Here is a 57,671-nt window from a genome sequence, read left to right on the forward strand (position 1 = left end):
GGCGCGGGAGCGTCAGCGCGACGAGCGCTGGGAGTCACTCACGGAAGGGACGCTCTCGGAGGACGAGCGGCGGGAATTGGAGCGGCTTGCCGCGGAGGACCCCTCCGCCACGGAGGCCTACGAGGCCTTCCGTCCGCTGGATGCGGCCGCGCGGGAGCACATCGCCGCGCGCCTGGCGCGGGAGCTCGCGGAGGAGCCCGCCCGGGAAGCATTGCCTCCTGCCCCGGAAGCGCCGCCTTCCGTCCGGCAAGCACCTCCCACCCGCATCACCCCACCCGCCCGCGGGCACCGCTGGCGGAGGCTCGCGCCGGCGCTGGGGGCCGTGGCCGCCGCCGCCGCAATCCTCCTGCTCGTCCTCCCCAGGGAGGCGCCACCGCTGCCGGGCTACACCCTGTCCGTCTCCAGCGAGCAGGCGGTGCGCGCGGGGGCGCCGGAGTCGGAGGTGCCACGCCTGGGTCCCGGCTCGCGGCTCGACGTACTCGTGCGCCCGGAGCAGGCGGTGGACGGGCCCGTGGAGGTGCGCGCCTTCCTCCTGCGGCCGGGCGAGGCGCGGGCCTGGAATCCGCCCCTGGAGCGCTCCGCGGAGGGCGCGGTGCGCATCCAGGGTCCGGTGGAAGCGCTGCTCTCCCTCCCGCCGGGCGAGTGGACTCTGGCCATCGCCGTGGGGCGCCCCGGGACGCTCCCGGAAGCACCGGGCGAGGTGCTCGCCCGGGTCGAGGAGGGCCGCGCACCGGAGGCGGGCACCTGGAGGCTGCTCACCCGGAAGTTCCTGCTCGTGGACCGCCCGTGAGCCGTGCCGCGCTGCTGCTGGCCCTGGCGCTCGTGCTCACCAGCGGGGCCTGCCAGTGCCAGCGCCAGGCGCCCGCCGCGACTCCCCCACCCTCGCCGTCCCTGCGCGTCGGGTTCGCCGGCTGCGCCGCCGTCCTGGGGGGACCGGTGTGTGAGCTCCCCGAGGACCGCCGCCTGCGGCTCTGGGTGGAGCTTCCCGCGCGGGTGGCGCTGACTGTCTCGGCGGGTGGGGCCCGGCTTCCCGTGGAGGAGCAGGAGTCAGCGGGCGGGCGCGCCTGCACCCTCGTGGTGCCAGCCGGAGCCACGGAGGTGGTGCTGGAGGTGGCGCTGCCCGGCGGCCCGGCGGTGTGGCGACTGCCGGTGCGGGAGACGGAGCCGGTGCCCCTGCTCCAACGCGCGACGGCGCTGCGCTCGGAAGGGAAGCCCGAAGAGGCGGCGCGCCTGCTGCGCGAGGAGGCCCCGGCGCTCCCGGACGTCGCTCGCGCGCGGGCGAAGAGCCTCCTGGCTCGCGTCGAGCTGTCACTGGGCCATTCCGACGAAGCGGTCGCGCTGCTGAGAGAGACGCTGACGCTCCACCGTCGCGCGCAGCGCCGCTCGGACGAGGTCAGCGACGCGATGGTCCTCACGTATACGCTCATCCACCACGGGCGCCGCTTCACCGAGGCGCGCGAGGTGCTCGGAGCGCTGGGCCCCCTGGAGGAAAGCCATCCCGAGGGGAGCGCCCACTTCGCCTACCACGAGGGGCTGCTGGCCCTCGAGTCGGGAGACCCCGGCACCGCGCTCCGGCACTTCACCGAGGCGGCGCTGCTCGCGGAGCGGCTGGGCATCGGGCGCCTGCAGCGGGCGGTGCGACAGGTGCTGGCGACGACGCTCCAGTCCCTGGGCCGCGACGCCGAGTCCCTCGCGCTGCTGGAAGTGCTGCGTGCGGAGACAGGGACCTCCGACTGTGAGAGGGCGGATCTGCTCACCAACATCGGCTGGGGGCTGCTGCTCGCACGGGAGGCCGGTGGCCCGCCCCGGGGTGAGCCGGTGCCCCCGCTGGAGGAGGCGCTCGCGCTCTACCGCGGGGTGTGTGCCAGTCCCGATGACGAGGCCAATGTCCTGGTGAACCTGGCGCTGGCGGAGCTGCATGCGGGGCGCGCCGGGGCCGCGGCGGCCCGGCTGCGGGAGGCCCGCCGCGCACGCCCCGAGCCGGGAGCACGCCTCGCCCTGTGGTGGATGGACCTCGAGGGGCGCATCCTCCTGGAGGCGGGGCACGCGCGCCAGGCGCGGCACCTCTTCGCGCGACTGGCCGAGCTGGCCGAGGCGTCGGCCTCACCCGAGGCCCGCTGGCGCGCGGCGTTCGGCCGGGCCCGGGCAGCGGAGCAGCTCGGCGACGTGCGTGCGGCGCTCGCGACGTATGCCCAGGCCGAGGACCTGCTGGACGGCGAGGCCCTGCGGGTGCCGCTCATGGAGGGCCGGCACGTCTTCCTGCGTGAGCGCGAGCGCGGCAGCCGCGCGTACGTGGCGCTCGCGGTGAAGGCGGGACAGACGGCGGAGGCCCTGGAGGTGGCCCGGCGCGCGCGGGCACGGGTGCTCGAGGCCGTGCGGCTGTCGGACCGGGTGACGCACCTGCCGGCGACAGAGCGCGCCCGATGGGACAGTGCCCTCTCGGCCTACCGCCAGGAGCGCGAAGCGCTGGATGAAGAGGCCGCGCGGGACTGGCGGCTGGCCGCGGCCCGGCTCGCGGAGGTGCGCCAGGCCCGACGGCTGCGCGAGGAGCGGCTGCGGGCACTCCTGGAGGAGGCGTTCTCCCTCCTGGCGCCGGCCTCCGCGGGGAGCCCCTCACGGGGCATGCGCGCCCGCCCCGGCCCCGGTGAGCTCTGGCTCGTCTACTACCCGGCACCGCGAGGCTGGGTCGGCTTCGCGGCCGATGACCGCCACGTGACGGCCCGCTTCCTCGAGCCCCTCGCTCCCGGCGCTCCACCCGCGACGCTCGCCGCCACCCTGCTGGAGCCCTTTCACGAGGCGCTTGCCGCGGCCCGGCGCGTCACCCTGGTTCCCTACGGCGTGCTTCGCGCCGTGGACTTCCATGCCCTGCCCTTCGAGGGGGATGCCCTGGTCGCGGGGCGTCCGGTGGCCTATGCGCTGGACCTGGCGAGCCCGAAGCCGGCGCAGGACGAGGCCGCAGCCCCGGAGCGCACCGCGCTCATCGTCGCGGACCCCGAGGGCAACCTCCCCCAGGCGCGGGAGGAGGCGCGGCGCGTCCACGAGGCGCTGCGCGAGGACTGGCGGGTCCAGGTGCTGTCGGGCCCCGCCGCGACGGGCTCCGGGGTTCGCGCCGCACTCGAGGACGCGGAGCTCTTCCACTACGCGGGGCATGGGCGCTTCGCGGGGCTCGGCGGGTGGGAGAGCACGCTGCCCCTCCACGAGGGGCGGCTGATGGTGGGGGACGTGCTGGCCCTGCGCCGCGTACCCGCCTGGGTGGTGCTCTCTGGCTGTGAGACGGTTCGCGCGGCCCAGGACTCCCCGGTGGAAGGCCTGGGGCTGGCGCAGGCCTTCCTCGCCGCTGGCGCTCGGGGGGCCGTGGCCGCATGGCGCGAGGTGGACGACACGCACGCCATGGAGCTGATGCGGGCGCTCTACCGCCATGGCGGCCCCCGCACCTCCACCGAGCTGTCGGAAGCGCTCCGCCTCGCCCAACTCGAGCTTCGCGCCAGCCGGCCGGAGGCGGACTGGGCCGCTTTCCGCGCACTCGTTCCATAGACACACCCCACCGGGAGACACCCACATGAAGCCCGTCCGCTTTCTGGTTGCCAGCATCCTGGCCTGCGGAGTCATGGCCTGTACGCCCTCGGGAGCAGGTCTCGAAGAAGGAGGGAGCCCGGCCCTGGCGCAGCGGGAGCTCGGTCTGGATGCCGGCGCGCCGCCCTGCCCCGTGAATGGGGGAACCTGCGTCCCCGTGTCGCCTCCCATCACCGAAGAGGCAGCCTGCCCGAGCAACCGATGGATTGCCGTCCTGGCCGAGGGCATCGACAGCTGTCCGCAGGGCGCTTCCGGCCAGGAAGGCCAGTGGGTCGGGGCACGGCTGTTCGAGGCCTCGCGGGGCACATGGTCCCTGCCCCCCGGGCTCGCGCCCTTCTGTTCGTACGACTGGGTGACGCAGGGGGGAGGCCTCCCCTCACAGCAGGCGGTGGCGCAGCTGAAGTCGGGCCTGGGCGCGCGGGCCGTCCGGCTCGACCGCGACTGTCAGGTGGTGGCCCCCCTGGGCTCGAGCGCCACCGCCAACGCCGCCTGGAAGGCGCTGCACACGGACTTCCATGCGCAGACGGGACAGGTCGCGGTCCTCCCCCCGGGCGGGGCGCTTCCGCCCGCGGAGGTGCGCGTCGCGATGGTGGACTCCGCGCCTCACGGCTACAGCGACGGCGAGGCGGTGGAGGACCGGCTCGGTCATGGTCATGCGATGGGCCGCGTGGTGCGTGAGCTGGGCTGTCCGGACGGAAGCCCGGTCTGCATTGCCCAGGTGGCCAACCACCTGGCGCTCCCCCAGGTGACGCCGAACGTGAGGGACCTGGCGCATGGGGGCTACTTCGGGGAGCAGACGCAGCTGGCGCGGTCCATCCACGCCGCGGTGACGGAGTGGCGCGGCCACAACGCGGGGCAGGTCCCCCCGGGGGAGACGGCGACGCCCCAGCCGCGCCTGGTCGTCAACCTCAGCCTCGCGTGGGACGGGCGCTACGGCGGAGCATACAGCGGCAACCTGGTGGAGCAGCTGCCGGCGGCGGTGCGCGCGGTCCATGCCGCCATCACCCATGCCGTCTGCCGCGGGGCCCTGGTCATCGCCGCGGCGGGGAATGACCCTGGCGGACCGGACGCCGTCCAAGGCGCCATGTTCCCCGCGTACTGGGAACAGAAGCCGGCACCCGCGCTCGCGCAGTGCGAGCTCCTCGAGGACCCGGGCTACTCGGGGGCGGGAGCGTACCCTCCCCTTCCGCCCGCCGGAGCGACTGTCTATCGGCCCCTGGTCTACGCGGTGGGCGGAGTGCGGGGGGACGACGCGCCGCTGGCGAGCACCCGCCCCGGGGGGCGTCCTCGACTGGCGGCACCCGGCGCGCACGCGCTGGCGACCGACGTCGACGCGTCCGGCAAGCTCGTGCCCACGGACATCCTCACGGGAACGTCCGTGTCCACGGCGGTGGTGTCCGGACTCGTCGCCACCGTCTGGGGCTACCGGCCCGAGCTGTCCGGGCCCGAGCTGATGGAAGGGGTCCGTCAGGCCTCGGTCGACCTGGGCACTCCCGCGGACTTCTGCCTGGGCGGGGCCCCCTGCCCCTGGGCCGCCACGGACGCGCGCCGCCGCATCCGCCGCGTCTCACTCTGCCAGGCACTGGCGAACGCCTGTGCGGGAGGGCTGGGGCGCTGTCCGCCTTCCTCGAAGCTCCCCGCGTGCACCTCGCGTCCGGCATATGGCTCGCCGCTGCCGTCGCTGAACACGGCCGCCTGGAGCTCCATCGAGTCGAAGCTCACCCGCACCATCGACGGCTCGACGCTGAACGTCGCGCTGCCGCCGCTGCCCGTGTGCCGTCAGAGCGCGCTGCGCTCCAGCCGCTGGAGCTACGAGGAGACAGTCTGTCCATTCCGCCAGTACTACGGCATCCCGCTCCGGCCCTGGACGAACCCGCAGCCGAGCAAGAATCCCTGCACCTGCTGCCTGATGGAGATAGACCCCGAGGAGTCCTTCGCCCCCACCGCGACGCTCTACATCAGCATCGACAGCGAGTATTCGCCACGCAGCCTGGATTCGCCCACCCTGCTGGTGAACGGCAGGTATGAGGTGGACCTCTCCGGCCTGCTGGAGCTCGAGGGGGAGACCCAACTCACCGCGGGTGACGAGGTCAAGGTGTTCGGCATTCCCATCGACCCGGCCTGGCTACCCATCGAAAGCGCGGTGCTCACACTGCGCGGCGAGGAACTGGGCGTCTCGTACTCCACGTCCAGCGAGTTGCTCCTGCAATAGCGCGGAGGGCGTGGTGGAGAACGCCCCCCGCGAGCGTGTTGCTACTCGAAGAGGGAGATCTGCCCCAGCGAGCGCAGCTCTCCCGTCGTATCCTTCGGGGTTGCCCGCACACGGACCTGCGACACCGGTGTCGTGCCCGTGAGGTCCACTTCCATGAAGGGCTGCACGCCGGCGCCGGCGAGCAGGTTGGCCAGGGACATCCACTGGGTGCCGTCGGCGCTCCCCTCCAGCACCAGCTCATTCATGGTGCCCGACACCCCGAAGTTGCGCAGCACGGCCTTGCGCGGCACCACGGACCGCGAGAGCTGCACGGCGACCTCCCGGACTCCCGTCTGGAAGAGCACGAGCCCGCCCAGGTCGCCGTTGGTGATGCGGCAGGGCGTCTCGGCGTTCAGGTAGGTGCACGCCGCGCCGCGGCTTGCCGGGACGAGGGCGCGGCGAGGCAGGGCCACATCATCGCTGGAGTAGGTGACGCCGACCGTCACGTCCCCCACCTTCACCTTGCGCTCGACGTTGACGGAGGCCTTGAGCCCCTCCGCGTCCTCGAGGACGTAGTCGCTCAGGCGGACCGGCGAGGAGGCCTTGAGCACCTGCCAGGCCTCCCTGACGCTCGACGGGCGGATGAACAGCACGTGCTCATCGTTCCCGGCACCGTGGGTGGCGGACAGGGGCCGGAAGCCCACGCTCACCCCCTGCGCCTCCGCGGTGGCCGTCGGCGTGCCGCTCCACTCCTGGAAGGCGGGCAGCGCCACCTCCGACTCCTGGATGAGGAAGTAGGCCGAGACGCTCCTTCCCTGGGACTGCGCGGGCGAGCGGGCGACGAAGCAGCGCGCGATGCTCCCGTTGCGGGTGTCCGCCCCCAGCAGGTCGAGCTCGAAGGTGCCATCGGCTCGGGTCTTCACCGACCTCCAGCTCGACGAGAAGGCCGCGAACGCGCACGAGGAGTTCTCGCTGCGGTAGAGCTTCAGCAGCGCGTCCGGGAGCGGCGCGCCAGCCTCGTCAACGAGTCGCCCACTCAGGACGATGTCCTGTTCCTCCTCCACCTTGCTCTGGGTACAGCCGCCCAGCATCGCCAGCCCACCCAGTGTCAACGTGCGCATCCATCGCATGGGAACCTCCTCCATCAGTGAGCCTCGCTGCCAGTGCAAGACTGGTGCAGAGCCCCGCTCCCTCTGAGGACGCGAGCCCGGGCCCGTCCGTTCGTGACAGGGTCGTCATGGCGCGTCCCCTACGCGGGTGCCACCGCCACTTCGCAGCCCCTCGAGCGTAGGAGAAGGTGGGGCCGCACCGTGGACGACCTGGCCGAGCAGGACGGTCTCCTCTTCGCGTCCTGGCAGCTGCACTTCGCGCCGTGTCTCGGACCGGAGCTCACCCTCGCCTCGACGACAGGCGGCGAATACAGACTCTCGTCCGACGCAGCGCTCGACTTCCCGGCCCGTAACGACGAGGCCCGACAGACCGCAGGCTCCGAACCCCCTCTTGTCCTGCGCTCCGGCGCCCACATGATTGTTGTGGGTATTGCCCAGACAACCGAAACAGCCCGGCCCGAGCGCCAGGGTGGGCCCAAGAGTCGAGCGAGCAGGTGGTCAAACACGCATTCGAGCGACCGCTCGAAGCGCAAGCGTCGGAGGCAGGCGAGGACGTAGCGATGCCAGCACAGACTCCGGCGATAGAGCGGCTGCGACTCATCTTGCTCGGAGATGTCATGCTGGGCCGCCTGGTGAACCAGGTACTCGAGAAAGTGCCACCGGAGTACCCGTGGGGCGATGTCCTGCCCGTGCTGTTGTCGGCCGACGCGCTCATCCTCAACCTCGAATGCGTCATCTCGGATCTGGGTGAACCGTGGCCGGAGAAGGTCTTCGTCTTCCGCTCGGACCCGAAGAACGTGGCCGTGCTCGAGCAGGCGCGGGTGACCGTGGCCTCGCTGGCCAACAACCATGCAATGGACATGGGGCGCGAGGCATTGCTGGAGTGTCTCGCTGCGCTCGAGGCCCACGGAATCCGGGCCGCGGGGGCGGGCCCGTCCCTCGAGGCGGCGCGGAGACCGGCCTTGTTCTCTTTGGGCCCGCTGACCGCCGCCATGGTGGCGTTCACCGACAATGAGCCTGGCTGGGAGGCGAAGGGGGCAACCCCCGGGACGTTCTACGCGCCGGTGGACCCGACTGACGGTCGGTTTCGGGTCCTGCTCGACATCATCCGCGAGGCTTCGCGGCGCGCCGACCTGACCATCGTCTCGGCACACTGGGGCCCGAACTGGGGCGAAGCGCCGCCCCGCGCGCATGTCGAAGCCGCGCACCTCCTCGTCGATGCGGGTGCCGACGTCGTGTTCGGCCACAGCGCGCACATCTTCCGAGGGGTGGGCCTCTACAGAGGCGGGCCCATCCTCTACAGCTGCGGGGACTTCGTGGACGACTACGCGGTCGACGAGGTCGAGCGGAACGACGAGTCCTTCGTGTTCGCGCTGGACTTCGAGGGCAAGCAGCTCCGCCGGCTCCTGCTCATCCCAACGGTCATCCGCAACTTCCAGGCCCAGCTCGCGCGCGGTCGTGAACAGCGAGACATCCTCAGAAAGATGCTCGAGCGCTCAGCCGCCCTGGGCACCCTGCTGCATGAGACCCGCGAGGGGCTCGAGCTCGCGCCGGTTCGCGAGGAGCGAGCGCCCGAACCATGAGGTCGGCGATGCACCCTGGGCGTTCCATCGCGCTCGCCCCCGTGGGAGAGGTGGATTCGAGGGTCATCGACCAGGTCCCCTGAAGCCCGGGCGCACTTGCGCACGGACAGGAGCCCATGCCCGAGCGCGTCCCACTCACCAGGCGAGGCACTCGCCGCGGAAGTCGAGGAAGCTGCCGCTCTCCTGCAGCGTGAGCCGGTCGAGCACCGCGAGCAGTCCCGCGGCCGACTCGGACACCTGCAAGGGCGCGCTCGCACCGCCCATGTCCGTCTGCACCCATCCGGGGCTGAGGGCCACCGCGATGAGCCCCTCGCCGCGCAGGTCCTGCGCGAGCGAGCGCGTGGCCATGTTCAGCGCCGCCTTGGACATGCGGTAGCCGTAGCCCCCGCCCGAGGCGTTGTCGGCGATGGAGCCGAGCCCCGAGCTGAGGCTCGCGATCTTCGCGCCCCGCGCCTCGCGCAGCCGCGGCAGCAGCGCGCGGGTGACCCGCAGCGCGCCGAGCGCGTTCACCTGCAGCATCTCCAGCGCGTCCTCGAGCGAGAGGTCCTCGAGGTCGTCGCGCCGGGTGCGCACGCCCGCGTTGTTGATGAGCAGGTCCACGGGACGGGTGATGCCGGCCGCGAAGGCGCGCGCCCTCTCCTCGCTCGCCACGTCCAGCGCGTGCACCTGCAGCCGGCCGTCGGAGGAAGCGGCGAGGGCGCAGAGCTCTTTGGACTGCGCCGGGTCGCGGGCGCCTGCGTCGATGGAATCCCCGCGCGCGAGGAACTGCCGGGTGAGCTCGAGGCCGATGCCGCGGTTGGCGCCTGTGATGACGAGGTGCATGGGAGCGGCACCATGCCGAAGCGAACTGAACATTGCCAGGGCGTGGGCGAGATCGGGTGGGAAGGACTCTACATCCCGCTTGGGGCTTCCATTTCCGGCTGGAGCGTCACCTCCTGCGGGGCCATGCGGAGCTCGGGGAGTCTCACGGTGAAGGTGGTGCCCTTATCGACCTCGCTCTGCACCTCGATGTGCCCTCCCTGCTGCTCCACCAGGTTGCGGCAGATGTAGAGCCCGAGCCCCAGTCCTCCAAAGCGCGTCGCCGCGGCGGTGCGGGCGCGGAAGAAACGCTCGAAGAGTTGGGGAAGTTGCTCGGCGGGAATGCCCACCCCCTCGTCCGAGATGGACACGCGAGCTTCGCCATGGCTGCACGTGAGCTTCACCCTCACCGCCCCGCCCTCGGGACTGTATTTGACGGCGTTGTCCAGGAGGTTGTTGAAGACCTGTGTCAGCCGAGCCACGTCTCCCTTCACGTGCACCTCATCCTGCGGAAGCTCCAGGGTGAAGTGGTGACGAGGAGAGAGGGAGCGGAAGTCCCTCATGGCTTCGGCAAGGAGCGAACCCAGGGAGACGGGGGCCTGCTGGAGCGCCAGGTTGTCGCGCTGGATTCGGGCAACATCCAACAGGTCGTCCACCAGGCCGGCGAGGTTGGCGACCTGGCGCCGGGCGCGCAGAAGATACTCCTTCGACACCTCCTGGTCCGATTGGAACCTCCGCTCCAACGCCTCCAAGGTCAGGGAGAGAGACGTCAGAGGCGTCTTCAGCTCGTGGGAAGCCACCGTGAGGAATTCTTCCCGGAGCCGTAGGGCATCCGCTGCCTGGTGGTAGAGCCTGTCCAGCTCCACCATCTGTTCGTCGCGGGTCCTGGCACTCGCGTTGAGCTGGTCCACCATGGAGTTGATGCCCTCGGCAAGGTGGCCGAGCGTGTCGGGCTGTTGCACCGGGATGTACCCCACATCCTGGGTGGTCGAGCGCTCGACAATCCCGTCCACGGCTTTCCGGATGGCGCTGATCTGTCCGGACACGGCCTTGGTGACGAGGAACGCGCTCACGGGGGCCCATACCAGAGCGGTGAAGGCGAAGAGGAACATCGTGCCGGGCGTTGGCGAGGGAGCGAGGAACGCACAGGTCATCCAGCTCGTCGGCGCCAGCGCGAGGCAGCAGGTGAAGACCATCAGCCTCTTCCGGAATGAGACGAGGTGAGGCAGGGTGAGCAGGTTGCGCTGACGGGCGCTGAGGGAGAGCTCCCGGGTGATGGGCGCGAGTTGCCAGATGAGGAGCGGCGTCGCCACGGCGATCTTGGCCGAAACCGTCGCCAGGACCATGAGTCCGGTGAGCAGCAGCTCGCTGTCCCCCAGCGTCACCCGCTCTGGCAGAAGCAGCGCCAGCCCGACTGGCAGGCTCGACAGCAGGACGGCCCAGGTGCCCGCCCACGCCACGGTGAACCATCTGGGGGTGCGGTAGGCGCGGGTCAGGGCCTGGAGGACGACCGGGTCCGTCTCCTCGCGAGTCCCCCGAGCACTCCACCAGCGATCCAGCGGCTGCAGCATCCATCGGAGCAGCAAGGCCAGAACGAGTTCCTTGCCAAGGAAGACCCCCAGGGCGACCACCACGAAGGCTTCAGAGGCTTGCCAGGCCGAGAGGGGGAGGAGCTTGGAGTAGCAGACAGGGCACAGGATGTCGAAAGGGACTCCAACGACAAGGCAGGCAATGAACGTGCGTGTCCAAAGCTTCTGCATCCGAGCCATGAAACAAGACTGAGGCTGGAAGTGAGCCTCGGGGAGGGAGGCCTGCCCCGCGTTCCAGAGCAGGAACCCCTGCCAGCCCGGATGCTCCGGAATGGCGCGCACGCACCATCCGGTGGCGATCCACAATGGTGCACCGCTCGACATCGGGCGGAACGTCCCCAGTAATTCCAGCCACTTGGACTTGGCACTCCACGTGCTCATGCCTCCCCGTGTCAGGGCGTCCGAGGAGGATGTCCCCCACTTAAGGAGGTTCATCATGGAAGTCCGATTCTACGGGGTTCGGGGGAGCATCGCGGTGTCGGGCTCGCGCATCGGCGGCAACACGGCGTGCGTGGAGGTGACGAGCCAGGGCCACCGGCTGATCCTGGACGCGGGCACGGGCATCCGGGCGCTGGGCGAAATCATGATGCGTGAGGGCGCCCCCCAGAAGGCCACCATGTTCTTCTCGCACCTGCACTGGGACCACGTGCAGGGCTTCCCCTTCTTCACGCCGGCGTACCTGCCCACATCTGAGTTCGTGATGTACGGCCCCGGCGCCAACGGCGCGCAGGCGCTGCTGTCGGAGCTGGCCGCGCAGATGCAGCCGCCGCACTTCCCGGTGCCGCTGTCCACGATGCGCTCGCACATGGACTTCCGCTCCGCGCTGCACGCGCAGCCCATTGAAGTCGGCCCGTTCAAGGTGACGCCCATCGACGTGCCGCACCCGCAGGGCTGCCTCTCGTACCGGGTGGAGGCGGACGGCCACTCGTTCATCTACGCCACGGACGTGGAGGTGCGGATGCAGGACCTGTCGCCCGAAGTCGCCCGCCTCTTCGAGGGCACGGACGTGCTGTGCCTGGACGCCCAGTACACGCCCGACGAGTACGAGGGCCGCAAGGGCATGTCCAAGAAGGGCTGGGGCCACTCGACGATGATGGACGCGGCGGGCGTGGCGAAGCTCGTCAATGCGCGCCGGCTGTGCCTGTTCCACCACGACCCGGCGCACGCGGACGACGTGCTGGAGGACATGGCCGAACAGGCCCGCTCGGTGTTCCCAGTCGTGGAGCCGGCGCGTGAGGGCCAGCGGCTCGTCCTCGGCCACGCTGCCTGAGAGGAGGCGGCCCGATGCCCTCCGGATGCTATGGTGAGGCCGCGGCCTTCGTCCTTCCGCCGCTGCCCCCCATGCCCCACCCGCCCGCGGACGTCACCCAGGTCCTCCTCCCCTTCGGGGGTCTCGTCGGGAGGGAGGTGGACCTCGACGCGTTCCTCCAGACGCTGATGGACCGCATCGCCTCCACGATGCAGGCGGACCGGGGCACGCTGTGGCTGTTGGACCCGGCGCGCCGCGAGCTGTTCAGCCGCGCGGCGCACCTGCCGGAGGTGTCGCAGATTCGCGTGAAGCTGGGCCAGGGCGTCGCCGGCACCGTGGCGGAAGTCGGCCAGGCCATCAACGTCCCGGACCCGCGCGGTGAGCGCCGCTTCTTCGCGGACATCGACCGGATGACGGGCTACCGCACCACCAGCCTGCTGGCGGTGCCCCTGCTCGACGCGGACAGTGCCGTCTACGGCGTGCTCCAGGTGCTGAACCGCCGGGGCGGCGACACCTTCACCGCGGACGACACGGAGCGGCTCACCGCGATTGCCTCGCAGGTGAGCACCGCGCTGCAGAGCACCAGCCTCTACCAGGAGCTGCAGCGCGCCAAGGACCAGCCCCAGGCCCCCGTCGGCTACTTCTTCAACCGCATCATCGGCGAGTCCCCGCAGCTGCAGACCATCTACCGCCTGGTGCGCAAGGCCGCGCCCACGGATGCGACGGTGCTGCTGCGCGGAGAGAGCGGCAGCGGCAAGGAGCTCTTCGCCCGCGCCGTGCACGTCAACGGGCCGCGGAGGGATCAGCCCTTCATCAAGGTGGACTGCGCCGCGCTGCCGGCGACGCTGATTGAAAACGAGCTGTTCGGCCACGAGCGAGGCGCCTTCACCGGCGCCGACCACCGCGTGCCCGGCAAGTTCGAGGCGGCCAACGGCGGCACGGTGTTCATCGACGAGATTGGCGAGCTGCCGCTGCCCGTGCAGGGCAAGCTCCTGCGCGTGCTGCAGGACCGCGAGTTCGAGCGCGTGGGCGGCACCCAGGCGGTGAAGGTGGACGTGCGCATCGTCGCCGCCACGCACAGGGACCTGGCGCGCATGGTGGCCGAGGGCCGCTTCCGCGAGGACCTCTACTACCGCATCAAGGTGGTGGAGGTGGTGCTCCCGCCCCTGCGCGAGCGCGGCGCGGAGGACATCGAGCGGCTCGCGCGCCACTTCGTCGCCGCCGTGGCGAAGCGCCACCGGCTGCAGGCTCCGCGGCTCAGCGCCGCCGCGCTGGAGCGCCTCAAGCGCTACCGCTGGCCCGGCAACGTGCGCGAGCTGGAGAACTGCATCGAGAGCGCGGTGGTGCTGTGCGAAGGGGAAATCCTCGAGGAACACCTGCCGCTGCCCAACCTGGACCGCGCACCGTCCGCGCCCTCCCCCGTCTCCACCGACAGCCGGGCCCCGAGCGAGAGTGCGCCCGCCAGCAGCGGTGAAGCGGGGCTCCTGCCGCTGGCGGAGGTGGAGCGGCGCCACATCCTGCGCGTGCTGGACACGGTGAAGGGCAACCGCACCGCGGCGGCGAAGGTGCTGGAGATTGGCCGCAACACGCTGGCGCGGAAGCTCAAGGAGTACGGCCTGGGCGACGAGGCCTGACGCAGCGCGCGCGGGTGTGGGGACACCTGTCCTCCGGGGCAGGGCATCCGGTGACTGCCGGGCGTTTCAGCTGGGTGGCTTGTTCCGCGAGCGCGGTCGTCGTACGACCAGAGGGCTCCGAACTCCATGGCCGAAGGCCATACCCCAGGGGGACTCGAATGAAGGTGGTCAACAAGCTGCTGGCGAAGCTCCCGGACGAGATTGCCCGGCAGGTTCCCGACGTGAAGCTCCTGGACCAGGACATCAAGGTGTCCCTCGCCCAGGGCACCTTCACGCAGGAGAACCTCCTCCCGCCCAAGCTGAACCTCACCGACTTCACCCTGTCGTTCGAGGCTGGCGGCGAGGCGTCCATCCGCAACTTCAACTCGCCCGGCGACGTGGATGAGAACCGCGTGGTGGGCGAGTCCTCCGAGGAGGAGCCGGCCCCCGGCGCGCCCCGGCCGCAGCTGCTGCTCGGCGGAGACATGGGGTGGATGCGCTACCAGGTCACCGCCCGCGTGAAGTCCGCGGCGGGCGTGAATCTGTCCTTCCTGTCGTCCGGCGCGCAGGGAGAGCTGTCCGTCACGCTCAGCGACTACCGCGCCCACCCGCTCGCGCAGAACATGCGCGAGGCGGCGAAGCTGGACCTGGCCGAGCTGCGCCTGATGCAGGCCACGGACATCGCGAAGCTCAGCACCGGGGACGCGCTGTCGTGGCAGGCCCGCGGCAACCTCCAGGCGCGCCTGGAGCTGAACTGGGCGGACCTCTTCACCGCCAACCTGAGCCGCCTGGCCTTCGTGCGCGGCAGCGAGTTGCTGGCGCTGAAGACGGACATGAAGGCGGGCGTGTCCGCGAAGGTCGGGCTCACGGACGACTACCAGCTCACCTTCTCGCGGCCGCGCGCCGGGCGCATCCAGATTGCCGTGCGCAAGGCGAAGTCGCACGAGGCGACGCTCGGCGCGGGGCTCGGCGTCACCGTGGAGTTCGTCGACCCGGGCGCGGTGAAGACGCAACTGGGCCGGGTGCTCGATGCGCTCCTCGGTCCGGCGCTGCGGGAGCTGTCCGGCAAGCTGGGGACGCCCACGGAGGCCACCGCGCTGCAGGTGATGGACGCGCTGGTGGACAAGGCGAGCAAGCTGAAGCTGGACGACGTGCAGAAGAAGGTGCTGCGCCTGGCGCTGGAGCGCATTGGCCTGGACCCGAACCTGGCGGACCTGGCCAACGTCAAGGTGGCGTGGGACGACTTCAAGAAGAAGGTGGAGGTCAAGCTGGACGAGGTGGCGAAGACGCAGATTGCCGCCGGCTTCCAGTACGAATACCTGCGCCTGTCCGAGGCCTCCACGCTGCTGGAGGTGGTGGTGGATGACGCCACGGCGATGCGCTTCCACGGCTCGCTCATCAAGGGCAACCTGGTGGACCTGCTGAAGTGGATGAAGGAGCTGCCGGAGAACCAGAAGTCCTTCGAGCTGCGCAACTACCTGCACACGACGTCGCTCACGCGGCAGCAGGCGTATGGCTTCTCGCTGGGGCTCGGCGCGTTCGAGGTGCTCAAGGCGGGCGGCTCTCGGAAGGAGAGCTGGGTGACGCAGGAGAACGGCCAGGGCGCGCGGCGGCAGGCGTTCCTCGGACGGCGTGGGTACGAAGACAAGCTGCTCGGCAACCGCGGGCAGTGGGTGGTGGATTTGAAGGCGGACATGGAGCAGTTCTCCCCTGCTCCGGTGGCCTCGGACTTCCGCTACGGCCTGCACCTGATGCTGTGGGGCCGGCAGAAGAAGATGAGCCGGAAGGAGCTCCAGGCGGCGGTGGATGACGCCGTGGTGTGGGGCGTGCTGGACGCGGCGGACGCGGCCGCCGTCATGGGCACGCTCCAGGGCGACACGGGCAAGGAGCCCATCGAGACGCGGCTCGAGCTGAAGATGGCGGACGACACGTTCCGGGCGCTGGTGCCTCAGGTGCAGGCGTTCGACGTGGCGCTGTTCTCACGGGCGCTGGCCCGGGCCATGCCGTGGAGCGAGCAGACGCCGCGCGCCTCGGCGGAGTTCCGGCGCTCGGTGTACGCGCCCATCTGGGAGGCGTACCTGCGCGAGGTGCAGGAGAAGGGCAGCATGATGACGGGCGACCTGGCGCCCTCGCGCGCGGCGCAGATCGCCGAGGCCTTCCTGAAGCGAGACCCGATTGGGAAGGACCTGCTGCTCATCGAGAGCACGTGGCGACCGGACGGCGGCAACTTCACCTTCGCCGAGGTGACGGACCGCAACCGGGGCACGCTGGCCAAGTGCCAGGCCTTCGTGGCCGGCATGGTGCGCCTGAACCGGGCCATCAACGAGCGCAAGGCCCCGGATGAAGTGCGCACCGTGTTCGGCGAGATGGAGGGCATGTGGAACACGGGCTTCCACATGCGTGCCGCGGGCTCACTGCTGTCGGAGTTGGCGAAGTCCACGCCGCTGGGACTGGCCAGCGTGGAGCGGACCTTCACGGTGACGATGGCGGACCGTGGGGAGCAGCTGGTGTTCTCCACGGCGAAGGGGACCGGAAACAGCGCCTGAGCCGCGGGAAGTCGGCATCCGGGTCCCTTCCCTCCAGCCGCGTGACAAGAGACCCACGCGGGGGCTGGAGCAGAGCGCAAACGCATCTGCTCCGCCCTGGCCCATGTCGTGCTTGTGGTCCGGCCCACAATGCCCGGACCGCATGACACCTTCGTTCGCCACACGTTCGACCATCCTGAGAACGCCGCTGCGGAGTTGCGCGCCGTGCTGCCCGAGCACGTCGTCTCACAAGTGGACTGGCCGTCTCTGCGCGTGGAGTCCAGCAGCGTCGTGGACTCGGACCTCCGGGAGACCGAGAGCGACCTGCTCTTCTCCGCGCGCCTTCGCGGCGGCCACCCGCTGCTGCTGTACGTCCTGCTGGAGCACCAGTCCTCGGTGGACCGGTGGATGGCGCTGCGGATGCTGCGCTATGTGGTGCGCCTGCTGGAACGCTGGCGCCAGCATCACCTCGACAGCACCACGCTGCCGCTCATCATCCCGCTCGTCATGTACCACGGGCCCAACGGAGCCTGGACGGCGCCGCGCCGGGTGGAGGACTTGTTCGAGTTTCCTGGGGCGGCGCACGAACAATGGCGGGCACTGGTGCCGCGCTTCGAATACCTGCTCGATGACCTGACGGCCAGGCGTGAGGAGGCGCTGAAGGCACGTCCGGGACCGCCCATGGCGCGGCTGGCGTGGCTGGTGCTGCGCTACGGGCGCAGCGAGGAACTCGCGCGAAGATTGCCAGAGTGGGTGGCGCTCTTTGCGCAAGTGCAGGCAGGTCCCGAAGGCGACAGTCACCTGGCGGTGTTCATTCAGTACCTGCTGCTGACGGGAGATCAGGCGGTGCATGCAGCGGCCGGGCAGGTGTTAAACTGGGTGGTGGGTAGGCAGCGCACGGAGGAGTTGATGCGGAGCTACGGCGAGGAGCTCATGGAAAAGGGACGCCAGGAGGGCCTGGCGCAGGGAGTGACCCGAGGGCGTGCCGAGTACATCCTGCGGATCCTCACTGCTCGGGGCGTGCACCTGGACAAGCAGGCCCGGCAGCGCATCCTCACCTGCACCGACGTCGCCACGCTGGACCGCTGGTTCGACAAGTCTCTGAACGCCACCACGCTCGCCGACGTGCTCGACGAGATGGCGCAGTAGCTCTCGCGCGCTCACATCGTCCGCGACAGCACGAACGCGGCGGCCATGGACAGTGCTCCTGCCGCCGCGAAGTGCGTCCAGGCACGGCGCGCGAGCATTCCTCCCGTGACGGGCGCCTCGGGACCGAGCACCAACAGCGCCGGCCCTCCGTCGCGTCCGCAGACCACGTAGGAGCCTTCCTCCGAGCCGCGTCGCAGCTCGCCCACCACGAGGCACATCTCGCCGGCCGCGCCCACGCGCTCCCAGGAGAGAGCCTCCGGCTCCGTGGCCGTGACCTGGCCCCCGGGCACATCCTCGTACCAGGACGCGGGCACGGTGCCCGGCACTGCCTGGCAGCGGCGCACCTCCACCGGGGCCATCAGCGTGGACGGCGAGAAGCGCACCGACGCCCTCACCCGCTCGCCTCGCAGCACCAGCACCGGCGCATAGGCGCGCTCTCGTGACAGCAGCGGGCCCTTGCGCCCGTCCTCCGCCACCTCGCGCACCTCCGCCTCGTAGAAGGCACAGGGCACACCACCCGGTGACGTCAGCGCATCGGCGGCGTCCAGGCTTCCACGGTACACACCCCACCCCGGCGCGCTTCCGGCTCGCAGTGAAGCGATGGCCTCATCCAGCGACTTCGGCACCGAGGCCCGCAGCAACTCCGCCCGCAAGCGCGCCCGCGAGCCCCGCACCGCCAGCCCCGCGGCCACGACGAGCAGCGCCGAGCCCGCGGCCTTCGTCGCGATCTCGAAGGACAGCACCTGCACGGTTCCACCATGGAACCGCGACGCGACGCAGAAGGCACCCACCACCAGCAGGCCGAACCAGACGAGCGGCAGGCGCCACGGCCTCGCCGCCGCGTCCTTGCGTCCGAAAGCGAACGCCGCCACCACCAGCGCCGTCAGGCACGTCGCGTACAGCGGTGCCAGCAGGATGCGCCACAGGTCCATCCCGTTCCCCGCCAGGCCAGGCGCGGCCTCCCCATGGCAGGCCACGACCGGGACAAGGTGCGGACGCCCGCCCTCGCATGCAAGGTCGCTTCCGAGGGCGCACGGGTGTCCACCCGCCGACATGACATGCCCGTGGGGCGCGGGCACCGACGCCTGCTCGACTCCGCCCCCGACGTCCGACCGCTGGTGCCCGGACGCGCGTCGGCACTACATGAACCCCGAGTCGTCGAACGCAGCCCGCGCGAGCCCCGCTGTCCTCCCCGACATGACGGCGTCCTGGCGCGCCCTTCCCTGGCGTCGGACGCTTCACCCACCACCAGCGCGGCGCTGCACGCGGAGGGGGAGTCCCCATGCATGGAAGGCGTTGCTGGATGTGGATGGTCGTCATCCTCGGGCTCGCGTCGCCTGCGGCGGCCCAGGAACTGGATGCCCCGCGCGCGGAAGGACCGAGAGGGTTGCAGCTCGCGCTGAGCGTCGGCGCCGGAGGGGGCGTGGGCTACGTCTACAAGAATGACGTGTCCTCGACGACCGGGGAGCCGGAGGACCTGAAGATCACCGACGCCTCCAGCATCACGCTCCCCGTCCTCCTCGAGGTCGGCTACCGCGCGAGCCCGCATTGCTACCTCGGCCTCTGGGGCTCGTACGAGAAGGTGTTCCCGAAGGAGAACGAGCGCTCCTGCCCCGACGGCTTCGACTGCAACTTCCGGCAATGGCGCTTCGGCCCCGAGGTCCGCTACCACTTCTCGCCCGGGGCCGGCTTCGACCCGTGGGTGGGGCTCGGCGTAGGCCTGGAGATCGCCGTCAGTGAAGGGGAGGGAGAGAGGGACGTCCCGGTACCCGGCGTGGGACCCGTGCCGGCCCGCATTGAGAAGTCCGTCACAGACCGGGGGCCCACCTTCGCCCGGTTGGCGCTGGGTGGAGACGTACGACTCGGCCGTTCCCTGTTCCTGGGCCCCATCGTCACCGCGTCCATCGGCAGCTACACGGTGCACACCGGTGAGCGAACCGTCACCCTGCCCGGCCTGCCCCCCCAGACGACGGCGCTGACGCCCGTGGACGACGGCTTCCATGCGCTGTTCACCATCGCCCTGCGCGTTGCCTGGCTCCCGCTCTGATGGCCTGTCCGCGAGGCGTGGAAACCGACACCTGCCCGCTGGCACAGAGGATGTCCACCCGCCGACATGACATGCCCGCGGGGCGCGGGCACCGCCGCCTGCTCGACTCCGCCCCCGACGTCCGGCCGCTGGTGCCCGGACGCGCGCCGGCACTACATGAACCCCGAGTCGTCCTACGCAGCCCGCGCGAGCCCTGCTGTCCTCCCCGACATGACGGCGTCCTGGCGCGCCCTTCCCTGGCGCCGAACGCTTCACCCACCACCAGCGCGGCGCTGCTCACGAAGGGGAGTCCCATGCCTGGAAGGCGTTGCTGGAGTTGGATGGTCGTCGTCACCCTCGGGCTCGCGTCGCAAGCGGCGGCACAGGAACCGGGCGCCCCTCGCGAGGAAGGACCGACAGGATTGCAGGTCGCGCTGAGCGTCGGCGCCGGGGCGGGCGTGGGCTACGTCTACAAGAATGGCGTGTCCCCGACGACCGGTGAGCCACAGGACCTGAAGGTCACCGACGCGTCCAGCATCACGCTCCCCGTCCTCCTCGAGGTCGGCTACCGCGCGAGCCCGCACTGGTACCTCGGCCTCTGGGGCTCGTACGAGAAGGTGTTCGAGAAGCACAGCGACCTCTCCTGTCCCGAGGGCTTCGACTGCAACTTCCGACAGTGGCGCTTCGGCCCCGAGGTCCGCTACCACTTCTCGCCCGGGGCCGGCTTCGACCCGTGGGTGGGGCTCGGCGTGGGCCTGGAGGTCGCCGAAAGCACCCTGGAAGGCGAGACGGACGTCCCCGTGCCCGACGTGGGCCCGGTGCCCGCCCGCGTCGAGTTCTCCGTCACCGACCGGGGGCCCACGTACGCCCGGCTGGCCCTCGGCGGTGACGTGAAGCTCACGCGCTCCCTGTCCTTCGGCCCCATCATCACCGCGTCCATCGGCAGCTACACCATACGGACGGGCGATCAGACCGTCACCTTCCCCGGCCTGCCCCCCCAGGAGATCCCGCTCCCCCTGGTGGATGACGGCTTCCATGCGCTGTTCACCGTCGCCCTGCGCGTCGCCTGGCTCCGGCCCTGACCGACGGGCGCGTCACCTTGAAGGCGCAGGCAGGTTGGAGAGCACCGAGCGCGGCAGGCCCCAGGGCTCGTCGCCATGCGTGCCATCGTCCGCGACGAAGACGATGCGACCTCCGCTCTGGATGAAGGCGCGCGGGTTGGAGCCCTCCGGCCCGGGGCGGAGCTCCTGCAGCAACACCGTGCCCTCCTCCGTGCCGTCGCTCCTCCAGAGCTCCACGCCCGTCGTCCCATCATCCGCGCCGAACAGGAGCCGCTCCCCCGTGGCGAACAGCTCCGGGATGAAGGGGAAGCCGCTCGCCGGCCCCGGGTTCATGTCCCGCACCAGCTCCGTGCCCCGCGCGGTCCCGTCGCTCCGCCACAGCTCGGCGCCGTTCTCGCCGTCGTCGGCGGCGAAGAACACCGTGCGGCCGAAGGTGGCGAGGTTGCTCCCGAAGAAGCCATGCCCCGCTCCCGGCAGGATGTCGCGCACGAGTCGCGTGCCACCTGCCGTTCCATCCGTCACCCACAGCTCCCGGCCGTGCGCGTCGTCCTCCGCGGAGAAGAAGACCCGGCTGCCCGCGACGACGAAGCCCGAGGGAGATGAGCCGAAGCTGCCTTCTCGGATGTCCATCAGGAGCTGGGTCCCACTTGTCGTCCCGTCCGTCACCCACAGCTCGGGGCCGTGGGCTCCATCATCCGCCTGGAAGACGATGCGCCCCCGCACGAGGGTGAAGCCGAAGGCAGTCGAGCTCTCCATGCCCGGGTTCACGTCCTTGAGGAGCCGGGTGCCCCGGGGCGTCCCATCCGTCACCCATGGCTCGCCCCCATGGGTGGCGTCGCCCGCGTTGAACCAGGCCCGCCCCCCGATGCGCACGGGCATGAAGGGAGCGCCCGAGCCCGGGGAGCCAGGGTTGATGTCCGCGAGCAGCTCGGTGTCCTCCGCCGTCCCGTCGCTCGTCCACGGCTCAAAGCCATGAACTCCGTCATCCGCGCGGAACAGGAGCCTGCCGCTCCCCAGGTTGAGGAGGAACGACGGGTTGGATTTCGGGGGACCGGGGTTGATGTCCTTGACGAGGTGGGTGCCCTCCGTCGTCCCGTCGCTCGTCCACAGCTCGACGCCAGCGACACCGTCGGTGACGGGAAAGTAGAAGTCGCCGCCCACCACCGCCGAGCTGAATTCGGCGTCCTCGGTGGAGAACCCGCTCTCTGAACCTGGATTGACGTCCTTCAGCAGCTGCGTCCCCGCGGGCGTCCCGTCACTCACCCAGGGCTCGTAGCCGAGCGAGTCGTTGAAGGCCATGAAGAGGAACGTGCCCCCCGTCTCCGCGAAGAGCGTCGGGCCCGAGCCCTCCAGCCCGGGGCGGATGTCCCGCAGCAGGAAGGCCGGCGGCGCATCGGGCCTGGGACAGGTCCTGCTCCCCGCCCCTGCTTCGACGCCAGGTCCGCCCTCCGCCGACGACGCGGCGACGGGAACGAGTGCCACCACGAGCCACAGCGACCAGGGCCATTTCATGTCTTCCCCTCCTCACGCGGCGGGTGCCGCGATGGATGGGGAATCTGGGAGCCCGTTTGTGACAGCCCATCCTCCCCGGGGTGGCCCCGGGGAAGGGACGCAGGACACTGCCCCCTGTCCGGAGGGAGCCCTACTCCGCGCCGCCGGCGCCCTGGGCGACCTTGCGCTTCGGCCGCGACTCCAGCACGCCCTTCACCTTCAAGTCGTCGAACGAGCACTCCAGGTTGCGGCACCCGAGCGCCACCTTGCCCACGCGGTCCTCCAGCCCGGGCAGGAGCTTGCGCGCGAAGCGCTCGTTGTTCAGGAACGCCTCCACCAGGACGCCGCCGTTCTTCATGCGCTGCATCTGCAGGCGGACCAGGTAGGGGCCGTGCGCGGGCAGCGGCATCTCGTCCTCGACGAGGTTGTCCGTGTCCAGCGCGCTGTTGCCCACCACCTCCTGGCCGCCGTCCGTGAAGTAGCGCCACGCCAGCCGCATGCCCGCCCCGGGGATGGCGAAGGCCGACACCTGCAGGTCCTTGATGCGGAACGCCAGCTCGCCGTAGTGCTGCGCTTCCGGCTCCTCGGGGTACTGCTTCCCGAGGGGCTTCACGTTCATCAACACCTCGGCCCGGAAGTCGTTGCTGGAGAAGTAGCGGTGCGCCACGTACGCGCGAGGCACCAGCCGCTGCCCATCCGACTCCTTCCCGCCCTGGATGGCCTGGAGCTGCCCTTCCACCAGCCGCCACTGGCCGCTGTGGACGTTGATCTCCTCTTCACCCTTGTCGAAGCCCACCTCGAAGCGTGACGGCCCGCCGGGCTTCGCCGCGTCCACCATGTTCACCGAGGCGAAGACCTCACCGTAGGTATTCGGAGGCCAGTGCTTCTCACCGGGCGCCACCTGCACGCCGTTGGTGCCGATGACGACCCGGTCGTCCTTGCCGAAGTGCAGGCTCACCGGCCCCAAGAACGAACGCACCGCGAAGCCCAGCAGCGCCAGCCCGCCCACCACCGACAGGCCCGCCCGCACCCGCCTCCAGCCCGACTTCACCCGGCGCGACAGCTGGCTCCGGGTCCGCGCACCCGCCGGAACCACGCGCCCTTCCACCTCGGACACCGGCATCCCCGGCGCGGACGAGTTGGAGGTCATCGCCTCCAGCGCCGCGCACAGCTCGCCCGCCTTCGCGTAGCGAGCCTCCGGGTCCGTCTCCAGCAGCCGCTCCACCACCGCGTCGACGCGCGGGTCCAACCCCGGCACCTTCGCGGAGGGCAGCTTGAAGCGCCCCAACGGCAGCTCGCCGGTGAGCACCTCGTAGAGCATGACGCCGAGGGAGAAGAGGTCCGCGCGCCCGTCCACGTTCTTCGCGTCGCGCCGCTGCTCCGGGGCCATGTAGTTCAGCGTGCCCATGGCCACCGCCGTCGCGGTGAGCTGCAGGCGCGTGTCGGGCCCCTGGATGCCGGCGAGCCCGAAGTCCGCCACCTTCACGTGGCCGCGCCCGTCCAGGAGGATGTTCTCCGGCTTCAGGTCGCGGTGGATGATGCCCTTGTCGTGCGCGCACTCAATCGCGCGCGCCACCGACAGGATGACCTTCAGCGCCCGCTCCGGCGTGACGCCAGTCGCCATCGCCTCGCGCAGCGAGCGGCCCTCCACGTACTCCATGACGAAGAAGTAGTTCTCGCCCGCCACGCCCCGGTCGATGATCTGGATGATGTGCGGGTGGTTGAGGGCGGCCAGCGCCGTGGCCTCCTTCTCGAACCGGGTGACGAACTCCGGGTCCTTCGCCAGCCGCGACGGCAGGAGCTTCACTGCCACCGTACGCCCCAGCGACTGCTGCCGCGCGAGCCACACCTCGCCCATGCCGCCCCGGCCCAGCACCTCCATCAGCTCGAAGCCCGGCAGCTCCACCTTCTTGCCCGTCAGGAACGTGCTCACCTCGTGCACGTTCACGTCCGAGTGCTCGGAGCCAGTCCCCGTCTTCACCGATGAACGCACCACCGTTGCCGCCACCGGCACATCCCCGCCCGCGACGTCGGAGGGCAGCGCCACCCCACTCGCCACGTCCGCGGGCGCGGCCACGCCCGGAAGCGGCAGCGCGCTCGGAGGCAGCGGCGTCTGGCCTGGAGCCTCCGCCCTCGCGACTCCGGACTCCGGCACGTCCGAGGCAGGCGTCTCCTGCCGCGAGACCTCCATCGAGGCCGGCGCGGCGTCACCCGAGGCAGGCGTCACCTGCCGCGATGCCACCACCGAGGCCGACGCGGCGATACCCGACGCGGGCGTCAGCTGCCGCGAAGCAATCACCGACGCCGGCGCGGCGACACCCAGCGGCTCTCCACCCGGAACGAAGGTGATGTTCTCCGCGGGGCGCGAGGCCCCGTTCGCCGCCATGCTCGAGGCCTGGACACCCGAGCCCGGCACCACCGTCACGGCGGGGCCGACGCGCGACTGCCGCTCGAAGACGCCGCTGCCGCCCGGCACCACCGTGTTGCGCAGGGCCCCAGCTGCTCCAGCGGAGTCACCGCGACGCACCTCGAACCGGATGCCGCAGCGGCAGGTCACCTTCTGCCCGCTGACGTACACCCGGATGTCGTGCTGCGTCCCGCAGTTGGGACAGGCCTGCGTCGTCATCATGCGCGGCGCGGGGAAGCGGCCGTGGTGTATTCCACGCCGTGGACGCGGTACGTCGGGACGGCCTTTTCCTTCCCCTTCACCTGCATCGCAGGCAGGCCCTCCACGTCGAAGCCATTGCCCGCCTTGCGCACCGTGGACTCGGAGGCCAGCACCTCGCCGCTCTTGGCCATGCCGCACAGGCGCGACGCCGTATTCACCGTGTCGCCAATGGCGGTGAACTCGTGGCGCTCGGCGCTGCCCATGTAGCCGACAACCGCCTGGCCGGTGTTGACGCCGATGCCCACTTCAATCGCCTTCTTGCCCTCGGACACGCGCGCCCGGTTCAGCGCTTCCACCGCGTCCTGCATCTCCAGCGCCGCGCGCAGCGCCCGCGCCGCGTCGTCCGGGTGCGACAGCGGCGGGCCCCACACGGCCATGACGCAGTCGCCGATGAACTTGTCCAGGTTCCCCTCGTAGCGGAACACCACGTCCGCCATCGCGGTGAAGAAGCCGTTGAGCATGTTCACGACTTCCTGCGGCGACTCGTTCTCCGAAATCGTCGTGAAGCCGCGGATGTCCGCGAACAGGCAGCTCACCTCGGCCAGCCGGCTCTGCGCCAGGTCCTCGGCCTCGCCGGCAATCACCGCGTCCGCCACCGCCTTGGACAGGAAGCGGCTCAGCTCCGCGCGCGTCACCGCCTCGTTGCGGATCTGCTCGGCCAGCACCGAGTTCTCCAGGGCGATGCCCGCCTGCGCGGCGATGCCGGAGAGGATGGCGAGGTCCTTCTCCGAGAAGGCGTTGATCTGCTGCCGGCTGTCCAGGAAGAGCACCGCCTGAATCTTGTCGTTCACCATCAGCGGCACCGCCATGGCGGAGCGGATGCCCTGCGCGACGATGCTCTCCGCCGCGGAGAAGCGCTCGTCGATGATGGCGTCCGCCGTCAGCACCGCCTTGCGCGTCTCCACCACGCGCTTGAGCACGGTGTCGGACAGCATGACGTTGACGGCCTTGCCCGTGCGGTGGTGCACCGCCGCGGGGATGAACTGGCCGTCGTCCGCGACCTTCAGGATGACGCCGTGGTCCGCGGCCAGCAGCTTGAAGGCCACCTTGAGGATCTGCTCGAACAGGCCCGTCTGGTTGCCCTGGAGGCTCACCTCGCGGTGGAACTCGTGGGCGATGCGCAGCTTCTCGTAGTCGCGCTTCAGCGCCTCCACGTCCGTCACCATCTCTACCGGACGGAAGTTCTGCGGCACCTGGTCCATCTGCGCCAGGAAGGCCGGCATGGACACCGACTGCGCCACCACCGTCACTCCGGGCGCGGTGGGCGCGCTGTGATTCACCGCCGGCTCGCCGCTGTGGAAGATGAGCCGCGAGGAGCCCAGGGCCACCTCGTCCCCGTCCCGCAGCTTCAATTCCTTCACCCGCCGGCCGTTGACGAACGTGCCGTTGGACGAGCCCAGGTCCTTGAGGACGAAGTCCCGGCCCACACGCTCGATGATGGCGTGTTCCTTGGAGACCTCGCGGTCCACCAGCCGGAGCGTGTTGGACGGATGCCGGCCAAGGGACGTCAACGGTCCCAGGGGAAACTCCCCGAGGCTGCCGTCCGCGAAGCGTCCCGTCAGGCGGGGGCCGCGGATCTGCCCGGGTTTCGGAGCGAATGGGGCGGGGGCCTGGGTCACGCGCGAATCCTCACCAGAGCGGACAGTACCAGAGCCGCCCGAATCCGGGGAACGCTCGACGCCGTCCCCTCGTTCCACCGGACAGCCGGAGGACTGCACGGCCGGTCAGCATCCGGCCCCCGTAGCGGCCTCTCAGCGCCCACGGCCCACCCGCTCCCGGTCCGGGGCCCCCGTCCGGACGGCCAGTCCGAAGGCCGGGTAGAACGTGACGCCACCCAGTTGCCGCTCCGCGCCGAAGAGGTTGGGCTTGCAGCTCACGTAGCCGCCCGTCAGCTCGGCGAAGAGGTAGACGTACCGGTAGCCCAGGGCCATCCCCACCGTGCTGCCCACGAAGTGGCTGCCCACCGTGGCCGGAAGCGACGCGTCGAAGCCGGACACCGGCTTGCCCTGCTGGGAGTAGTCCACCAGCCGGGCGTCCAGCCGGGTGTGGCTGTAGACGTACTTGGGCGCACCATAGAGCTTGAAGATGTCCCCGAAGTCCGCGCTGACGTACAGGGGGACTTCCACGTCGTAGCGGCTGAAGTCGCCCATCTGCACCACCTCCAGCACGTCCAACACCGGACTGGAGAAGAAATGGCGCGCCGCGCCCAGCCCCAGGGCCACGTCGTAGGAGCGCTGCCCCGGCTCCATCCGCCCCCCTTCCGAGTCCCCGCCGTGGAACAGCAGCACCTTGGCGTCCGCCCGGAGGGAGATGCCGCTGTAGCGCAGCCCCACGTCCACCCGGTCCACCACGCCCACCCGCACCATCAGCTCCGGGTTGGCGCCCGGCGGGGCCACCATCAGCGACACCCCCGCCGTGAGGAGCTTCTGCTGGGCCTCCTCGCTCAGCGTGTACGGCCGGCCCTCGTCCACCGCGTCCCGGGCCTCCCGGCCCTGCTCCTTGCCGGTGTCCACCACCCGGATGATGTTGCCCACGGGGAGGAAGACGCCCATGCCCCCCGAAATCTGCACCTGCCCGGGCGCCAGGGTCCGGGCGGTCTGCATGGTGGACAGCGTGGTGGCACAGCCAGGGGCCAGGGCGAGCGCCAGGGCGAGCAGCGGGACGGGAAGAAGCCTCATGGCCTCCGACGTTACCCCTTCCTGGCGCTCGCGCTTCAATAAGCGGGCCTACGCTGCTAAGGGGGGCGCGTGAGAATCAAACAGAAGCCCGAAGACTTCTCCGTCAAGGAGTCCTACCGTTTCGACGAGGTCGAGACGGGACGCCACCGCGTCTACCTCATGGACAAGCAGAAGCTGTCCACGTTCGACGCGGTGACTCGACTGAGGGACGCCTTCGGCCTCAAGCCCGGCGCCATCAGCTACTGCGGCCTCAAGGACAAGCAGGGCCGCACCGAGCAGATCATCGCCGTGGACGGCGCCGACGTGGACATGCAGGAGCCCGACCTGCGCCTGAAGTACCTGGGCCGCACGGACAAGCCCCTGTCCTCCGCCAACATCACCTCCAACCGCTTCTCCGTCACCGTGCGCTCGCTGAGCCCGGCGTCGCTGGGGCCCCTCAACGTCGCCACCGCCGAGGTCAACCGCCTGGGCGTGGTGAACTACTTCGACAGCCAGCGCTTCGGCTCGCTGAAGCACGGCCAGGGCTACATCGCCAAGGACCTCATCCGCGGCGACTTCGAGGCGGCCCTGCACAACTTCCTCGCCGCGCCCTCGGAGCTGGACCGCACCGAGGACGCCAAGGTGAAGGCCTTCTGGCGCGACAACTGGGGCCGCTGGGACGCGCGCGTCCCCTACGAGGGCACGCGCAAGTACCACCGCATCCTCAAGTCCCTGCGCGACTACCCGAAGGACTTCGTGCGCGCCTTCATGCAGATCGACTCGGACTACCGGGCGATGCTGCTCTTCACGTACCAGAGCTACCTCTGGAACGAGGGCGTGCGGCGCTACCTCCAACTGCTGCTGCCGCGCGAGCAGCTCTTCCCGATGCGCTACCAGGCCGGCACGCTGCTGTTCCACCGCGACGCCAGCGCGGAGGTGATGCGCACCCTGCGCGAGGCCACCTTCCCCCTGCTCGCCCCCGAATCCACCTTCACGGACCCGAAGGTGGAGGAGGCCATCACCTGGGTGCTGGGCAAGGAGAAGCTCAAGCTCTCCGACCTGCGCATCGAGGAGGAGCCGCGCCGGCTCTACTTCAAGCACGAGGAGCGGCCGCTGCTCGTCTTCCCGCACAAGCTCGTCGTCGGCCGCACGCAGGCCGACGACATCAACCGCGGGGAAGTGAAGGTCAACGTCGCCTTCACGCTGCCGCCGGGCGCGTACGCCACCCTCGTCGTCAAGCGCCTCTTCCACTTCGAGTACACCGAGGACACCCCGGAGGTCATCCGCGCCTCCCAGCGCCCGCGCTTCGTGGAGATGGAGCAGGCCGCGAGTGACGGCGAGCGCGAGGAGCGGGGAGCGGCGCCTCGGGGCCGCGCACGCGCGCCCGCCAGCCGGGACGAGCGCCCGGCCCCGCGTGGCCGCGCCTCCGGGGACCGCGAGGAGCGCGGAGCCCGGGGCCCGTCGGACTCCCGTCGCCGGGGGGCGGAAGCCCGCGAGCCGCGCGCTACGGAAGGGCCGTCCCGCCACCGCGACCTGGCCACCAAGGACCAGGCGGCCGAGCAGCCGAAGGAGGCCCCGGTGCCCGTGGGCTTCCGTGAGAACCAGCGCCAGCGCAAGGCCGCTCGCGAGGTGGCCCGGGCGGAAACGGCCGCCAAGCTGGCGGCCAAGGCCCCGAAATCACGGAAGAAATAGAGATGTCACAGCCGGACGCAATGGGCGGACGGGCACGCCGTAGACCAAGGCGTGAACGCTCTTGCCCTCGACGACGTGCCCGGGTCGCTCGCCCATGCCATCGGGATGCTGATGGCTGAGGAGGCTCCCCCGCTTCCCTGGAAGGCGGACGTACAGGCCGCACGCCGCGGCGACCCGTCCGCCTTCGAGTCCCTGGTGCGCAGCGTGCAGCGCCCGGTTTACGGCCTGGCGCTGCGGCTGTTGCAGCGTGAGGCCGAGGCCGCGGAGGTGGCGCAGGAGGCCCTGCTGCGCGCCTACCAGAACCTGCACCGCTACGACGACTCGCGCCCGTTCGACCTCTGGGTGCTCGCGATTACGCGCAACCTCTGCCTGGACCTGCTCCGCCGCCGCACCAAGGTGAAGACGGAGGAGCTGGAGCCCATGAAGGAGGTGCTCCCCAGCGGCGACGTGTCGCAGCTGGAGCGCGCCATCGCCACCGAGGAGCGTCAGTCGCTCGAGGAGGCGATGGCCACCCTGTCCGCCGAGGACCGGGAAGTGCTCGCGCTCTACTACGTCCAGAAGCGCACGACGAAGGAGATCGCCCAGGTCATGGGGTGTGCTCCCGGCACCATCATGGCCCGCCTGTTCCGTGCCCGCGAGAAGCTCCGCAAGAAGATGACCCCCGCCCCCGAGGAGGCAGCCCGATGACTCCGCACCTGTGCCCGGACCTGGAAGTCCTCTTCGCGGAGCTGGAGGAAGGTGAAGGCCCCGCCCTGGACCATGCGGCCGAGTGCGAGGCGTGCAGCGCCGTCCTCGAAGAGCACCGGCTGATGGAGAACGACCTCTACCGGCTGGCGGATCCACTCCCGCCGCCCACGCTGGTGGCGAGCGTCATGGCGCGCGTGGCCGCCGAGCCCATCCCCCAGCGGCGCGAGGTCTGGTCCGGCGTCGCCATCCTGCTCACCTCGCTGGTGGGGGGGCTGGGCTACCTCCTGATGAACGACCAGGCGCTCGGCCGCTTCGGCACCGGCGTCGCGTCCTTCGTGGTGGAGGGACGGCTCTTCGCCGAGGGCATCCTCAGCGGGGCCCACGCGCTGTGGTCCACGGCGGGGCTCGCGGTGGCCACCACCCTCGCCTTCCTCCTCCTGACGTCCCTGTTGGGCCTGAAGCGACTCGCGGGCAACGTTCCCACCCCCTCCGAAGCCTGAGCGAACCATGAAGATCTCCTCTCGAATCCTTCTTCCCGCTCTGCTCCTCGGCGCGCCCCTCGCGCTGGGTGCGGAGACCGCCACCGCCCCCCAGGCCGCCAGCGCGCCCGCTGACCGCACCATCGACGTCAGCTTCCGCGGCAGCCTGCGCGACGCGCTGAAGACCATCGCCGACAAGGGCGGCCTCAACCTCGTCGTCACCGGCGACCTGGACACGCCCGCCGAGGTGCACCTGCGCGGCGTCACCGCGAACCAGGCCCTGCGCACCGTGGCCCGCGCCTACTCGCTGCGCCTGGAGCAGGACGGCTCCATCTTCACCCTGCGCCCCATGACGGCGAAGGAGAAGGACGCGGTCGCCTCGGGTGACAGCGCCGCCGCCGCAACGCCGGCTCCGGCCGAGGCCCCGCAGGCCGCTGCCGCGCCGGAGGCCGCGACGCCTTCGATGCCGGCCATGCCTCCGATGCCGGCCATGCCTCCGATGCCGCCCATGCCCTCATTCCCCTCCGAGGAGGATGCGGACGAGATTCGCGAGGCGCAGGAGGAGGCGCGCGAGCAGATGGACCGGGCCCGCGAGGAGATGCACAAGACGCGCGAGCAATTGCGGCGTACCCGCCGCGGCAACCGCGACGTGGTGGCGCGGGGCAAGTCCCTCGAGGTGAAGGAGGGGCAGAACGTCGAGAGCGCGGTGGTGTACGGCGGCAACCTGACGGTGAAGGGCCACGTGGAGGAGGACGCCGTCGCCTTCGGCGGCAACCTGGAGGTCCATGGCCACGTGGAGGGAGACGCGCACGCCTTTGGCGGCAACGTCATCCTCGGGCCGGACGCTCGCGTGGACGGTGACGTGTCCTCCTTTGGCGGCACCGTGGAGCGCGCGGAAGGCGCCCAGGTAGGGGGCAGCGAGGAGGCCTTCGTCGGCGCCGGCTTCGGCCGCCTGGTGGCCGGTGAAATCAAGAACGGGATGCGCGAGGCCCGCAACGAGGGCCGCCACTCCCACGACGATGCCGACGAGAGCGACGGCGACGAGGACCACGACGGTGGCGGCCTGGCCGGCTTCATCCTCACCTTCGCGGTGCTCTTCGGCCTGGGCTTCCTGGGGCAGATGTTCTTCCCCGCGCGCATGAAGCAGCTGGGCGACGAGGTCCGCCGCAGGCCCGTGCAGACGGGGCTCACCGGCTTCCTCGGCTTGCTGGCCATGGTTCCCCTGACGGTGGTGCTGTGCATCACCATCATCGGCATCCCCGCGGCGCTGGTGCTCTGGATGGCGGCGCCCCTCGCGGCGGCGCTGGGCTACGCGGCGGTGGCGAGCGAGCTGGGCACGCACCTGCCGCTGCTGCGCGGCCGCAAGACGCAGGCGGTGGTGCTGGCCCTGGGGCTGCTGGTACTGATGGTGGTGGGCGTCATCCCGGTGCTGGGTGCCATCGTCTCCTTCCTCATCGTCCTGATGGCGCTGGGCGCGGTCATCCGCACCCGGTTCGGCAACAACCGCCCGCGCGGCATGCCCGAGCCCCTCATCAACTCCACCGAGCAGCCCGTCTAACGGGCCCGTGCCGGGCCAGGCTGCCCGGCCGCTCACTCCTTCGGGGACCGCTCGCGAGGCCCACACGGCCCGTGACGGTCCCCGAGGTGTTTTCAGGGCCCTCGCCGTCGAGAGCCCTTAGAGAAGCTCGCGCGCTCCATCACCGGCACTGTCGGCTGACGCTCATGGCCATGGTGCGTCATGCACTGAGAGGCTTTGACCCCCCGGGCGCGGTGCGCCATTTTGGGCGCCCATGCGACGCCTCCCAGACGCACCCCCGCGCGGCAGGGCCATCACCGTGGACCTCGATGGCGAGAGCATCCCCGCCATCGAAGGCGAGCCGGTGGCGTGCTCCCTCGTCGCCGCGGACGAGCCCGTCCTCGCCCGTTCCATCAAGTACCACCGGCCCCGGAGCCCGTACTGCTTCGCCGCCGCGTGCTCCCACTGCCTGATGCGGGTGGACGGCATGCCCAACGTCTACACGTGCCGCACGCCCGCGCGGGACGGCATGCGGCTGGAGCGGCAGAACGCGTACCCCTCCGCGAAGGTGGACGTCTTCGAGACCATCGACTGGTTCTTCCCCAAGGGCCTGGACCACCACGAGATGTTCGCCGGCGTGCCGGTGGCCGAGCAGGTGATGGCCAAGGTGGCGCGGCAGCTCGCGGGGCTCGGCCTGCTGCCGAAGGAGGAGGGCCCCGTCACCCCTCCGGCCCGCACGCTGCGCACGCGCGTGGCGGTGGTGGGCGGCGGCGCGGCGGGCCTCGGCGCGGCGCGGGTGCTCGCGGACCGGGGCGTGCCCTTCCTCCTCTTCGAGCGGGACGACCACCTGGGCGGACGGCTGGCCCACGGCGTGCCGGAGCAGGACGGACCCCAGATTCAGGAGGCCGCCACGTTCCCCAAGGGGAGCATCCTCACCCGCGCGACGGTGCTGGGCCTGTATGACGACGAGGCCGGGCGCTACCTCGCGGTGGGCGCGCTGGAGCCGGAAGGCCCGCGGCTGTTGAAGGTCTACTCGGAGCGCTTCCTGCTCGCGCCGGGCGGCCACCCGCCGATGGTGCCCTTCGAGAACAACGACTTGCCCGGCGTGTACGCGGGCCGCGCGGCCAGCCTGCTCCTGCGCCGCTACGACGTGGCGCCGGAGATGGCGGCGCTGGTGGGCTGGGGCCCGGAGCTGCACGCGCTGGCGAAGCTGATGCAGGAGCGCGGCGTGAGGGTGACGGCGGTGGTGGACCTGAAGGGCCCGCTGCCGAAGGACGCCCACCCGCTCGCGGTGTCAGGCTCGGAGCCCAAGGCGCACGGGCTGCGGCGGGTGAGCGCGTTCAGCTACACGCAAGCAGGCGGCGGCAAGAAGAAGGTGTCCTGTGACGCCGTGCTGGTGTCGGTGCCCGTCAGCCCCAGCTTCGAGCTGGCGCGGCAGGGCGGCGCGAAGGTGACGTTCGACGCGGGCCTCGGCCTCTTCGTGGTGGAGGCGGACGCGGACGGGCGCACGCAGGCAACGGACGTGTTCGCCGCCGGGGACCTCACCGGGGGCGGCACCGCGAGGGAAGCGGAGGCCGCCGGCCGCCGCGCGGCCGAGGCGCTGGTGGGAGGGCTGTCATGAGCAAGGCGATGGTCTGTTCGTGCGAGGACGTCACCGTCGACGACGTCAAGCACGCGGTGTCCCGCGGCTTCTGCGACGTGGAGTCGGTGAAGCGCTACACCGGCTTCGGCACCGGCATCTGCCAGGGCAAGAGCTGCCTGGCCGCGGTGGCCTCGCTGCTGGAGCGGGAGAAGGCCCTGAAGCCCGCGGCCGTGGTGCCCTTCACCCCGCGCCCGCCGCTCTACCCCACCGAATTGCGCCTGCTCGCCTCCGCCCCGGTGGACATGTCCGTGCCCCCCGTGGGCGGCGTGCCCCAGGAGGTGGACGCCTTCCCGTCTTCACTCCGGCCGGAAGGGCCGGTGCCGGAGAAGGCGAAGGTGGTCATCATCGGCGGCGGCATCATGGGCCTCGCGCTGGCGTACAACCTGGCCTGCGAGGGCGAGACGGACGTGGTGGTGCTGGAGCGTGGCTACCTCTGCGCGGGCGCATCCGGCCGCAACGGCGGCGGCGTGCGCATGCAGTGGGGCACCCCGGCGCTCGTCGAGCTGGCCAAGCGCTCCATCGACTTGATGAAGAGCTTCGCGAGAGACCTCGGCATCAACGTGTGGCTGCGCCAGGGCGGCTACATCTTCCTCGCGAAGACGAAGCCGGTGGCGGACCGGTTGGACCGCAACGCGGCGCTGCACAACAAGTTCGGCGTGCCCACCCGCATCATCAGCGCGGACGAGGCGCGCGAAATCGTCCCCGGCCTCACCATGAAGGACTGCCTGACGGCGTCCTACAACCCGGAGGACGGCGTCATCTTCCCCTGGCCCTTCCTCTGGGGCTACGCGCAGGGCTGCAAGAAGAAGGGCGTCCGCGTGGAGACGTACACGGACGTCACCGGCTTCGAGACGAGCAACGGCCAGGTGCGCAAGGTGAAGACCACGCGCGGCGACATCGCCTGCGACACCGTGGTGCTGGCCGCCGGCGCGTGGAGCCCCGAAATCGCCAGGCTGGTGGACGTGCAGTTGCCCAACGAGCCGCACCGCCACGAAATCCTCAGCACCGAGCCCCTCAAGCCCTTCCTCGGGCCGCTCGTCTCCGTGCTCGACACGGGCCTGTACTTCAGCCAGTCCATGCGCGGAGAGATTGTCGGCGGCATGGGCGACCCGCTGGAGCCCGTGGGCCTCAACATGGGCAGCACGCTGCGCTTCGTGACGCGCTTCGCCCAGGCACTCATGGAGCAGCTGCCGCAGGTGGGCCACGTGAAGGTGCTGCGCCAGTGGGCCGGCTGCTACGACGTGACGCCGGACAACAACCCGGTGCTGGGCCGCACCCCGGGACTGGACAACCTGCTGCAGATGTCCGGCTTCGTGGGCCACGGCTTCATGATGGCCCCCGCCGTCGCCGAACGGATGGCGAAGTGGATGGCCACCGGCGAGTCCGATGAGCTCTTCACCCGCTTCAGCCTCCGCCGCTTCTCCGAGGGCACCCTCGAGCGCGAGGACATGATCATCGGCTGACGCCCCCTGCCCCGCCGCCCCTTCCGGGCCGCGCCCCGTGCCTTCACCGGCCCGGGCCGCGGCCCTGTACTTTTCCGGAGCCTGTCCTGGCCGGCGACAGCACGGGGGCCCCGGTTGCCCAGGGAAACGACACTTCCAGGAAAACAAGCAAGTCCTGGTTATCACTACGAGCATGGGCCACAGACGTGAAGCCCCTTTACATTCGCAACTGAGTTGCAGGAGCGGCCGCGCACCACTTTGGTGAACGCTCCCGGGGAGAGCCCCGGTGGCACGGGGTGTGCCTGGGCCCTCGCCGCGCAATCCCGCGCGAGGAGGTGGTCCGATGTTCGCGAAGAGCGTTCGTGCGCTGTTCCTGGTGGGTGCCCTGTCGGCCTGCGGTACCGAGGCTCCGCCGGATGTTCCGGACGTGGAGGCCAACGAGCCGCTGGCGTCGCAGGAGTCCAACGTCATCGTGGGCACGCTGAACTGGGTGAGCGCCACGTCGCTCTCGGGCACGCAGCGCACGCGCTCGCTGGCGGTGGGCTACCTGTCCATCCCCGCCGTGGGCTCGCGCTGCACCGCGTGGCTGGTGTCGCGCGACGTCATCATCACCAACAACCACTGCATCGGCAGCGCCTCGCAGGCGGCGGGCGCGCGCGTGTCCTTCAACTACGAGGACGGCGTCGCCTCCACCGGCCGCATCTGGTACGACTGCGCCACCTTCATCAAGACGTGGTCCGGCGACGACATGACGGCGGTGCGCTGCAGCGCGCTCAACGGCCAGCTCCCCGGTGACGTGTACGGCTGGCTGACGGTCTCCAGCACCAACGCCGCCACCAACGCCAGCGTCTACGTCGTCAACCAGAACTGCGACTACTACACGACGAGCGGCTGCTCTCCGACGAAGAAGTCCTCGCCGGGCGTGGTGAAGAACGCCAACTACAGCACCACGGACCTGTCCTACGACGCGGACACGCTGGGCGGCTCCTCCGGCTCGCCGGTGATTTCCTCCTCCACGCACCAGGTGGTGGGCCTGCACCACATCGGCCTGGGCGGCAACTCGTCCGGCCGTGGCACCGCGAACACCGGCGTGAAGGCCACGCGCGTCAAGGCGCGCCTGGCGGAGATTGGCCTCTAGTCGCGCCTCACGCCGTCGAGGGCTCGCCGGCCAGCAGCACCGGCCGTTCGTGCCCCAGCCCGGGGGCCTGTGGCGACAGCAGCGACTCGCGCCGCAGGCCCCGCAGTGCCAGCCGCCCCAGGGTCCGCTTGAGGCCGCGCGGCAGCAGCGGCAACAGCCGCATCACCCACCGGTGGCCGAAGCCCGGGTACACCAGCGGCTCGCCGCGCTCGAAGCCGGCCAGCGCCTCGCGGGCGCACTGCGCCAGGGAGATGCGGAAGAATGGCGTCAGCTCGCCGGTGGCGGCCCGCGCGCCCTCGTCCCACAGGGGCCCGGGGGCCACGCGGGTGACGGTGATGCCCTGGCCCTCCACCTCCAGCCGCAGCGCCTCGGTGAAACCGTCGAGGAAGCGCTGCGTGGCGGCGAAGGTGGCGGAGCCGGGAAGGAAGAGCTGCGCGGCGCCCGAGCCGATGTTGAGGACGCCTCCCCGCCCGCGCTCGAGCATGGGCCCGAGCAACCGGTGCGTCAGCAGCGCGGGCACCCACACGTTCGCCTTCAGCACCTCCTCCACGTGGCCCCAGCCCTCGTCGGCATAGAGGCCGCGGTCGTCCACCGCCGCGTTGTTCACCAGCACGTCCACCCGGATGAAGTGCGCCTCCAGCCAGGCCAGCAGCGAGTCCACCTCGCGCGGCCTCGCCACGTCGCAACGGTGGAGCAGCACGCCGAGCGTGGGGTTGTGCGTGAGCAGTTCGTCCCGCAACGGCTCCAGGCGGTCGGCACGCCGGTCCACGAGCACCAGGGTGCGCACCCGCCGGGAGAGCAGCCGGGAAAGCTCCCGGCCGATTCCTTCCGTCGCGCCGATGATGAGGACGGTACCTTGATCGATGGGAGGAGGAAGCATGGGGGTGTCCTCGGCTTCGTTAAGTTGCCCATGCTGCGCACGGTCTGCGCCGCATGCCTCCCCTCGTGCAAAGCCTGCACGCCCGCGCACCGGCCCGCCGCGCAGGCGGTGGCATGCTTCTTCCAACGAGGGTGACCCGACCCCAAGTCAGCAAGCGGGGGGCACCCCCGCAAGGAGAAGACCCGATGGCCGCTCCCACCCGCATCCTCGTTCCCGTGGACCTGTCCGAAGGCTCGCGCACCGTCATCGACTACGCCGTGCAGCTCGCCCGCCCCTTCAACGCGTCCGTGCATGTGATTCACGCCTGGGAGCCGCCGCAGTACGTGGCGCCTGACCTGCTCGTGGCCGCGCCCGGGTGGAACTCGCTCTCCCTGGAGCAGGTGGCGGTGGAGACGGCCACCAAGGATTTGACGGCGCTCATCCACTCGCTGGAGAAGCCGCCGGTACCGCTGACGCACAAGGTGCTGGTGGGCGAGGCCGCGTCCACCGTCCTCGACCTCGCCGAGCAGGGGAAGTACGACCTCATCGTCATGGGCACGCATGGCCGGCGTGGGCTGCCGCGGCTGTTGCTGGGCAGCGTGGCGCAGAAGGTCGTCTCTCGCGCGCACTGCCCGGTGCTGACGCTGCACGTCGCGCCGGAGAAGTAGCGCCAGCCGGCCGGGCCAGCGCCCCTGTCCGGCAGCAACCCTCGGGGGCCGAACTGCTTGTGGAGCGCGCGGATTCGGGGGCAAAGTGGCCGAGAGCCCCGGACGCGCCTTGGAAAAGCTCTCACGCCCCCTCGTCTCCCTGTCGCAGGACCTGCTCGAGGAGAGCGCCGAGGACCTGTACGAGAACGCGCCCTGTGGCTACCTCTCCACGCTGCCGGATGGCGTCATCGTCAAGGCCAACCAGACCTTCCTGAACTGGCTGGGCTACACGCGCGAGGAGCTGCTGTCGGGCAGGCGCTTCCAGGAGCTGCTGTCCATTGGCGGGAAGATCTTCCACGAGACGCACTTCGCCCCGCTCCTGCAGATGCAGGGCTTCGTCAACGAGGTGCAGCTGGAGTTGGTGACGCGCGCGGGCGTCTCGCTCCCCATGCTGGTCAACACCGTGCAGCGCAAGGACGCCGCCGGGCGGGGCGTGGTCAACCGGACCACCCTCTTCAACATCTCCGACCGGAAGAAGTTCGAGCGGGAGCTGGTGCTGGCGCGCCGCAAGGCGGAGCAGGCCGCGAAGGCGAAGGCGGACTTCCTGTCCATGGTCAGCCACGAAATCCGCACGCCGATGAACGCCATCATCGGCATCGCCAGCCTGCTGCAGCGCACGGACCTCTCCGCCCAGCAGCAGAAGTACGTCCGCATCCTGTCGTCGTCCTCCGAGAACCTGCTGGGCCTCATCAACCACATCCTGGACTTCAGCAAGCTGGACGCGGGCAAGGCGGCGCTGGAGGAGCGCAACTTCGACCTCCGCCAGCTCGTCTACGGCACCATCTTCGCCCTCAACGTGAAGGCCGAGGAGAAGAAGCTCGCCGTCGTCGCGGAGGTGGACGAGCAGGTGCCGGCCTTCGTCCTCGGGGACCCCGTCAAGCTGGGCCAGGTGCTCACCAACCTGGTGGGCAACGCCATCAAGTTCACCGAGCTGGGCGCGGTGACGGTGTCGGTGCGGCCGCGGGAGGTGCTCGAGGACGTGGTGTCGCTCGACTTCGCCGTCACCGACACGGGCATCGGCATTCCGGAAGACAGGCTGACGAACATCTTCGAGGAGTTCACCCAGGCCGACTACGACATCGGCATGAAGTACGGAGGCACCGGGCTGGGGCTCGCCATCAGCCAGAAGCTGGTGGAGCTGCACGGCGCCCGGATTGGCGTGAAGAGCACGCCGGGCCAGGGCTCGTCCTTCTACTTCACCCTGCGCATGAAGCGCGGCTGGGAGGAAGCGGAGCCGGAGGAGTCGCAGGAGAACCGCGACAGCACCCGGCCCATCCAAGGCCTGCGCATCCTGGTGGCCGAGGACAACGACATCAACGTGTTCATGCTGTCGCAGTTCCTGAAGCGCTGGGGCGCCGACTTCGACGTCGTGGGTGACGGGCGCCAGGCCGTCCAGCGCATCCAGGAGGCCGACTACGACCTGGTGCTGATGGACGTGCGGATGCCCGACATGGACGGCTACGAGGCCGCCCGCGCCATCCGGGAGCTGCCCGGAGCGCACTACCCGCGCATCCCCATCATCGCCGTGACGGCGTCCACCCGCATCGGGCTGGAGCACCGGATTGGCGCCGCCGGCTTCACGGACTTCATCGGCAAGCCCTACAAGCCGTCGGAGCTCGCCGCGCTCATCGTGCGGCACGCCACGTGGAGGCACGACGCCGCGGGCGCTTCCGGCGAGCCACCGTCTGTGGAGCCGACGGTGCCAGTGGGGCCGCCGTTCAGCCTGCGGCGCTTCCAGCGCATGCTGGATGACGACCGGCACGCCATCGTGGAGCTGAGCACCATCACCGCCGGGAGCTGCGAGCAGTACAAGCAGGACTTCCAGCAGGCGCTCCAGGCGGGCAACCGCGAGGCCTTCGACTACCAGGCCTACAAGATACGGCCGACGCTGGAGCTGCTGGAGGCACGGGCCCTGCGCGAGGCGCTGGAGCAGGGCCGGGCCTCGCTGGAGGAGGCGTCAGGCACTCCGGGCGGCGGGGCCCCGGCCCTCCTCGCCATCCACCGCGAGCTGAACGCCCTCATCGCCGCACTGAGAGACCTGGCGCGCCGGGCATAGCGGCACCGTGCACGGGCCGGGCGCTCACCGGGGCTGGACCTGGGCGCTGGCTTCGCGGCGTGCCCGGGCGCGCGCGGCGAGCAGCGTGGGCAGGGCCAGCACCGTCATGGCGACGATGACGAGCGACGCCCCGGCCAGCTCCCGCCCGCCGACGCCGGGCAGCCCCAACCAGGCGGCCAGCCCCCACGAGGCCACCACGCCGGCGAGCACGCTGGAGGCGCGGTTCACCGGCACGGTGAAGGAGTTCTCCCGTGCGTCCAGGAGGATGAGGCCGCCGAAGATGCCCGTCCCCTGCGACAGCACGCCCACCAGCACCTCCTCCAGCAGGTGGCCGCGCGCGAGGAAGCCGGTGAAGCCCTCGCGCAGCTCCCCGAGGATGCCGTCCCCGCCGCCGCCCACGAGCGCGAGCAGCGCCAGCGTGCCCACCAGCGCGGGCGTGGCCACCATCTGCTCCTCCACGAAGTAGCGGATGGACACGGCGGGGTCGCCGGACTTGGCCAGGTGGCTCATGGCGCGCAGCCGGAAGAAGTAGCCCGTGAGGTATACGCCCACGTCCACCGTGGCCAGCAGCGTGAGGGTGCCGCTCACCTCCGTGCCGGTGGCGGCCACCACCGCCCCCAGGCTCAGGGCCAGCGCCAACCACGAGGGCCAGCGCACCCGCCGGCCGCTCAGGACGTCCACCAGCGGCGCGAGGACGAGCACCCCACCCCGCATCAGCAGCATCATGAAGACGATGGACGCGCCCGGCAGGGTGTACGCCAGCGTGGTGGTGCCGATGATGGCCGCCGAGCACAGCCCGGACAGCAGCGTCCACCGCCCCGGCATCGGCACCCGCAGGCCGAGCACCTCGCGGTGCCCCGCGTAGCGCCACCACCCCTTGAGCGTGAGGAAGATGAACATGCCCACCAGCGAGGCGGTGGTGCTCACCGGCAGCAGCGTGAAGCCGGAGATGCCGTGCGTCATGCCGGGCAGCGAGCCTCCGGACAGGGCCTTGGTGAGCGCGCTGTATGGGGCATAGGCCGCGAAGTAGCCGAAGGCGTACGCCCAGATGGTCAGGTCGTGTGAGTCATCATGCGGCGTGGGAGCCAGGGAGTACCTCCGGGGTGGGCCAGGACGCAGTATTGCAAGGCGCACGCCCGGCACCAGCCCCCCGGTGTCGCTGTCCGCACCCGCACCACCTCGCGAAGGAACTGCGTCCTGCAATCGGGTTGAGACAGGGCCGTAGGGAGGGTGTCCCTGAAATTCAGGAGCCGTCCATGCGCCTGTCGTCCCTTCCCGCCCTGGCCCTCACCTTCACCCTCGCCGCCCCCGCCTTCGCCGCGGATGACGCCGAGAAGAAGCCCAACGACTGGAAGGTGGTGTGCGCCAACAACACCAAGGACGGCAGCCGCGCCGTGCAGGGCACCGACCTGGTCATCGAGGCCGGGGAGAAGGTGAAGGACGCCGTCGCCGTGGAGGGCAACGTCATCATCCGCAAGGGCGCCGTGGTGGAAGACGCCGTCGCCATCCGCGGCCGCGTCATCCTGGAGGCGGGCGCGCACGTGAAGGGCGACGCGGTGTCGCTGGGTGGAGAGGTCCGCGTCAAGGACGGCGCCCGCGTTGACGGGAACGCCGTGGCGCTGGGCGGCCGGCTCAACCTCGACAAGGACAGCTCCGTCGGGGGCGACAAGGTCAGCCTGTCCTTCGAGATTGGCGGCAAGGATGTGGTGCGCGGCCTCATCGAGAACGCCCTCGACGAGGACATGCGCTGCCACATCATCGACAACGACGACAAGGACGTCTGAGTCCCCTGCCCCTGGGGACGTCTGAGTCCCCTACCCCGGAAACTACGCGGCGGAGGCGGTGTTGCCAGGCTCGGCGCCGCCGCTCGTGTGAGGCATCAGCCCGGCGCGCAGCGCCAGAATCTGCGTGCGCGCCAGGTCCTTCAGCCGCTCCACGTCCGCCAGCGTCATGCCCTTCGTGGAGATGGGCGTGCCCACCGTCACCAGCCCGCGCGACGTGGCGAAGCGCCACGAGTGCTTCGGCAGCGCCCGGCGCGTCCCGCTCACCGCGAGCGGCAGCACGTCCGCCTGCGCTTCGATGGCCAGCCGGAACGCGCCGTCCTTGAAGGGCAGCAACTCATCCGTCTTCGAGCGCGTGCCCTCGGGGAAGATCATCACCGGCATCCCCTTGGCCAGCCACTCCTTGCAGCGGGCCATGGCGCCCGTCGCGGAGTCACGGTCCCCGCGGTGCACCGGGATGTCGCCCGCCATCCACATCATCCAGCCCACCACCGGAATCTTGAAGAGGCTGGCCTTGCCCAGCCACTTCATCTCCCATGGCAGGTGCGAGATGAGGAACGGGTCCGCGTTGGACTCGTGGTTGCTCACCACCACCGTGTTCGGCGCCACCCGCTCCGGCACCGGGCCGTGGACGCCGAAGCGCCAGAACGGCGTCAGCTTCGCCGCCGTGACGCCCACCAGGCGGAAGCAGCGTCCCGTCGCGTAGCGCAGGCGGTCGAACGGCCAGGTGACGATGGCCAGCGCCAGTTGGACGAAGAAGCCGGACAGCGCCACCAGGCCAATCTCGATCCACGTCCAGATGGAGAGCAGTGCGTTCATGAGAGCCTCGAGCAACCTTCAGCGGACCGCCGGGTCCAGGTCCACACTCACCGGGCAGTGGTCCGAGCCTGACACATCCGGGTGGATTCCCGCCTTGCGCACGTACGCCATGGCCGCGGGCGTGGCCAGCACGTAGTCAATCCTCCAGCCGATGTTCTTCTCGCGCACACCGAAGCGCTGGCTCCACCACGAGTAGTGCCCGCCCGCCTTGTTGAAGTAGCGGAAGGTGTCCACCCAGCCGGCGCGAATCCAGCGGTCGAACTCCTCGCGCTCCTCGGGGCGGAAGCCGCTCGTCTCGCGGTTCTCCCGGGGCCGGGCCAGGTCGATGTCCTGATGCGCCGTGTTGAAGTCCCCCACCACCAGCACTCGCCCGCCGTCGCGCAGCGGCTTCTCCAGCCGCTCGAAGAGGTGCCGGTAGAAGTCCAGCTTGTAGGGGATGCGGCTGAGGTCCCGGTCCTTCCCATTGCCGTTGGGGAAGTAGCCATTCACCACGGTGAGCTTGCCGAAGCGGGCAATCTGCAGCCGCCCCTCCACGTCCAGCTCGCTCACGCCCAGCCGCGTCACCACGTCATCCGGCTCCAGCCGGCAGAACAGCCCTACCCCGCTGTAGCCGGGGCGGTCCGCCGACACGAAGTGCGTCTTCCAGCGCGGCGGCGTCCGCACCTCGTCGGGGAGCTGGTCCGCGCGGGCGCGCACCTCCTGCACGGCCACCACCTGGGCCCGGGCCCCCGCCAGCCATGGCAGGAAGCCCTTGCGGTGCACCGAACGCAGCCCGTTGACGTTCCAAGAGACGACTCGCACGGGAGGCTTATGGCCCGGCCCGCGCGGTATTTCCAGCCCCTCTCGCGCGCACTCCCGGTGGGAGTGCGCGCCTGCCCGGCGACCTCAGGGCTCGGTTCCGCTCGCCTTGCCCTGCGGCTGGCGCGTCGTCCGCAGGACGAAGTCGCTGGCGTTGTTGTCCGTGTCCTGCCCGTTGCCCTTCAGCGCGTCGGAGCCCGTCTCCATCGAGGCCGCGGTGGAGGAGGCGTTGGCCTTGCGCTCGAAGCTGCCCGTCGTGGCCGGAGTAGACTGGAAGGCAGAGCCCTCCGCGCCAACGGCCGTGCCCCAGCCCAGCTTGTCCACCGTCGCCGCGTCATCGGCGGTCGTGCCCAGCGACCCGGGGCCGATGCGCACATGACCGCCGGCGGCGCCCAGGGTGAGGGTGGTGCCCCAGTTCGCATCCCTCGCGGCCCCCGTCGTCCCGGGCGCATAGCTTCCGCTGCCCACCAGGAAGTAGCCCCTCGGCGCGATGCTCGAACCGGCGGGCAGCGCGAAGCCGGTGTTGTACGCGGCCCCGGTCGCGGACCGGTACTGGATCCTCCAGCCAGAGATGTCCACCGTGGTCGCGGTGGGGTTGTAGAGCTCGACGAACTCGTCGTTGTCACCCGCGGTGCCAGTGGCAGGACCGCGCGCCGCGAGCTCGCTGATGACGACGTGGTTCGCGCCGGTGCTCGTCACCTGGACGTTCGACACGGCCGTCTGGGTGCCGAGCGTCGCGATCAGCTGCCCCTGACCGGCCTCGTTGCCCGCGGTGAAGTCGAACTTGGCGGAGAGGGTGTTGGCGCGCACCGTCACCTTCGCGTCCGTCGTGCCCAGCGACGCGGGCTGCACGGAGAGCTGCACGTCGGTGTCCACGGCGGGGGGGACGTCGAGCGTCACGGTGAAGGTGTGCGTCTTGCCGCCCGCCACCACCGCCGCCTCGGGCGTCAGCACGGACAGGGACACCGGCTGATCCACCGCGATGACCCGCACCGTGGCCTCGCGAGAGTCATTGCCGAGGGTGGCCGTCAGCACCGCCTTGCTCACCCCCGGGTCCGCGGCCAGGTCCGCGCTCACGATGACCAGGGCGGACGTGTCACCGGCCGGGACGCGGACGAGGTTGCCGCCCTCCACCACGACGGCCTGACTGGAGGACGCCATCTCCACCCAGACGTCCGTCGTCGCCGGCTCCTTCAGCGTCACCCGGAGCGCATCCGGGAACGTCCGACCCGTGTAGCCCGAGCGAGCGAAGTTGCCCGTCGGACCGAAGTCGGCCATCGCCACCTGCGTCGTGCCCGCGTCGATGCCCGTGCCCGCGTCCGTGCCGGCGTCCGTACCACCCGTGCCAGCGTCCGTGCCGCCCGTACCCGCATCGGTGCCAGTGCCAGCGTCCGTGCCGGTGCCAGCGTCCGTGCCGGTGCCAGCGTCCGTGCCGGTGCCAGCGTCCGTGCCGCCCGTGCCAGCGTCCGGCCCCGGGCCGGCGTCGATGTCGGTGCCCGCGTCCGTGCCGCTGCCGGCGTCGGTGTCAGAGCCCGCATCCGTCACAGTGCCCGCATCCGGCGCGGAGCCCGCGTCCGTGTCGCTGCCGGCGTCGATGTCGGTGCCGGCATCCGTCACAGTGCCCGCGTCCGTGTCGCTGCCGGCATCGGTGTCAGAGCCCGCATCCGTCACGGTGCCCGCATCCGTCACGGTGCCCGCATCCGTCACAGTGCCCGCATCCGTCACGGTGCCAGCGTCGGTGTCGGAACCCGCGTCCGTCACAGTGCCCGCGTCCGTCACGGTGCCAGCGTCGCTGTCGGAACCCGTGCCCGCATCCGTCACGGTGCCCGCGTCGCTGTCGGTGCCCGTGCCCGCATCCGTCACGGTGCCAGCGTCGCTGTCGGTGCCCGCATCCGTCACGGTGCCAGCGTCGGTGTCGGAGCCCGCGTCGGCCTCCACGCCCGCGTCGCCGTCATTGCCCGCATCCGCGCCAGCATCCGTCTCATTGCCAGCATCCGTCACACCGGAGTCCGTCTGCTGCTCCGGCGTAGAGGTGCAGTCGTTCTCGCAGCCGTCGCCCGGCGTGCGGTTGCCGTCGTCGCAGCGCTCGGTCCCCTCCACCCGGCCGTTTCCGCAGACGGGGCCGCCGCCGTCCGTCACCGGCGCGGGCTGGCAGTTGGCCGGGCAGGTATCACCGTCGGAGGTGTTGCCGTCGTCGCACTGCTCGCCGGGCTCCACGACGCCGTTGCCACATTCCGGGTCATCACCGCATGCGGACAAGATGAGAAGCAGCGCCGAGAGGGGCGCCAGAAGCTGGCGGAAGGACCAGGGCATGTCGGGACAACTCCGTTGCGGCCTGCGGGGGGCTCCCCTGCATCCCACAAATGTCCACTGCTACGCAAATAGCGGCAGAATACAGGGACACCAGAACCCGCCACTTCCCGCTCTATCTGGTTTCGCAGCAATTTCAGGAACATGCCGGCCCGGCTCGCTCCCGACGTGCGTCCCCGCTTCCTGTGAAACCTCTCAGACAACGGGGGACGGACGCGGGCAAGCGGCCTGAGTCCGCGCCTTTACGCTGACCTGTTTACTTTCGTGAAGTCGGCCGGCTACTGAGAAAAGCCAAACACGGAAAGTATGTCTGTGTTTGATGAGAATTTCCTCAGAAACATGCAACTGATTCCTGAGACTCCTCTCAGGAATCCCATGCGCCCACACCCCAGGGGGAAGCGTGTTTTCAACCGTGAATCGACGCAAGGACAGGGGTTCCCTGTCCAATGGCAGGCGTGTGCCCGCGCTCGGCCGTTCCGTGCTGGCGGCGGTGCTGACGTCGGCCCTCGCCTGCCAGCCCGAAGGCGCTGGCGAAGCGGCCGCGCCAGGCTACCAACCCATCAGCCCTCCCAACACCGAGCAGGTGGAGGCCGCGGCCCAGGGGCTTGCCGCGCCGACGTGCGCGCGCACCCTCACCGCGGACGTGGTGGCCCTGGACCAGGTCTACACGTACAACCGGCTCGGCTCGTACAACCCCACGGGCATGCTCTACGCCCTGCGCGAGGACGTGGAGGCCATCTCCACGAGCAATCCCATTGGCCCGGGCAACGCGCGCCTGAAGGTGACCAGGCGCCCCCGCCCCCTGGCGCTGCGCGCCAACGTGGGTGACTGCCTCCGAGTGACGTTCACCAACTGGCTGGCGCCCACGCGCGCGCAGATTCCCAGCCCCAGCCAGTCCCAGCCCGGCCCCAGCAAGGCGGGTGGCTCCACCACCATCAGCTTCCTGCAGAAGGCCCTGCCCACCTGGGTGTTGAACCTCACGTACGACCCGGTCCTCTCGCTCATCAACAACAAGGCCGTGGGCGGCAAGTGGTTCTTCCCCGGTGAAGAGCTGGAGTTCGAGAACGACCACCGCAACGACTCACCCGCCACCCGCCACGCGTCGCTCCACATCCAGGGCCTGCAGTACGTCAGCATCGGCTCGGACGGCGCCAACGTGGGCTTCAATGGCAACAGCCTCGTGGCGCCCGGCAGCAGCATCATCCAGACCTGGTACGCGGACCACGAGGGCACCTTCTTCTTCTACAGCATGGGCGCTTCCTTCGGCGGCCAGGGCGACGGAGGCTCCACCGTGCAGGGCCTCTTCGGCGCCGTCAACGTGGAGCCCCAGGGCAGCAAGTGGTACCGCTCCAAGGTGAGCAACGCGGTGCTCAAGGCCGTCGCCACCGGCGCCAACCCGGACGGCACCCCGCTCATCAACTACGAGCTGGTGGACTCCACCGGCCGGCCGCACCTGGCCATCCTCGACTCCAGCAACCGCATCCGCCACGGGGACCTGGAGGCCATCATCACCGGCTACCGCTCCACGGTGATGCAGACGAATACGTCCATGGACCAGGGGCACTTCCGCGAGCTGACCGCCATCTACCATGACGAAATCAAGGCGGTTCAGGCCTTCGACGAGCTGGAGTGGAACCCCACCTTCCACAGCGTGCGCGACGGCTTCGGCATCAACTACGGCGTGGCCGGCCTGGGCGCGGAGCTGCTCGCCAACCGCGCGAAGATTGGCCCCACCAAGGACTGCGTCACCTGCGAGTACGAGGAGTTCTTCCTCGAGTCCTGGGCCAACGGCGACCCGGCGATGAACGTGGAGAAGGACGCCAGCGGCAAGGCCGTGGCGGCGCTCTACCCGGATGACCCGTCCAACGTGCACCACAGCTACCTGGGCGACCCGGTGCGCATCCGCAACATCCACGCGGGCCCCGCGGAGACGCACGTCTTCCACCTCCACGCCCACCAGTGGAAGTTCTCCCCGAGCGTCAACGACTCCAACTACCTGGACTCGCAGACCATCGGTCCGGCCTCCGCCTTCACCTACGACATCAACTTCGGTGGCTCCGGCAACCGCAACCTCACCCCGGGCGACTCCATCCACCACTGCCACCTGTACCCGCACTTCGCCCAGGGCATGTGGGCCCTCTGGCGCGTCCACGACGTGTTCGAGGCGGGCACCAAGGACCGCATGCTGCCGGACGCGGAGATTGCCGGCGGCACGCCCAACCCGGCCGTCATCCCCATCCCCCAGCGCGCCATGCCGCCCATGCCCACGTACGCGGCCACCGTGGTCAGCACGCCGTCGGGCAACGTGACGCGGCCCGCCTTCCCCGGCTTCCCCTTCTACATCGCCGGCATGACGGGCCGCCGGGCGCCCCAGGCTCCGCTGGACATCGAGTACGACGGCGGCCTGCCGCGCCACATCGTCACGCGCGCGGTGGGACCGGTGACGTACGGCAACTCCGGCCGCTTCGACGTGGACCCCTCCGCGCTCAACATCAAGCTGCTGCCGCAGAACGGCACCCCGCTGGAGCAGGCGGCCATGTCCTTCCACGCGGGCACCTTCCCCAACTGGGCGGCGGCCACCACCTTCCACGGCGACGCGGCGAGGTCCTACCCGGCCTACACGCCGTCGGGTGCCAGCACGCGCTTCCTCATCAACGGCCGCCCGGCGGTGGCCGGCGCGCCCTTCGCGGACCCATGCCCCGCCAACGTCCCGATGCGCAACTACCGCGCGACGTACCTGCAGGTCGCCGTCCAGAACGTGAACCGCGCCGGCTGGCATGACCCGCAGGGCCGGCTGATGGTGCTCAACGAGGACGTGGCGGACACCCAGGACGGCAAGCGCCCTCCGGAGCCCTTCTTCTTCCGCGCCCAGTCGAACGACTGCATCAACTTCTACGCCACCAACATCATCCCCGCGCACCTGGAGCCGGACGACTTCCAGATCTACACGCCCACGGACGTCATCGGGCAGCACATCCACCTGGTGAAGTTCGACGTGACGGCGTCCGACGGCGCCGGCAACGGGTGGAACTACGAGGACGGCACGCTGTCCTCGGACACCGTGGCGGACCGCATCCACCTGGCCAACCTGGCCGGCGGCGCCTTCGCGGCGGATGGCAACGTGAGCGAGACGGGCGTGCGGACCGTGCTCACCATCCCCACCACGCACCCGCGCATCCCCCGCGCGCCGCCGACGGCGCAGACCACCGTGCAGCGCTGGTGGGCGGACCCGCTGAAGCCCACGGCGACTGGCAAGCCCCATCAGTTGGAGACGGTCTTCACGCACGACCACTTCGGCCCGTCGTCGCACCAGCAGCACGGGTTCTACGGCGCGCTCATCGTCGAGGAGCCGGGCTCCAAGTGGCAGGACATGAAGAGCCCCGTGTACTTCGGCTCGCGCGTGGCCGACGGCGGACCCACCAGCTGGCGCGCGCGCATCATCACCGCCAACCCCGCCAACAGCTTCCGTGAGTTCGCGCTCGCCTTCGCGGACTACGTCCCCTACTACGACGAGTGCGGCAAGCCTGTGAATCCTCCCAACTACAAGGAGGAGAAGCTGCCCGTCGCCATCGGCTTCAGGCCCACGCCGATGCCGGAGGCCATCAGCGCCGCGGACCCGGGCGCGATGACGGTCAACTACTACAACGAGCCCATCCCCCTGCGCATCTCCCAGCGCATCAGCTGCAGCGACCGGGCGCAGTACACGGACTGGCGCGGAGACATGGCCAACGTCTTCCGCTCGGACGTGCACGGCGACCCGTACACGCCGCTGCTGGAGGGCTACGCGGGCGACAAGGTCCGCATCCGCCTCATCCAGGGCTCGGAGGAGGAGCAGCACTCGTTCAGCCTGCACGGCAACAAGTGGCTCAAGGAGATGTACGACCCGAACAGCGGCTTCTACAACGCCCAGGCCATTGGCATCTCCGAGCACTTCGAGTTCGACCTCAGCGACGGCCTGCCGCAGATCGTCGGCCCGTACGAGACGGCGGACTACATGTACATGAGCGCGTCCAACGGCGACCTCTGGAACGGCATGTGGGGCATCATGCGCACGTACAAGCGGAAGCAGCTTGGCGTGCGCTCGCTGGCGGACGTGGCGCTGCTCGCCGCGGACACGCGGCCGAAGCTCCAGACGTTTGGCGCCAAGACGGGCGAGGCGGTGGCCTACCCGCCGGTGGTGCTGGAGGAGCTGCCGCTCGAGGCCGGCCTGGAGCCGATGAGCGAGCAGGACGAGACGGTGCAGAAGTCCTACGAGGTGGATGACTTCGGCAAGGAGCTGGCGCCGCGCACCGTGGAGCACCTCATGGCCGACCGCGAGGCGATGATGAAGGTCGACGCCGACCTCGTCACCAAGTTCGAGGCGGCGGGCTGGTTCGGCATCAAGCCCGTGCTCACGGACTCGTGTCCGAGGGGCGCGCCGGTGCGCACGTACAAGGTCTCCGCCATCGACGCGAAGAACTGGTTGCCCAACCAGCGGCTCGTCTACAACGACGAGTACGAAATCTACGACCCGGATGCGATCATCTTCGCCCAGGACGCGCACCTGACGGCGCTCCGGGACGGCAAGCGCAGGCCGGAGCCGCTCATCCTCCGGGCCCGCGCGGGCGAGTGCGTGCAGGTGACGCTGACCAACCGGCTGCCCTCCACGCAGCTGCCGAAGACGGACATCTGGGCGCACCACTCCGCCATCACCGAGAACTTCAACGTCAACCAGGTGCGGATGTCGAACCAGGTGTCGCTGCATCCGCAGCTCGTCAACTACGACGTGAACACGGATGACGGCGCCACCGTGGGCCTCAACGCCGTGCAGACGGTGAAGCCGGGCAAGACGCGCGTGTACCGGTGGTTCGCCGGCGAGTTCAAGAGCTCGGCGAAGGGCTCGCCGTTCCCCCTGGGCAAGGTGACAGGCATGGAGTTCGGCATCGTCAACCTGCGCAACATGGCGGACGTCATCAACCACGGCATGCACGGCGCCATCGGCGCGCTCATCATCGAGCCGACGAACGCGGCGTGGACCACCGACACAGGCACCGAGGCCCAGGCGCGGGTGACGTACACCAAGGTGGACGGCTCGCAGGAGACGTTCCGCGAGTTCGTCAACCTCTTCCAGGACGACCTCGGCCTGCAGACCGACAACGACAAGTTCTGGGACACCGACGACCTGAACAGCGGGCGCTCGCTGCGCAACACGGCCGGCATCGACGACTCGCAGGACACGGGCCAGAAGGCGTTCAACTACCGCACCGAGCCGCTCTGGGCGCGGCTGGGCGTGCCTCCGCAGACGCCGCCGGAGGACATCAACAACTTCGACCTGCGGGACATCCTCAGCTCCGCCGTCCACGGCGACCCGGCCACGCCGGTGTTCACCGTGAACGCGGGCGAGCCGATGCGCTGGCGGTTCGGTCACCCGAGCGGCCACTCGCGGCAGCACTCCATCTCCCTGCATGGCACGGAGTGGAGGCGCAACCCGTGGGCGGCAGGCGCCCAGTCGCGCGTCATGGGGCCCAACACGCTCTCGCCCATCATCGCCACCCAGGGCGGCGCGTCGGTGATGCAGTCCTACAACATCGTCCCGGAGTACGGGGCCGGGGGCGCGTACGGCGTCCCGGGTGACTACCTGTACCGAGACCACGCCAGCTTCCTCTGGAGCGGCGGCGGTCTGTGGGGCGTGTACCGGGTGAAGTAGCCGCCCGGCCGTCGAGCAGCATCGGGTGCGGCGCGGGGCTTCCCCCCGCCCGCGCCGCGCCCGCTTCTTCGTTTCCCTTCGCCCTGGTTCCTCCGCACACCCCATGCGCAAGCGCATCCTCTTCACCGCCTCCGGCCTGCTGTCCGCGGGCTTCCTGGCCGCCGGTGGGTTCTTCCTGTCCCGCCCGCCCCAGCCTCCACCTCCCGCCGCGCCCCTTCCCGTCATCACCGCGCCCCCCGTGTCCGTGGAGCGCGAGGGCGTGTCCGTGTCCTTCGACCTGGCGCTGGCCCCTCGCCCCCTGGCGGCCGAGCGCGGCTCGCCGCTGCAGGGCACCGCGCGCTTCGTGCTCAAGGACGCGAAGACGGGCGAGCCGCTCCAGGGCCGCCGGCCGCTGGGCTGGCTGTCGCTGCGCGACAAGGGCGGCGCGCCCCTGGACGACGCCGCGTGCAAGGAGCGCGTGAAGACGTACCTGGGCGGGCTGCTGACCGCGCGGGCGGAGGTGGACCTCAACGCCTACTGGTTCCTCACCCTCAACCACGACCACACGCTGTCCGTCATCAACCCGCAGATTGCCTTCGGCCGCACCAAGCTGCAGAGCCTGGTGTCGGTGGGCGGCGCGGTGGCGGACTGGGCGCTGCTGAAGGACCGCTCGGCGGTGTACGTGACGGTGCCCTCCACCAACACCGTCTCCGTGGTGGACACGGAGCGCTTCCTCGCCCTGCGCCCCGTGCGCGTGGGAAGCAAGCCGGGCCGCATCGCGGTGGCCCCGGACGGCCGCACCGCGTGGGTGAGCAACGACGGGGACGGCACGGTGAGCGTCATCGACACCGCGTCACACACCGTGGTGGACACGGTGGAGGCCGGCCCCGGCCGGCATGAAGTGACCTTCTCCGACGAGGGCCGCACTGCGTGGCTCACCAGTGAGGAGGGAGACTCGCTCATCGCCGTGGACGTGGGCTCACGCGAGGTGCTGGGCCGGGTGATGATTGGCGCGGGCGCGGGCGCGGTGGCCTGGAGCCCGGTGGCCCGCGCCGTCTTCGTGGCGCAGACGCGGACCCACGAGCTGCTGGTGGTGGACCCTGCCGCCCGCGAGGTGTCGCGCCGCATCCCCGTGAAGCCGGGCCTGGAGGCCCTGCGCTTCGACCGCACCGGCCGCTGGGCCTTCCTGGTGCACCGGGACGCCGGCGTGGTGGACATCGTGGACGCGGCGACGAGCCAGGTGGCGCACTCGCTCACCGGCTTCTCCGCGCCGGACTCCGTCATCTTCACGGACGCCTTCGCCTACGTGCGCAACACGCAGGAGGGCCGCGTGTCCCTGGTGGAGCTGAGGACGCTGGAGGGCACCGGCCGGCCAGCCGTCGTCCACGTCACCATGGGCCAGAAGCCGCCGGCGGAGGCGCGCGAGCTGGGCCGCTCGGACCCCATCGCCCCGCTGCCGGAGGGCAATGGCGTCATCGTCGCCGGCACCGCGGACCGCGCCCTCTACCTCTACCAGGAGGGCATGATGGCCCCGCGTGGCACCCACCTGAACTATGGCCGCGAGCCCCGCGCGGTGCTGGTGCTGGACCGCTCGCTGCGCGAGGTGAAGCCCGGCGTCTACACGGCCTCGGGCACGGTGCGGGAGAACGGCACCTACGACGTCCAGTTCCTCCTGGACAACCCGCGCGCGGTGGTCTGCACGGAGTGGAAGGTGGGCGGCGTCCCCGAGGACGCGGCGCTCGTCAAGAAGCTGCCGCTGGCGCTCACGCCGGAGTTCGACCCGAAGGCGACCTTCACCGCCGGCTCCACGGTGCCCCTGCGCTTCAAGCTGGAGCCCACGGCGGGCACGGGTGGACTGCCCGTGCAGCCGGAGGAGATTCGCGTGCTGATGTTCAAGACGCCGGGCACGTGGCAGTGGCGCACGGAGCCGCGCCGCACCGCGGAGGGTGTGTTCGAGGTGGACTTCGCTCCGCCTGAGCCCGGCCAGTACAAGTTCGTCGTGGGCGTGGAGAGCCGGGGCATCGACCTGGGCCGCCTGCCCACCTTCACCCTGGGCGTGTTGCCCTCCCCCGCCGCCACCGCTTCCACCAAGGTTCCCTGATGAAGACCCACACCCTTTCCTCCCTCTGGAAGTCGGCCGCCGCGCTGGCGCTGGCGCTCGCCACGCCCGTGCTCGCCTCGGACGTCGCCGTCCCCCTGCCCCCCGCGTCCGCCGCGAGGCCCGCGTCCCTGGACGTGGAGGTGCCAGACGTGGAGCTGGTGGACCAGACGGGCCGCAAGGTGCGGCTGTGGACGGACCTGGTCCGCGGGCACACGGTGGCCATCAACTTCATCTTCACGCGGTGCAAGACCATCTGCTCGCCGATGACGGCGACGATGGCGCGCGTGCAGCAGGACCTGGGCCCGAGGAGCGACGTGCGCTTCATCTCCATCACCCTGGACGTGGCCAACGACACGCCGGAGCGGATGGCGAAGTTCGCCGAGCCCTTCAAGCCCGGGCCCGGCTGGTCCTTCCTCACCGGCGAGCCGGCGAAGGTGAAGGAGGCGCTGGTGGCCCTGGGCGGCTACGTGCCGGACAAGGAGGCCCACCGTCCCACCGTGCTCGTGGGCAACGCGGTGGCGGACTCGTGGACGCGCGTGGACGGGCTGGGCAGCCCCTCCCGCATCCTGGAGGCCATTCGCGAGGCCCGGGCCGCATCCGCGGCCCCATCCGAGCTGGGCTCGACGGGCAGCGACTCCACCACCCAGGACGCGGCCGCCTCGAAGTACTTCACCAACACGGAGCTGGTGGACCAGCACGGCAAGACGCACCGCTTCTACGAGGACCTGGTGCGCGGCCGGAAGGTGCTCATCAACTTCGCATTCACCTCGTGCAAGGGGGCGTGCTCGCCCATCACCAAGCACCTGGCCGAGGTGCAGGAGAAGCTGGGCGACCGCGTGGGCAAGGACATCACGATGATTACGCTCTCCGTGGATCCAGCCAACGACACGCCGAAGAGTCTGGGCACCTTCGCGAAGAAGTTCGGCGTCAAGCGGGGGTGGTACTTCCTCACCGGCTCGCGGGAGAACATCACCCTCGTGCTGAAGAAGCTGGGCGGGTACGTGGACACGCCCGACGCGCACAACACCACGCTGCTCATCGGTGATGCCGCCACGGGCATGTGGGTGAAGTCTCCCGCCATGGCGCAGGTGGAGAACATCGTCCACGCCGTGGAACACCTGAACGACCCGAAGTGACTCCGGTGAGCGGCATGCGGTGGGCGTGGGTGCTGGTGGCGTGGGTGCTGGTGGCCGGGTGCAAGCGCACCGAGGCGCCCCGCCCCGTGGACCCGGCTGTGGCGAAGCGCGGGCGGAGCCTGTTCCAGCGCGGCCAGAGCGTCCGGGGCGAGCCGCTGATGGGGTTCCTCGCGCCCGAGCGGGTGGAGCTGAGCGGCGAGGTGGCGGCCTGCGCGCGCTGCCATGGGCCCGGCGGCCGGGGCAGTCGCGAGGGCGGCGTGGAGGTGCCGGACATCACCCCGGGCGCGCTCGGGCACGCGCGAGCGAGCGCGGTGGGCGAAGTCGAGGACCGCGCCCGCCCGGCGTATACGCGCGAGACGCTGCTGCGCGCTGTCACGGAAGGCGTGTCCGCGAGCGGCCGTGAGCTGGGCGTGGCCATGCCCCGGTATGCGCTGGGAGAGGTGGAGCGCGAGGAGCTGCTCGCGTACCTCCAGCAACTCGGAGACCAGCCGGATCCGGGAGTCACCGCGTCCACCCTCACCGTGGGCGCCGCGCTGCCGATCAGCGGGCGGCTCGGTCCGCTGGGACAGGAGGCCGCTGCCGTGGTGCGCGCGGTGTTCGCGGATGTGAATGCGGGCGGTGGCATCTTCCGACGGAAGCTGGAGCTGGTGGTGGAGGACGACGCGGCCCTCCATGCGCGACCGGGAAGGGCTCTCGGGCGACAGGCGGTTGATGGCGAGGCACCTTCGCGGGGGCGACCGGACGGGCCGGCCGCGGAACCGGATGCCACCGCGCGGCTGCTCGACAGGGGTGTGCTGGCAATGGTGGCCAGCGTGCGACAGGGGCCGCTGCCCTCGGACTCACTGCTGGCCCGAGAGGGCGTGCCGCTGGTGCTGCCGTTGACGCTGGGCGCAGGCGCGTCGAACGAGGACGCCCCCGTGTTCTTCCTCTACCCGGATGAGCCCGCACTGGCGCGGCTGACGGTGCAGCATCTGGCCCGGCTGCACGAGCCCGAGCTGCGCCGCAAGCCACTGGCCGTGGCGCATGCGGGTGGCAAGGCCGGGAGCGCGTGGGCCCGGGCGGTGCGACAAGAGGCGGAGCGCCGGGAGCTGGCGCCTCCGGTGGAGCTGGCTCCGGGCGCGGACGGGACGCTGACGGACCTGGAAGCCACGGTGATGCAGTGGGCCTCGGCACCTCCCACCGCGGTGCTGTATGCGGGCACCTCGGCGGGACTGGGCACACTGCTGCGTGCCCTGGAGGCGCATGCGCCTGGAGTGCCGGTCTTCGCTCCCGCGAGCCTCGCGGACCCGGTGGCGGTGGGAAGCTCGGCCGGGCGCGTGCGCTTCGTGTACCCGGCGGGGCTGGGCGCCCGCGCGCCCGACTTGAAGGAGTTCGCCGCGTTCATGGAGCGGCATGGCCTGGAGCCGGGACACACGGCCTTCCAGCTCGGGGCCTACGCGGCGGCGCGGGTGCTGGTGGAGGCCCTCACGCGCACCGGTGCGGACGTGACGCGGGCCAGCGTGGTGCAGCACCTGGAGGCGCTGCGCGACTTCGACACGGGCGTGTCTCCCCCCGTCACCTTCGGCGTCAACCGGCGCGTGGGCGTGCAGGGCGCGCAGCTCGCGGCGCTGGACGTGGCCACGAGCCGGCTCGTCGCGGCGTCGGAGTGGATTCCCCTGACGCCGTGAGCCAGCATGCGGGTGCAACCCTCGAAGGAGCACCCGCTGATGACTCTCTTTCGTGCCCATGCAACGCCCCGTCATCTCGCGCGGCTGCTGCTCTGTCTGGTGACGGCCACGACAGGCGCCTGTCGCTCCGAGAGCGGAGAGGCGAAGAGCCGCGAGCCCACCCGGGCAGCGACGGAGGCTCCCGCGGTGGAGCAACCCGTCGACCTGCACGGCCTCGGAGGGGTCGAAGGCGTGCAGGCCTCGTATGACCAGTCCCGTCAGCCTGCCAGGTTCATCGCCGCGCTGGGGATTACCCCGGGACAGCGGATTGCGGATGTCGGAGCCGGGCTGGGCTACTTCACGCAGCGACTCTCGGAGGCAGTCGGTCCGACGGGACAGGTGGTCGCGACCGACATCAACGACGAGGCCCTCAAGCGACTTCGCGCACGGATGTCCGAGCGGAAGAACGTCGTGGTGCGCAAGGTGGAGCCCGACGAGCCAGGCCTCGAACCCGGCGCGTACGACCTCATCCTTCTCTCCGAGGTGGACCACTTCCTCTCGGACCGTGTGGCCTACCTGGCCAGACTGCGTTCCGCCCTCACCCCGAACGGCCGTATCGCGGTGACGCACCTCCGGGCGATGCGCCCGCCGCTCGTCGCCGCCGCGAAGCAGGCGGGCTACGCCATCGTTTCCGAGTACGACGGCCTTCCGGACCACTACCTGCTGTTCCTACAGCCCTTGTCCAGCCAGTGAGCCTGGGGCGACCTACTGCCTGCGGAAGGTGAGGCCTCCGACCAGGAAGCGGGTGTTGATCGCCAGCAGCTCGCGGCCCTGGTCCACGATGACGAAGCTGATGGGGACTGGATCACTGATGGGCGTCCCCGGGAAGACGGCCTGGCTGGTCCCCATCCCGTCCGGGCCGACCGAGTAGCTGCAGCTCGACGACTGGCTGGTCACCGTTTGCCCGTTGATGTTGACGACGGAGGTGACCGAACAGCCTCCTTTTCCGTCGAAGGAGATCCTGCCCACCCCGGCCGTGGGCACCGGCGGGCCACCCCCGGGTGGCAGGAACATGGCGAGTTGGGACGAAAAGCCCCAGATGCCCTGGATCGAGCGGTTGGTGTATCGCGGGTGATTGCCCTTCTGGCTGTCGTCGTCATCGCGGAGTGCGTCGTCATCGCGGGCGGCCAGTGACGCCCCAGCGGCAACTACGGCTCCCACCGTAACGACCATCATCAGCAGAACCCTTCCCCGCATCCCCACGCGCCCAAAGCGTCTGGCTCCATCCATGACTCTCCTCCTTCCGTCACATCCACCCATCCAACGCCGAGGCACGGCCCGCTTTCGTGGACCGAGCTTCCGCGGCGCGTCTCCCGCCTACTCCTCGCTCCACTCCAGGCGAACCGTGCCCCGTGTCTCCGGCTTCGGGACGCCGGTGCCCGCGCGGCCCAGGGTGACCATGGCCCGCTTCTCGATGGGCGCCGACGACGGAGCGAAGAAGCGATAGCGGCGCTCGCCCACGCGGGTGCTGTCGGTGATGGGCAGATTGCCGACAATCAACGCGGGCCCCATTCCCGCCACCGGGAACTCGGCGTCGGTCTCCACGTCGATCTCGATGGCCTCGCTCTCGGCGCGCTCCTTTCCGTGCGCGAAGAAGCGCCGTGGCTTCTCGTACCGCACCCGGCGCGCGACCGCCGACTTGAGCCCGGGCAGCGTGAGCGGCCTGTCGTCCCGGGGCTGCTCGGGACCCGAACCGTCATTGTGGACCGTCATTGCGACCTCCGCGGCTACACGATCTGCAAGTCGTCAAATGCGAGCGCCCGGGCTTCCTTCCGGTTGAGGCGCAGCCGGATGGCGCGGACGGCACTCTCCCGCCTCGACAGTCCAAAACACCGGACGGGGAAGCGGAGCGTGG

The 57,671-nt window shown here is 70.5% G+C and carries 41 protein-coding genes (2 of these 41 running past the window's edge); 25 read left to right on the forward strand and 16 right to left on the reverse strand.

The window, feature by feature from the left end; translation table 11 throughout:
- The 3 genes in view from G4D86_RS00665 to G4D86_RS00675 are tightly spaced (at most 25 nt apart) and all read left to right on the forward strand, a layout consistent with a single transcriptional unit that may run on beyond the window.
- Positions 1-790: the 3' portion of a hypothetical protein gene (locus G4D86_RS00665; RefSeq protein WP_163988263.1), read on the forward strand. Its footprint begins 35 nt before the window's first position; only the last 790 of its 825 coding nucleotides appear in the window; the start codon falls outside the window, past its left edge; its stop codon occupies positions 788-790.
- Positions 787-3,534: a CHAT domain-containing protein gene (locus tag G4D86_RS00670; RefSeq protein WP_163988264.1), complete on the forward strand. Its 2,748-nt coding sequence runs from the start codon at positions 787-789 to the stop codon at positions 3,532-3,534. The genes G4D86_RS00665 and G4D86_RS00670 overlap by 4 nt, the downstream gene beginning before the upstream one ends.
- 25 nt (positions 3,535-3,559) lie before the next feature.
- A complete protein-coding gene (locus tag G4D86_RS00675) occupies positions 3,560-5,785 on the forward strand; it encodes a S8/S53 family peptidase (protein WP_163988267.1) in 2,226 nt (741 codons plus the stop codon).
- Positions 5,786-5,826: 41 nt separating this feature from the next.
- Here G4D86_RS00675 and G4D86_RS00680 read toward each other — a convergent pair whose 3' ends face one another.
- Positions 5,827-6,885 (reverse strand): hypothetical protein, encoded by a 1,059-nt coding sequence (locus G4D86_RS00680; RefSeq protein ID WP_163988269.1) that lies wholly within the window; start codon positions 6,883-6,885, stop codon positions 5,827-5,829.
- A 548-nt stretch (positions 6,886-7,433) separates the two neighbouring features.
- Here G4D86_RS00680 and G4D86_RS00685 point away from each other — a divergent pair.
- Positions 7,434-8,456: a CapA family protein gene (locus tag G4D86_RS00685; protein WP_275899093.1), complete on the forward strand. Its 1,023-nt coding sequence runs from the start codon at positions 7,434-7,436 to the stop codon at positions 8,454-8,456.
- A 135-nt stretch (positions 8,457-8,591) separates the two neighbouring features.
- On the opposite strand, the gene G4D86_RS00690 is transcribed toward G4D86_RS00685, so the two are convergent.
- The gene (locus G4D86_RS00690; RefSeq protein ID WP_163988271.1) at positions 8,592-9,278 is read right to left on the reverse strand and encodes an SDR family oxidoreductase; all 687 of its coding nucleotides are present in this window, start codon (positions 9,276-9,278) and stop codon (positions 8,592-8,594) included.
- A gap of 68 nt (positions 9,279-9,346) precedes the next feature.
- The gene (locus G4D86_RS00695; protein ID WP_163988273.1) at positions 9,347-10,840 is read right to left on the reverse strand and encodes a sensor histidine kinase; all 1,494 of its coding nucleotides are present in this window, start codon (positions 10,838-10,840) and stop codon (positions 9,347-9,349) included.
- Positions 10,841-11,279: 439 nt separating this feature from the next.
- Here G4D86_RS00695 and G4D86_RS00700 point away from each other — a divergent pair, with 439 nt between their 5' ends.
- From G4D86_RS00700 to G4D86_RS00715, 4 genes are all read left to right on the forward strand, one after another.
- A complete protein-coding gene (locus G4D86_RS00700; RefSeq protein ID WP_163988275.1) occupies positions 11,280-12,113 on the forward strand; it encodes an MBL fold metallo-hydrolase in 834 nt (277 codons plus the stop codon).
- Positions 12,114-12,127: 14 nt separating this feature from the next.
- Positions 12,128-13,726 (forward strand): sigma-54-dependent Fis family transcriptional regulator, encoded by a 1,599-nt coding sequence (locus tag G4D86_RS00705; RefSeq protein WP_163988277.1) that lies wholly within the window; start codon positions 12,128-12,130, stop codon positions 13,724-13,726.
- 158 nt (positions 13,727-13,884) lie between these two features.
- Complete coding sequence (locus tag G4D86_RS00710; protein ID WP_205519417.1) at positions 13,885-16,251, forward strand: hypothetical protein; 2,367 nt, start codon at positions 13,885-13,887, stop codon at positions 16,249-16,251.
- Positions 16,252-16,380: 129 nt separating this feature from the next.
- Positions 16,381-17,379 carry an Rpn family recombination-promoting nuclease/putative transposase gene (locus G4D86_RS00715; protein ID WP_163988279.1) on the forward strand — a complete coding sequence of 333 codons (999 nt, stop codon included), beginning with the start codon at positions 16,381-16,383 and terminating at the stop codon, positions 17,377-17,379.
- Between the two features lie 11 nt (positions 17,380-17,390).
- Here the strand turns inward: G4D86_RS00715 and G4D86_RS00720 are convergent, their stop codons facing one another.
- A complete protein-coding gene (locus G4D86_RS00720; RefSeq protein WP_163988281.1) occupies positions 17,391-18,311 on the reverse strand; it encodes a hypothetical protein in 921 nt (306 codons plus the stop codon).
- Positions 18,312-18,661: 350 nt separating this feature from the next.
- Here G4D86_RS00720 and G4D86_RS00725 point away from each other — a divergent pair, with 350 nt between their 5' ends.
- Together G4D86_RS00725 and G4D86_RS00730 are read left to right on the forward strand one after the other, a co-directional pair.
- On the forward strand, positions 18,662-19,426 hold the full coding sequence (locus G4D86_RS00725; RefSeq protein WP_163988283.1) for a hypothetical protein: 765 nt from the start codon (positions 18,662-18,664) through the stop codon (positions 19,424-19,426).
- A 320-nt stretch (positions 19,427-19,746) separates the two neighbouring features.
- Positions 19,747-20,487 (forward strand): hypothetical protein, encoded by a 741-nt coding sequence (locus G4D86_RS00730; protein ID WP_163988284.1) that lies wholly within the window; start codon positions 19,747-19,749, stop codon positions 20,485-20,487.
- Positions 20,488-20,499: 12 nt separating this feature from the next.
- On the opposite strand, the gene G4D86_RS00735 is transcribed toward G4D86_RS00730, so the two are convergent.
- The 4 genes from G4D86_RS00735 to G4D86_RS00750 form a co-directional block, all read right to left on the reverse strand.
- On the reverse strand, positions 20,500-21,978 hold the full coding sequence (locus tag G4D86_RS00735) for an ELWxxDGT repeat protein (RefSeq protein WP_163988286.1): 1,479 nt from the start codon (positions 21,976-21,978) through the stop codon (positions 20,500-20,502).
- 130 nt (positions 21,979-22,108) lie between these two features.
- Positions 22,109-24,586, reverse strand: a complete 2,478-nt coding sequence (locus tag G4D86_RS00740) for a protein kinase domain-containing protein (RefSeq protein ID WP_163988289.1) — start codon at positions 24,584-24,586, stop codon at positions 22,109-22,111.
- A complete protein-coding gene (locus G4D86_RS00745) occupies positions 24,583-26,244 on the reverse strand; it encodes an adenylate/guanylate cyclase domain-containing protein (protein WP_163988291.1) in 1,662 nt (553 codons plus the stop codon). Before G4D86_RS00745 ends, G4D86_RS00740 begins: the two co-directional genes overlap by 4 nt.
- Positions 26,245-26,376: 132 nt before the next feature.
- Entirely contained in the window at positions 26,377-27,303 is a 927-nt protein-coding gene (locus tag G4D86_RS00750) for a hypothetical protein (protein ID WP_163988293.1), read from the reverse strand.
- A 69-nt stretch (positions 27,304-27,372) separates the two neighbouring features.
- Between G4D86_RS00750 and truD the strand changes: the two genes are divergently transcribed.
- The 7 genes from truD to G4D86_RS00785 all read left to right on the forward strand — a co-directional run bounded on the left by truD (position 27,373) and on the right by G4D86_RS00785 (position 35,878).
- A complete protein-coding gene (gene truD / locus G4D86_RS00755; protein ID WP_163988295.1) occupies positions 27,373-28,974 on the forward strand; it encodes a tRNA pseudouridine(13) synthase TruD in 1,602 nt (533 codons plus the stop codon).
- Between the two features lie 111 nt (positions 28,975-29,085).
- Positions 29,086-29,661 carry an RNA polymerase sigma factor gene (locus G4D86_RS00760; protein WP_205519445.1) on the forward strand — a complete coding sequence of 192 codons (576 nt, stop codon included), beginning with the start codon at positions 29,086-29,088 and terminating at the stop codon, positions 29,659-29,661.
- Positions 29,658-30,161: an anti-sigma factor gene (locus G4D86_RS00765; protein ID WP_163988299.1), complete on the forward strand. Its 504-nt coding sequence runs from the start codon at positions 29,658-29,660 to the stop codon at positions 30,159-30,161. The genes G4D86_RS00760 and G4D86_RS00765 overlap by 4 nt, the downstream gene beginning before the upstream one ends.
- Before the next feature lie 7 nt (positions 30,162-30,168).
- Entirely contained in the window at positions 30,169-31,698 is a 1,530-nt protein-coding gene (locus tag G4D86_RS00770) for a polymer-forming cytoskeletal protein (RefSeq protein WP_163988302.1), read from the forward strand.
- A gap of 232 nt (positions 31,699-31,930) precedes the next feature.
- Positions 31,931-33,277, forward strand: a complete 1,347-nt coding sequence (locus tag G4D86_RS00775; protein ID WP_163988304.1) for a 2Fe-2S iron-sulfur cluster-binding protein — start codon at positions 31,931-31,933, stop codon at positions 33,275-33,277.
- On the forward strand, positions 33,274-34,761 hold the full coding sequence (locus G4D86_RS00780; protein ID WP_163988306.1) for an FAD-dependent oxidoreductase: 1,488 nt from the start codon (positions 33,274-33,276) through the stop codon (positions 34,759-34,761). Before G4D86_RS00775 ends, G4D86_RS00780 begins: the two co-directional genes overlap by 4 nt.
- 322 nt (positions 34,762-35,083) lie before the next feature.
- Complete coding sequence (locus G4D86_RS00785; protein ID WP_163988308.1) at positions 35,084-35,878, forward strand: trypsin-like serine peptidase; 795 nt, start codon at positions 35,084-35,086, stop codon at positions 35,876-35,878.
- Between the two features lie 7 nt (positions 35,879-35,885).
- On the opposite strand, the gene G4D86_RS00790 is transcribed toward G4D86_RS00785, so the two are convergent.
- A complete protein-coding gene (locus tag G4D86_RS00790; protein ID WP_163988310.1) occupies positions 35,886-36,758 on the reverse strand; it encodes an SDR family NAD(P)-dependent oxidoreductase in 873 nt (290 codons plus the stop codon).
- Positions 36,759-36,943: 185 nt separating this feature from the next.
- Between G4D86_RS00790 and G4D86_RS00795 the strand changes: the two genes are divergently transcribed.
- Both G4D86_RS00795 and G4D86_RS00800 read left to right on the forward strand, forming a co-directional pair.
- Positions 36,944-37,405 (forward strand): universal stress protein, encoded by a 462-nt coding sequence (locus tag G4D86_RS00795; protein ID WP_163988312.1) that lies wholly within the window; start codon positions 36,944-36,946, stop codon positions 37,403-37,405.
- Between the two features lie 109 nt (positions 37,406-37,514).
- Entirely contained in the window at positions 37,515-39,500 is a 1,986-nt protein-coding gene (locus G4D86_RS00800) for a PAS domain-containing hybrid sensor histidine kinase/response regulator (RefSeq protein WP_163988314.1), read from the forward strand.
- Between the two features lie 24 nt (positions 39,501-39,524).
- On the opposite strand, the gene G4D86_RS00805 is transcribed toward G4D86_RS00800, so the two are convergent.
- Positions 39,525-40,634, reverse strand: a complete 1,110-nt coding sequence (locus G4D86_RS00805; RefSeq protein WP_240359969.1) for a hypothetical protein — start codon at positions 40,632-40,634, stop codon at positions 39,525-39,527.
- 122 nt (positions 40,635-40,756) lie between these two features.
- Between G4D86_RS00805 and G4D86_RS00810 the strand changes: the two genes are divergently transcribed.
- Positions 40,757-41,284 (forward strand): hypothetical protein, encoded by a 528-nt coding sequence (locus G4D86_RS00810; protein WP_163988316.1) that lies wholly within the window; start codon positions 40,757-40,759, stop codon positions 41,282-41,284.
- 42 nt (positions 41,285-41,326) lie between these two features.
- Here G4D86_RS00810 and G4D86_RS00815 read toward each other — a convergent pair whose 3' ends face one another.
- The 3 genes from G4D86_RS00815 to G4D86_RS00825 form a co-directional block, all read right to left on the reverse strand.
- The gene (locus tag G4D86_RS00815; protein ID WP_205519418.1) at positions 41,327-42,100 is read right to left on the reverse strand and encodes a lysophospholipid acyltransferase family protein; all 774 of its coding nucleotides are present in this window, start codon (positions 42,098-42,100) and stop codon (positions 41,327-41,329) included.
- Positions 42,101-42,118: 18 nt separating this feature from the next.
- Positions 42,119-42,901, reverse strand: a complete 783-nt coding sequence (locus G4D86_RS00820) for an exodeoxyribonuclease III (RefSeq protein WP_163988320.1) — start codon at positions 42,899-42,901, stop codon at positions 42,119-42,121.
- 84 nt (positions 42,902-42,985) lie between these two features.
- Complete coding sequence (locus tag G4D86_RS00825; protein WP_163988322.1) at positions 42,986-45,211, reverse strand: lamin tail domain-containing protein; 2,226 nt, start codon at positions 45,209-45,211, stop codon at positions 42,986-42,988.
- Positions 45,212-45,620: 409 nt separating this feature from the next.
- Between G4D86_RS00825 and G4D86_RS00830 the strand changes: the two genes are divergently transcribed.
- From G4D86_RS00830 to G4D86_RS00850, 5 genes are all read left to right on the forward strand, one after another.
- Entirely contained in the window at positions 45,621-50,894 is a 5,274-nt protein-coding gene (locus tag G4D86_RS00830; protein WP_240359970.1) for a copper oxidase, read from the forward strand.
- A 103-nt stretch (positions 50,895-50,997) separates the two neighbouring features.
- On the forward strand, positions 50,998-52,974 hold the full coding sequence (locus tag G4D86_RS00835; protein WP_163988324.1) for a YncE family protein: 1,977 nt from the start codon (positions 50,998-51,000) through the stop codon (positions 52,972-52,974).
- Positions 52,974-54,110 (forward strand): SCO family protein, encoded by a 1,137-nt coding sequence (locus tag G4D86_RS00840; protein WP_163988327.1) that lies wholly within the window; start codon positions 52,974-52,976, stop codon positions 54,108-54,110. Before G4D86_RS00835 ends, G4D86_RS00840 begins: the two co-directional genes overlap by 1 nt.
- 14 nt (positions 54,111-54,124) lie before the next feature.
- Entirely contained in the window at positions 54,125-55,777 is a 1,653-nt protein-coding gene (locus G4D86_RS00845) for an ABC transporter substrate-binding protein (protein ID WP_163988329.1), read from the forward strand.
- Between the two features lie 39 nt (positions 55,778-55,816).
- The gene (locus G4D86_RS00850; RefSeq protein WP_163988331.1) at positions 55,817-56,509 is read left to right on the forward strand and encodes a class I SAM-dependent methyltransferase; all 693 of its coding nucleotides are present in this window, start codon (positions 55,817-55,819) and stop codon (positions 56,507-56,509) included.
- Positions 56,510-56,521: 12 nt separating this feature from the next.
- On the opposite strand, the gene G4D86_RS00855 is transcribed toward G4D86_RS00850, so the two are convergent.
- The 3 genes from G4D86_RS00855 to G4D86_RS00865 all read right to left on the reverse strand — a co-directional run.
- On the reverse strand, positions 56,522-56,992 hold the full coding sequence (locus G4D86_RS00855) for a hypothetical protein (RefSeq protein ID WP_163988333.1): 471 nt from the start codon (positions 56,990-56,992) through the stop codon (positions 56,522-56,524).
- Between the two features lie 141 nt (positions 56,993-57,133).
- Positions 57,134-57,529, reverse strand: coding sequence for a hypothetical protein (locus G4D86_RS00860; protein WP_163988335.1), 396 nt, complete (start codon positions 57,527-57,529; stop codon positions 57,134-57,136).
- Between the two features lie 14 nt (positions 57,530-57,543).
- Positions 57,544-57,671, reverse strand: partial view of an alpha/beta hydrolase gene (locus tag G4D86_RS00865; RefSeq protein ID WP_163988336.1) — the end only. 2,404 nt of this gene lie beyond the right edge of the window; the window shows 128 of its 2,532 coding nt (coding positions 2,405-2,532); the start codon falls outside the window, past its right edge — the gene reads right to left on this strand; its stop codon occupies positions 57,544-57,546.

It is taken from the genome of Pyxidicoccus caerfyrddinensis (genome assembly GCF_010894405.1).
Taxonomy (GTDB): Bacteria; Myxococcota; Myxococcia; order Myxococcales; family Myxococcaceae; genus Myxococcus; species Myxococcus caerfyrddinensis.

Coding starts and splice junctions, on each gene's coding strand:
- G4D86_RS00675 (WP_163988267.1), top strand. CDS start 3,560: ATGAAGCCCGTCCGCTTTCTGGTTGCCAGCATCCTGGCCTGCGGAGTC.
- G4D86_RS00680 (WP_163988269.1), bottom strand. CDS start 6,885: ATGCGCACGTTGACACTGGGTGGGCTGGCGATGCTGGGCGGCTGTACC.
- G4D86_RS00685 (WP_275899093.1), top strand. CDS start 7,434: ATGCCAGCACAGACTCCGGCGATAGAGCGGCTGCGACTCATCTTGCTC.
- G4D86_RS00690 (WP_163988271.1), bottom strand. CDS start 9,278: ATGCACCTCGTCATCACAGGCGCCAACCGCGGCATCGGCCTCGAGCTC.
- G4D86_RS00700 (WP_163988275.1), top strand. CDS start 11,280: ATGGAAGTCCGATTCTACGGGGTTCGGGGGAGCATCGCGGTGTCGGGC.
- G4D86_RS00705 (WP_163988277.1), top strand. CDS start 12,128: ATGCCCTCCGGATGCTATGGTGAGGCCGCGGCCTTCGTCCTTCCGCCG.
- G4D86_RS00710 (WP_205519417.1), top strand. CDS start 13,885: ATGAAGGTGGTCAACAAGCTGCTGGCGAAGCTCCCGGACGAGATTGCC.
- G4D86_RS00715 (WP_163988279.1), top strand. CDS start 16,381: ATGCCCGGACCGCATGACACCTTCGTTCGCCACACGTTCGACCATCCT.
- G4D86_RS00720 (WP_163988281.1), bottom strand. CDS start 18,311: ATGGACCTGTGGCGCATCCTGCTGGCACCGCTGTACGCGACGTGCCTG.
- G4D86_RS00725 (WP_163988283.1), top strand. CDS start 18,662: ATGCATGGAAGGCGTTGCTGGATGTGGATGGTCGTCATCCTCGGGCTC.
- G4D86_RS00730 (WP_163988284.1), top strand. CDS start 19,747: ATGGTCGTCGTCACCCTCGGGCTCGCGTCGCAAGCGGCGGCACAGGAA.
- G4D86_RS00735 (WP_163988286.1), bottom strand. CDS start 21,978: ATGAAATGGCCCTGGTCGCTGTGGCTCGTGGTGGCACTCGTTCCCGTC.
- G4D86_RS00740 (WP_163988289.1), bottom strand. CDS start 24,586: ATGATGACGACGCAGGCCTGTCCCAACTGCGGGACGCAGCACGACATC.
- G4D86_RS00750 (WP_163988293.1), bottom strand. CDS start 27,303: ATGAGGCTTCTTCCCGTCCCGCTGCTCGCCCTGGCGCTCGCCCTGGCC.
- G4D86_RS00760 (WP_205519445.1), top strand. CDS start 29,086: ATGGCTGAGGAGGCTCCCCCGCTTCCCTGGAAGGCGGACGTACAGGCC.
- G4D86_RS00765 (WP_163988299.1), top strand. CDS start 29,658: ATGACTCCGCACCTGTGCCCGGACCTGGAAGTCCTCTTCGCGGAGCTG.
- G4D86_RS00770 (WP_163988302.1), top strand. CDS start 30,169: ATGAAGATCTCCTCTCGAATCCTTCTTCCCGCTCTGCTCCTCGGCGCG.
- G4D86_RS00775 (WP_163988304.1), top strand. CDS start 31,931: ATGCGACGCCTCCCAGACGCACCCCCGCGCGGCAGGGCCATCACCGTG.
- G4D86_RS00780 (WP_163988306.1), top strand. CDS start 33,274: ATGAGCAAGGCGATGGTCTGTTCGTGCGAGGACGTCACCGTCGACGAC.
- G4D86_RS00785 (WP_163988308.1), top strand. CDS start 35,084: ATGTTCGCGAAGAGCGTTCGTGCGCTGTTCCTGGTGGGTGCCCTGTCG.
- G4D86_RS00790 (WP_163988310.1), bottom strand. CDS start 36,758: ATGCTTCCTCCTCCCATCGATCAAGGTACCGTCCTCATCATCGGCGCG.
- G4D86_RS00795 (WP_163988312.1), top strand. CDS start 36,944: ATGGCCGCTCCCACCCGCATCCTCGTTCCCGTGGACCTGTCCGAAGGC.
- G4D86_RS00810 (WP_163988316.1), top strand. CDS start 40,757: ATGCGCCTGTCGTCCCTTCCCGCCCTGGCCCTCACCTTCACCCTCGCC.
- G4D86_RS00815 (WP_205519418.1), bottom strand. CDS start 42,100: ATGAACGCACTGCTCTCCATCTGGACGTGGATCGAGATTGGCCTGGTG.
- G4D86_RS00825 (WP_163988322.1), bottom strand. CDS start 45,211: ATGCCCTGGTCCTTCCGCCAGCTTCTGGCGCCCCTCTCGGCGCTGCTT.
- G4D86_RS00835 (WP_163988324.1), top strand. CDS start 50,998: ATGCGCAAGCGCATCCTCTTCACCGCCTCCGGCCTGCTGTCCGCGGGC.
- G4D86_RS00840 (WP_163988327.1), top strand. CDS start 52,974: ATGAAGACCCACACCCTTTCCTCCCTCTGGAAGTCGGCCGCCGCGCTG.
- G4D86_RS00845 (WP_163988329.1), top strand. CDS start 54,125: ATGCGGTGGGCGTGGGTGCTGGTGGCGTGGGTGCTGGTGGCCGGGTGC.
- G4D86_RS00850 (WP_163988331.1), top strand. CDS start 55,817: ATGACTCTCTTTCGTGCCCATGCAACGCCCCGTCATCTCGCGCGGCTG.
- G4D86_RS00855 (WP_163988333.1), bottom strand. CDS start 56,992: ATGATGGTCGTTACGGTGGGAGCCGTAGTTGCCGCTGGGGCGTCACTG.
- G4D86_RS00860 (WP_163988335.1), bottom strand. CDS start 57,529: ATGACGGTCCACAATGACGGTTCGGGTCCCGAGCAGCCCCGGGACGAC.